The 57,054-nt window shown below is 69.7% G+C and carries 50 protein-coding genes and 1 pseudogene (1 of these 51 only partly in view); 23 read left to right on the forward strand and 28 right to left on the reverse strand.

Translation table 11 applies throughout. From position 1 onward, the window contains the following. From ABZ348_RS31565 to ABZ348_RS31580, 4 genes and pseudogenes are all read right to left on the reverse strand, one after another. Positions 1–1,433, reverse strand: a 1,433-nt coding sequence (locus ABZ348_RS31565) for a DUF6056 family protein (RefSeq protein ID WP_358938902.1), incomplete at its 3' end; no start/stop codon positions are given. Positions 1,434–1,440: 7 nt separating this feature from the next. Continuing rightward, positions 1,441–2,445 (reverse strand): glycosyltransferase family 2 protein, encoded by a 1,005-nt coding sequence (locus ABZ348_RS31570; RefSeq protein WP_358938904.1) that lies wholly within the window; start codon positions 2,443–2,445, stop codon positions 1,441–1,443. 138 nt (positions 2,446–2,583) lie between these two features. Continuing rightward, a complete protein-coding gene (locus tag ABZ348_RS31575) occupies positions 2,584–3,624 on the reverse strand; it encodes a CU044_5270 family protein (RefSeq protein ID WP_358938906.1) in 1,041 nt (346 codons plus the stop codon). A 152-nt stretch (positions 3,625–3,776) separates the two neighbouring features. After that, a pseudogene (locus ABZ348_RS31580) lies at positions 3,777–4,337 on the reverse strand (RNA polymerase sigma factor); the annotation flags it as partial. A gap of 192 nt (positions 4,338–4,529) precedes the next feature. On the opposite strand from ABZ348_RS31580, the gene ABZ348_RS31585 reads away from it, so the two are divergent. Beyond that, the gene (locus ABZ348_RS31585; protein ID WP_358938908.1) at positions 4,530–5,516 is read left to right on the forward strand and encodes an aldo/keto reductase; all 987 of its coding nucleotides are present in this window, start codon (positions 4,530–4,532) and stop codon (positions 5,514–5,516) included. Positions 5,517–5,635: 119 nt separating this feature from the next. Here the strand turns inward: ABZ348_RS31585 and thpR are convergent, their stop codons facing one another. Then, positions 5,636–6,232: an RNA 2',3'-cyclic phosphodiesterase gene (gene thpR / locus ABZ348_RS31590; protein ID WP_358938910.1), complete on the reverse strand. Its 597-nt coding sequence runs from the start codon at positions 6,230–6,232 to the stop codon at positions 5,636–5,638. Between the two features lie 210 nt (positions 6,233–6,442). Here thpR and ABZ348_RS31595 point away from each other — a divergent pair, with 210 nt between their 5' ends. Next, positions 6,443–6,856 (forward strand): hypothetical protein, encoded by a 414-nt coding sequence (locus ABZ348_RS31595; RefSeq protein ID WP_358938912.1) that lies wholly within the window; start codon positions 6,443–6,445, stop codon positions 6,854–6,856. A 198-nt stretch (positions 6,857–7,054) separates the two neighbouring features. Here the strand turns inward: ABZ348_RS31595 and ABZ348_RS31600 are convergent, their stop codons facing one another. Continuing rightward, the gene (locus tag ABZ348_RS31600) at positions 7,055–8,431 is read right to left on the reverse strand and encodes an MFS transporter (protein ID WP_358938914.1); all 1,377 of its coding nucleotides are present in this window, start codon (positions 8,429–8,431) and stop codon (positions 7,055–7,057) included. Positions 8,432–8,458: 27 nt separating this feature from the next. After that, positions 8,459–8,902, reverse strand: a complete 444-nt coding sequence (locus tag ABZ348_RS31605; protein WP_358938916.1) for a MarR family transcriptional regulator — start codon at positions 8,900–8,902, stop codon at positions 8,459–8,461. A 125-nt stretch (positions 8,903–9,027) separates the two neighbouring features. Between ABZ348_RS31605 and ABZ348_RS31610 the strand changes: the two genes are divergently transcribed. The 4 genes from ABZ348_RS31610 to ABZ348_RS31625 all read left to right on the forward strand — a co-directional run bounded on the left by ABZ348_RS31610 (position 9,028) and on the right by ABZ348_RS31625 (position 12,105). Continuing rightward, on the forward strand, positions 9,028–9,258 hold the full coding sequence (locus tag ABZ348_RS31610; protein ID WP_358938918.1) for a toxin-antitoxin system HicB family antitoxin: 231 nt from the start codon (positions 9,028–9,030) through the stop codon (positions 9,256–9,258). 297 nt (positions 9,259–9,555) lie between these two features. Further along, the gene (locus ABZ348_RS31615) at positions 9,556–10,257 is read left to right on the forward strand and encodes a TauD/TfdA family dioxygenase (RefSeq protein ID WP_358938920.1); all 702 of its coding nucleotides are present in this window, start codon (positions 9,556–9,558) and stop codon (positions 10,255–10,257) included. Next, positions 10,254–11,192 carry an NAD(P)-dependent oxidoreductase gene (locus ABZ348_RS31620; RefSeq protein WP_358938922.1) on the forward strand — a complete coding sequence of 313 codons (939 nt, stop codon included), beginning with the start codon at positions 10,254–10,256 and terminating at the stop codon, positions 11,190–11,192. Before ABZ348_RS31615 ends, ABZ348_RS31620 begins: the two co-directional genes overlap by 4 nt. Positions 11,193–11,238: 46 nt before the next feature. Then, complete coding sequence (locus tag ABZ348_RS31625; RefSeq protein WP_358938924.1) at positions 11,239–12,105, forward strand: hypothetical protein; 867 nt, start codon at positions 11,239–11,241, stop codon at positions 12,103–12,105. Between the two features lie 143 nt (positions 12,106–12,248). On the opposite strand, the gene ABZ348_RS31630 is transcribed toward ABZ348_RS31625, so the two are convergent. Continuing rightward, positions 12,249–13,691, reverse strand: a complete 1,443-nt coding sequence (locus ABZ348_RS31630; RefSeq protein ID WP_358938926.1) for an NCS2 family permease — start codon at positions 13,689–13,691, stop codon at positions 12,249–12,251. A 174-nt stretch (positions 13,692–13,865) separates the two neighbouring features. Between ABZ348_RS31630 and ABZ348_RS31635 the strand changes: the two genes are divergently transcribed. Together ABZ348_RS31635 and ABZ348_RS31640 are read left to right on the forward strand one after the other, a co-directional pair. Further along, positions 13,866–14,141 (forward strand): DUF2530 domain-containing protein, encoded by a 276-nt coding sequence (locus ABZ348_RS31635; protein ID WP_358938928.1) that lies wholly within the window; start codon positions 13,866–13,868, stop codon positions 14,139–14,141. 148 nt (positions 14,142–14,289) lie between these two features. Then, positions 14,290–16,752: an HAD-IC family P-type ATPase gene (locus tag ABZ348_RS31640; RefSeq protein WP_358938929.1), complete on the forward strand. Its 2,463-nt coding sequence runs from the start codon at positions 14,290–14,292 to the stop codon at positions 16,750–16,752. 64 nt (positions 16,753–16,816) lie between these two features. Here the strand turns inward: ABZ348_RS31640 and ABZ348_RS31645 are convergent, their stop codons facing one another. Together ABZ348_RS31645 and ABZ348_RS31650 are read right to left on the reverse strand one after the other, a co-directional pair. After that, entirely contained in the window at positions 16,817–19,981 is a 3,165-nt protein-coding gene (locus ABZ348_RS31645; RefSeq protein WP_358938931.1) for a molecular chaperone Hsp90, read from the reverse strand. 727 nt (positions 19,982–20,708) lie between these two features. Next, entirely contained in the window at positions 20,709–21,644 is a 936-nt protein-coding gene (locus ABZ348_RS31650) for a DUF3027 domain-containing protein (protein ID WP_358938933.1), read from the reverse strand. A 463-nt stretch (positions 21,645–22,107) separates the two neighbouring features. Here ABZ348_RS31650 and ABZ348_RS31655 point away from each other — a divergent pair, with 463 nt between their 5' ends. The 4 genes from ABZ348_RS31655 (at position 22,108) to ABZ348_RS31670 (ending at position 25,686) form a co-directional block, all read left to right on the forward strand. Beyond that, positions 22,108–23,472 (forward strand): MFS transporter, encoded by a 1,365-nt coding sequence (locus ABZ348_RS31655; protein ID WP_358938935.1) that lies wholly within the window; start codon positions 22,108–22,110, stop codon positions 23,470–23,472. Between the two features lie 222 nt (positions 23,473–23,694). Continuing rightward, entirely contained in the window at positions 23,695–24,174 is a 480-nt protein-coding gene (locus ABZ348_RS31660; protein ID WP_358938937.1) for a DUF2771 domain-containing protein, read from the forward strand. A gap of 16 nt (positions 24,175–24,190) precedes the next feature. Next, positions 24,191–24,850, forward strand: coding sequence for a futalosine hydrolase (locus tag ABZ348_RS31665; protein ID WP_358938938.1), 660 nt, complete (start codon positions 24,191–24,193; stop codon positions 24,848–24,850). Next, positions 24,847–25,686, forward strand: coding sequence for a 1,4-dihydroxy-6-naphthoate synthase (locus tag ABZ348_RS31670; protein ID WP_358938940.1), 840 nt, complete (start codon positions 24,847–24,849; stop codon positions 25,684–25,686). Before ABZ348_RS31665 ends, ABZ348_RS31670 begins: the two co-directional genes overlap by 4 nt. Positions 25,687–25,725: 39 nt before the next feature. Here the strand turns inward: ABZ348_RS31670 and ABZ348_RS31675 are convergent, their stop codons facing one another. Beyond that, complete coding sequence (locus ABZ348_RS31675) at positions 25,726–26,109, reverse strand: cold-shock protein (protein WP_329027583.1); 384 nt, start codon at positions 26,107–26,109, stop codon at positions 25,726–25,728. Positions 26,110–26,838: 729 nt separating this feature from the next. Here ABZ348_RS31675 and ABZ348_RS31680 point away from each other — a divergent pair. Continuing rightward, the gene (locus tag ABZ348_RS31680) at positions 26,839–27,075 is read left to right on the forward strand and encodes a hypothetical protein (protein ID WP_358938942.1); all 237 of its coding nucleotides are present in this window, start codon (positions 26,839–26,841) and stop codon (positions 27,073–27,075) included. 38 nt (positions 27,076–27,113) lie between these two features. On the opposite strand, the gene ABZ348_RS31685 is transcribed toward ABZ348_RS31680, so the two are convergent. Beyond that, positions 27,114–27,779 (reverse strand): HAD hydrolase-like protein, encoded by a 666-nt coding sequence (locus ABZ348_RS31685; protein ID WP_358938944.1) that lies wholly within the window; start codon positions 27,777–27,779, stop codon positions 27,114–27,116. 125 nt (positions 27,780–27,904) lie between these two features. After that, entirely contained in the window at positions 27,905–29,074 is a 1,170-nt protein-coding gene (locus ABZ348_RS31690; RefSeq protein WP_358938946.1) for a hypothetical protein, read from the reverse strand. Between the two features lie 100 nt (positions 29,075–29,174). Here ABZ348_RS31690 and ABZ348_RS31695 point away from each other — a divergent pair, with 100 nt between their 5' ends. Next, a complete protein-coding gene (locus tag ABZ348_RS31695) occupies positions 29,175–31,694 on the forward strand; it encodes a helicase C-terminal domain-containing protein (protein ID WP_358938948.1) in 2,520 nt (839 codons plus the stop codon). On the opposite strand, the gene ABZ348_RS31700 is transcribed toward ABZ348_RS31695, so the two are convergent. Continuing rightward, positions 31,657–32,277, reverse strand: coding sequence for a VanZ family protein (locus ABZ348_RS31700; protein ID WP_358938996.1), 621 nt, complete (start codon positions 32,275–32,277; stop codon positions 31,657–31,659). The two genes, ABZ348_RS31695 and ABZ348_RS31700, sit on opposite strands and share 38 nt — an antisense overlap. A gap of 268 nt (positions 32,278–32,545) precedes the next feature. Between ABZ348_RS31700 and ABZ348_RS31705 the strand changes: the two genes are divergently transcribed. Next, the gene (locus ABZ348_RS31705) at positions 32,546–34,183 is read left to right on the forward strand and encodes a DNA repair helicase XPB (RefSeq protein ID WP_358938949.1); all 1,638 of its coding nucleotides are present in this window, start codon (positions 32,546–32,548) and stop codon (positions 34,181–34,183) included. 93 nt (positions 34,184–34,276) lie between these two features. Here ABZ348_RS31705 and ABZ348_RS31710 read toward each other — a convergent pair whose 3' ends face one another. Continuing rightward, positions 34,277–34,474: a hypothetical protein gene (locus tag ABZ348_RS31710; protein WP_358938951.1), complete on the reverse strand. Its 198-nt coding sequence runs from the start codon at positions 34,472–34,474 to the stop codon at positions 34,277–34,279. Between the two features lie 488 nt (positions 34,475–34,962). Here ABZ348_RS31710 and ABZ348_RS31715 point away from each other — a divergent pair, with 488 nt between their 5' ends. After that, positions 34,963–36,978, forward strand: coding sequence for a UvrD-helicase domain-containing protein (locus tag ABZ348_RS31715; protein WP_358938997.1), 2,016 nt, complete (start codon positions 34,963–34,965; stop codon positions 36,976–36,978). 79 nt (positions 36,979–37,057) lie between these two features. Here ABZ348_RS31715 and ABZ348_RS31720 read toward each other — a convergent pair whose 3' ends face one another. Further along, on the reverse strand, positions 37,058–37,756 hold the full coding sequence (locus tag ABZ348_RS31720; protein WP_358938953.1) for a copper homeostasis protein CutC: 699 nt from the start codon (positions 37,754–37,756) through the stop codon (positions 37,058–37,060). A gap of 192 nt (positions 37,757–37,948) precedes the next feature. Here ABZ348_RS31720 and ABZ348_RS31725 point away from each other — a divergent pair, with 192 nt between their 5' ends. Beyond that, positions 37,949–40,207 carry a heavy metal translocating P-type ATPase gene (locus tag ABZ348_RS31725; protein ID WP_358938955.1) on the forward strand — a complete coding sequence of 753 codons (2,259 nt, stop codon included), beginning with the start codon at positions 37,949–37,951 and terminating at the stop codon, positions 40,205–40,207. 92 nt (positions 40,208–40,299) lie between these two features. Here ABZ348_RS31725 and ABZ348_RS31730 read toward each other — a convergent pair whose 3' ends face one another. Then, on the reverse strand, positions 40,300–40,617 hold the full coding sequence (locus ABZ348_RS31730; protein ID WP_358938957.1) for a DUF6479 family protein: 318 nt from the start codon (positions 40,615–40,617) through the stop codon (positions 40,300–40,302). Between the two features lie 175 nt (positions 40,618–40,792). On the opposite strand from ABZ348_RS31730, the gene ABZ348_RS31735 reads away from it, so the two are divergent. From ABZ348_RS31735 to ABZ348_RS31745, 3 genes are all read left to right on the forward strand, one after another. Continuing rightward, a complete protein-coding gene (locus ABZ348_RS31735) occupies positions 40,793–41,488 on the forward strand; it encodes a hypothetical protein (protein ID WP_358938959.1) in 696 nt (231 codons plus the stop codon). A 127-nt stretch (positions 41,489–41,615) separates the two neighbouring features. Continuing rightward, positions 41,616–42,836: a Cmx/CmrA family chloramphenicol efflux MFS transporter gene (locus ABZ348_RS31740; RefSeq protein ID WP_358938999.1), complete on the forward strand. Its 1,221-nt coding sequence runs from the start codon at positions 41,616–41,618 to the stop codon at positions 42,834–42,836. Positions 42,837–42,961: 125 nt separating this feature from the next. Beyond that, the gene (locus ABZ348_RS31745) at positions 42,962–43,564 is read left to right on the forward strand and encodes a Uma2 family endonuclease (protein WP_358938960.1); all 603 of its coding nucleotides are present in this window, start codon (positions 42,962–42,964) and stop codon (positions 43,562–43,564) included. Between the two features lie 14 nt (positions 43,565–43,578). Here ABZ348_RS31745 and ABZ348_RS31750 read toward each other — a convergent pair whose 3' ends face one another. Both ABZ348_RS31750 and ABZ348_RS31755 read right to left on the reverse strand, forming a co-directional pair. Further along, positions 43,579–43,845, reverse strand: coding sequence for a DUF4031 domain-containing protein (locus ABZ348_RS31750; RefSeq protein ID WP_358938962.1), 267 nt, complete (start codon positions 43,843–43,845; stop codon positions 43,579–43,581). Beyond that, positions 43,842–44,198, reverse strand: a complete 357-nt coding sequence (locus ABZ348_RS31755; RefSeq protein WP_358938964.1) for a hypothetical protein — start codon at positions 44,196–44,198, stop codon at positions 43,842–43,844. Before ABZ348_RS31755 ends, ABZ348_RS31750 begins: the two co-directional genes overlap by 4 nt. 99 nt (positions 44,199–44,297) lie before the next feature. Here ABZ348_RS31755 and ABZ348_RS31760 point away from each other — a divergent pair, with 99 nt between their 5' ends. Both ABZ348_RS31760 and murQ read left to right on the forward strand, forming a co-directional pair. Continuing rightward, a complete protein-coding gene (locus tag ABZ348_RS31760; protein ID WP_358939001.1) occupies positions 44,298–45,230 on the forward strand; it encodes a MurR/RpiR family transcriptional regulator in 933 nt (310 codons plus the stop codon). A gap of 38 nt (positions 45,231–45,268) precedes the next feature. Further along, complete coding sequence (murQ, locus tag ABZ348_RS31765; protein WP_358938966.1) at positions 45,269–46,246, forward strand: N-acetylmuramic acid 6-phosphate etherase; 978 nt, start codon at positions 45,269–45,271, stop codon at positions 46,244–46,246. Positions 46,247–46,435: 189 nt separating this feature from the next. Here the strand turns inward: murQ and ABZ348_RS31770 are convergent, their stop codons facing one another. The 3 genes from ABZ348_RS31770 to ABZ348_RS31780 all read right to left on the reverse strand — a co-directional run bounded on the left by ABZ348_RS31770 (position 46,436) and on the right by ABZ348_RS31780 (position 48,353). After that, the gene (locus tag ABZ348_RS31770; protein ID WP_358938968.1) at positions 46,436–47,476 is read right to left on the reverse strand and encodes a Clp protease N-terminal domain-containing protein; all 1,041 of its coding nucleotides are present in this window, start codon (positions 47,474–47,476) and stop codon (positions 46,436–46,438) included. Positions 47,477–47,639: 163 nt separating this feature from the next. After that, a complete protein-coding gene (locus ABZ348_RS31775) occupies positions 47,640–48,047 on the reverse strand; it encodes a RidA family protein (protein WP_358938970.1) in 408 nt (135 codons plus the stop codon). A 90-nt stretch (positions 48,048–48,137) separates the two neighbouring features. Continuing rightward, positions 48,138–48,353 carry a hypothetical protein gene (locus tag ABZ348_RS31780; RefSeq protein ID WP_358938972.1) on the reverse strand — a complete coding sequence of 72 codons (216 nt, stop codon included), beginning with the start codon at positions 48,351–48,353 and terminating at the stop codon, positions 48,138–48,140. A 538-nt stretch (positions 48,354–48,891) separates the two neighbouring features. Between ABZ348_RS31780 and ABZ348_RS31785 the strand changes: the two genes are divergently transcribed. Beyond that, complete coding sequence (locus ABZ348_RS31785; protein ID WP_358938974.1) at positions 48,892–49,752, forward strand: hypothetical protein; 861 nt, start codon at positions 48,892–48,894, stop codon at positions 49,750–49,752. Positions 49,753–49,772: 20 nt separating this feature from the next. Here the strand turns inward: ABZ348_RS31785 and ABZ348_RS31790 are convergent, their stop codons facing one another. The 6 genes from ABZ348_RS31790 to thrC all read right to left on the reverse strand — a co-directional run. Continuing rightward, complete coding sequence (locus ABZ348_RS31790) at positions 49,773–51,299, reverse strand: alpha/beta hydrolase (RefSeq protein WP_358938975.1); 1,527 nt, start codon at positions 51,297–51,299, stop codon at positions 49,773–49,775. 462 nt (positions 51,300–51,761) lie between these two features. Then, on the reverse strand, positions 51,762–53,309 hold the full coding sequence (locus ABZ348_RS31795; protein WP_358938977.1) for an alpha/beta fold hydrolase: 1,548 nt from the start codon (positions 53,307–53,309) through the stop codon (positions 51,762–51,764). 387 nt (positions 53,310–53,696) lie between these two features. Beyond that, on the reverse strand, positions 53,697–55,319 hold the full coding sequence (groL, locus tag ABZ348_RS31800) for a chaperonin GroEL (protein ID WP_358938979.1): 1,623 nt from the start codon (positions 55,317–55,319) through the stop codon (positions 53,697–53,699). A 775-nt stretch (positions 55,320–56,094) separates the two neighbouring features. Then, the gene (locus tag ABZ348_RS31805; protein WP_005315736.1) at positions 56,095–56,298 is read right to left on the reverse strand and encodes a cold-shock protein; all 204 of its coding nucleotides are present in this window, start codon (positions 56,296–56,298) and stop codon (positions 56,095–56,097) included. A 436-nt stretch (positions 56,299–56,734) separates the two neighbouring features. Continuing rightward, positions 56,735–57,010, reverse strand: coding sequence for a MoaD/ThiS family protein (locus ABZ348_RS31810; RefSeq protein ID WP_358938981.1), 276 nt, complete (start codon positions 57,008–57,010; stop codon positions 56,735–56,737). 35 nt (positions 57,011–57,045) lie between these two features. Then, a protein-coding gene (gene thrC, locus ABZ348_RS31815; RefSeq protein WP_358938983.1) for a threonine synthase crosses the window boundary here: on the reverse strand, positions 57,046–57,054 show its end. It continues 1,275 nt past the right edge of the window; 9 of the gene's 1,284 nt are visible here — the last part of the coding sequence; its start codon lies off the right edge, out of view — the gene reads right to left on this strand; it ends in the stop codon at positions 57,046–57,048.

The raw sequence follows: 57,054 nt of genomic DNA on the forward strand, positions 1-57,054 counted from the left end.
CCGAAGGGCTCCAACATCCTGCCGACGCGTGTGGGCGCGTACGGCAACACCGTCTCCCCACGGGCCGCGCCCTCCCGTAGGAAGGCGTCCTGACGGTCCCACTGCTCGGCGCGGGTCTCCATCGCGCGTCCGAGGTCCATGAGCGGCAGGGCGAGACCGGCGACGGTCACCGCACAGACCAGCGCGGCCCCCGCCAGCGCGACCCTGTGGACACGGTCACCACGCACCTCGGCAGCCTCGGTGGTACGGGCCCGGAGCCATCGGCCCAGCAGGGCGCCCGCGCCCACCAACACCAGGACGTACACCAGGAGGTAGTCGTTCCAGGTGCGTTCGGTCGTCACCACGCGCGCACCGAAGACGGGGTAGGTGATGACCGTGCACAGATAGCCGGAGACCAGGAAGGCCGCGGCGCCCAGGGCGATCAGCACCGGTGGGCGGGCGGGCAGCAGAACGGCCGCCTCGGGCCGCGCGCCGCGGCGGGCGACCAGTCCCAGCAGCACCCCTGCGGCGACCGCACCCACGTACTGCCAGGTGGTGAAGACCGTCCCGAGGATCTCCAGATAGCCCCGCAGCGCACCCCAGAGCGATTCGGGCGCGAGCATCGACACGCTCTCGGCGTCGTACCGGGTACGGCGATTGCGCGAACCGGGGGACGTCACCAGGATCAAGGTGCCGAGCGCGACCCCCGCCATCCCGGCCAGGGACCAGATCCGGGCGAAGCGCCGCACCGCAGGCACGAAGATCACCTGCGCGAAGAGGACCACCCCGCCGAGCACCACCAGGGCGACGACGGACGCCTCCTCGGAGAGGGTGCCCATGAAGGCACCGGCCCCGACGACCACCACGAGCGCCAGATTGCGTCCCCGCCGCCCGTGCGCCACCAACAGCGGGATCGCCGCCGCGAGCGCCAGCACCGGAGCGACGGTGTGGGAGACGGAAGCCGCGGGCCAGTAGAACGTCTTGTACGTGTTGGGGGTGGCGAAGAGGAACACGGCGGCCACCATCGCGGCGACCAACAGCGGTGTTCCACGGGGCACTTCCAGTCGGGCCCTGCGCAGCAGCCTGACCGTCAGCGCCCAGAGCAGCACCAGCATCAGCACCCCGCTGACCAGGCCGAACCACTGGTGGCCCGCCACCGGGAACTTGGCGTACAGACCCACGAGCAGACCGTTGCCGACCCGGCCGTTGTCGGTGAAGTAGAACTTGTCCACCAGACCGGTGATGCCGTGGTCGCGCACGTGCGGCAAGAAGCACCACTCGTCGGCGCTGGGGCGCACATGGCGGCCGTACCAGGAGGCGAGGGCCAGCAGTCCCAGCGGCAGCATCGCGAGCACGATGGCCGCATTGCCCCGCCAGTCGAGGCGCTTGGGCTGGGGGGCATCGTCGTTGGTCCGCTGGTGGGGTTCGTTCGAGCGGGAGACGTCGAGGGACATGGGTGTGCTATCGCCTCTCGCCCAACCGCGGCGCCATGGGGCGCATGGTTCCACCACCCCGCAACACCATCGGCACGGAGAGCGGCAGTTCCGTCTCGTTCGTCTCCCGCACCACGTAGTGGGGTCGGTGCTTGGACTCGTGGTAGATCCGGCCCACGTACTCGCCGATGACGCCGAGCGTCGCGATCTGTACGCCGCTCATGCCGACGATGACCGTGATCAGCGTTGCGTAACCGGGAGTGTCCACGCCGTCCACGACGACATTGGCAACGATCCACAGGGCGTAGGCGAGTGCGGAGAGGAAGAGCCACAGCCCGCCGTGAATCGCCATGCGCAAAGGACGGCTGTTGAAGGACAGCAGTCCATCGATTCCGTAGTTCAGCAGTCTGCGCCCGCCCCATTTGGATTGGCCGGCCGCACGCTGAACGTTCTGATACGTAAAGCTGACGGTGTCAAACCCGATCCAGGAGAACAACCCTTTGGAGAACCTATTGCTCTCCGGGAGGGAGAGCAGCGCATTGACGGCACGCCGGGACAGCAAGCGGAAGTCGCCCGCGCCGTCGATGATTTCCACATCCATGAATCGTCGGACCAGCCGGTAGTAGGCCTGGCTGAGCGCGGTGCGCAACGCCCCTTCGCCGGTGCGGTCGCGCTGCGCCACGACCTGGTCGTAGCCGTGCCGATGGAGTTCCAGCATCTGCGGGATGAGCTGCGGCGGATGCTGGAGATCGGCGTCCAGGATGACGACCGCGTCCCCTTGCGACATCCTCAACCCCGCCAACATGGCGGATTCCTTACCGAAGTTGCGGCTGAAGGAAGTGAAACGGGTACGGGGGTCGGCGGCGGCAAGGCCCTTCAGGATGACGAGGGTTTCATCCGCGCTGCCGTCGTCCACGTAGCAGATCTCGAAATCCGCTTCGGTCGGCTCAAGGGCGCTCACCAACTCGGCGTGGAACGCCCCGATCACCTCGCTCTCGTTGAAGCACGGAACAACAAGTGAAATCTGTGGCATCGCTGCTTTCCTCGATCGTCTTGCCGCTGCCTGACCTGCCGTACATTCACCGCCCCGGCGTTATATGGGTCCATAGTGCGCAGGTCCAAGGGCGTGAACCGAGAAGGCAGCGCTGCCTTGGCGTGGCCAGTCCGATGGTCAGCCGGTCTGGCCCTTCTTGTTCACCACTGCCGCGGCAGTGCGCGTCTCTGAGTGCAAGACGGTTCCTGCCGGAATCCGTTGCCTCGGAGTGTTCGAATCGGGTGCCGTTTCGATCACATGGTCTTCGCCGGCGACGATCCGTGTCCCCGCATAACCGAAATCACGCTGGTCGAGCAGGACCTGCGGCAGCTCGGTGGCCGTGGTGTCCTTCAGCCCGACCGCGATGACCATCCGGTCTTCCGTGCCGCTGCGGACCTCCGCGGCATCGATCCCGGGGATGGTCGCCAGCGCACGGTAGAGGCGGGCCTGACCGCTGGGGGGCAGCGGATGGGTCTTGAGCAGTTCGCCGACGGCGCGCAGACCGTGTTGGGCCTTGGTCTCGTCCTCGGGCGGGGTGCTCGTCCTGCGGCCCATCACCGTGGGGTCGCCGTCCGTGGGGAACAGCGCCCGCACGGCGGCCAACGCCTCGGCGGGGTCTTCGGGCAGGGCGTCGACGGCACGGTAGAGGTCGCGCGGGCTGTACACGGGTGCGCCCTTGGCCTTGGTGCCCTCGGGTGCCGTGTACCGGGTCCAGGCGGCCGGCCCGGTCCCCGGGCGCCAGACGCGTTCGATCCGCACCCCCTTCGCGCTCGTCCCCTGCGTCACGTCCGACTGGAGGAGTTCGGTGTAGGTGTAGACCCACTGGTCGTCGCGCGGTTCGGGTGGGGTCGGTCGCGCCTCAAGGGCCGCGGCGGCGCGCAGCAGCAGGGCCGAGGACTCGGCGGCCGTCCCCGCGGACGCGGCCGTTCGGGACCCGTCGCTGCGGTTGGGTCCGAGGTCGGCGCTGACCACGGCGGTCGCCGTGAGGGCGACGGTGATGGAGAGGGCGGCCCCGACGGTGGCGAACCGCCAGTCGGTGCGCAGCGCGCGGAAGCGGGCTCCCCTGCCGCCACCGGACGCGGTGGCACGGTTGAGGCGCTGTCGACCGCGGGCGAGGGTCATGGGGTCGACCGGGGGCCGGTCGGCGCGCAGTTCACGGACCTGGGTCAACTCGTCCACGGCGAATCAGCTCCTGACGACGGGGTGAGGGCGGGCTCCACCGGCTGCCTGGCGGCCGTGCCGGTGGCGGGGTAAGCGGGCTGGTGAAGCGCGTCGGTGGGCTCGGAGTCCCGGGACACCGGGCCGGGCCGCCCGTCCCGATCGGGCTCGTCTGCGGTGAAGGCGGGATCGGCGATCAGTGCCGCCCGCACCTTGCGTCGGGCACGGTTGAGCCGCGAACGCACGGTGCCCAGTGGAATGCGCAGCGCCTCCGCGACCTCCTGGTAGTTGAGATCGGCCCAGGCGACCAGCAGCAGCACATGCCGATCACCCGGTGATAGGGCCGCGAGTGCTCCCGCGAGCGGGGCCTGTGCGGCGATCCGGTCGTCGGAACGCTCGCTCCAGGACTCGGCCAGGGGGTCGTCACCGGTCTTGGCCAGCGCGCGCAGGGCGCGTTCCTCGCTGCGGCGGTGCCCACCGATGAGCTTGGCGGCGATCCCGTACAGCCAGGGTCTGGCACTGGGTCGGGTGGTGTCGTAGCGACCGCGGCGGCGGAAGGCGATGAGGAAGGTCTCCGCCATGATGTCCTCGGCCGCGTCCTCCCCGAGGCGCCGGGCGGCGTAGCGGTGGATGTCGGGTGCGTGGCGGTCGTAGAGCAGCGCGAACAGCTCGGGGTGCTCCAGCGATTGGGCGACGACCTCGGCGTCATCACGGACGACCGGTGGTCCGGTCACGGCGACTCCAGAAGGTAGGCGGCAGGGGCTGTCATCCCCTTGTTGGCCGCACCGGAGGAAAAGGTTCACGCGGCTCGGGGCCCGGTTCCCGCGTCCCACCGTCGCCCCGTGCGTCAGATGCGGAACGCAACCGGCCGTTCGGGTGCGAACGTTCTTGCTTCGAGTCCACTCCAAGGCGTTGGCTTGCTGCCCATGGAGTACACGCAACTAGGACGCACAGGACTCAAGGTCAGCCGGCTCGTCCTCGGGACGATGAACTTCGGACCCCACACCACCGAAGCGGCCAGCCACGCCATCATGGACGCGGCGCTCGACGCGGGCGTCAACTACTTCGACACCGCCAACACCTACGGCGGCGACCCCCGCGGTCGCACCGAGGAGATCATCGGCAACTGGTTCGCCCAGGGCGGCGACCGCCGGGACAAGGTCGTCCTCGCCACCAAGGTGTACGGGAACATGTACCCCGGCCGCGAGGACTGGCCCAACCACACCAAGCTCTCCGCGCTCAACATCCGACGCTCCGTGGACGCCAGCCTCCAGCGGCTGCGCACGGACCACATCGACATCTACCAGTTCCACCACATCGACCGGGCCACACCCGTCGAGGAGATCTGGCAGGCCGTCGACACCCTCGTCCAACAGGGCAAGATCCTCTACGCGGGCTCATCCAACTTCCCCGGTTGGAAGATCGCCCAGACCAATGAGCGGGCCCGCCAGAAGGGCTCGTACGGGCTGGTCAGCGAGCAGTGCCTGTACAACCTCTTCGAGCGACGGGCCGAGATGGAGATCATTCCCGCCGCCATCGAGTACGGACTCGGCGTCATCCCCTGGTCACCGCTGCACGGCGGACTGCTCGGCGGAGTGATCCGCAAGGAGGTCGACGGCGGGCGGCGCGCGAGCGGACTGACGGGGGACCGCCTCGGCGCCCCGGGCGCACGCGAACAGATCCAGGCGTACGAGGACCTGCTCGCCAAGGTGGGGCTCGACCCGGCCGAGGTGGCGCTCGCCTGGCTGCTGGCCCAGCCCGGGATCACCGGTCCCATCGTCGGACCGCGGACCGCGGAGCAGCTCGAAGGCGCCCTGCGCGCAGTGGAGCTGAAACTGGACGCGGAGCTGCTGGCCTCGCTGGACGGGATCTTCCCGGGGCCGGGAGCCACCCCGGAGGCCTTCGCCTGGTAGGCGGGGCCAGCGGGGTAGAGGAGCGGGCGAGGGTCACATACCGGCCACGGATGCCACGGCGATGATCGCGAACATCAGGACGAGCACACCCGCCATGATCTGGTTTCTGGTCTTCGTCTTCACCCCTTGAGGTTAACCGGACCGCTCCTCGTTGCCGCCCCCAGGGGCCAGGTTCCGACCGTCTCGTACCGCGGCTGCTCTCCGGGCACCCCGCTGACCGGGAGGTTGCTCCGCACCAGCGCGAGCCGGTCCACCTGCCAGGGGGTGCCCTCGAAGTCGCCCAGACCGTCGGTGTACGCCCGCAGCTCCGTCCCGGTGCGGCTGCGGGCGATCGTCAGGTGCGGGGTGTAGCGGCGGTGGTGATCCATGGCGATTCCGGCCCTCCGGGCTGCGGCGTCCGCCCGCTCGGCGAGCAGCCGGAGCTCGTCGAGACCTCCCGCGGCGCCCGCCCACAGCGCCCGATCGCCGAAGTGGCCGGCGCCGTGGATGCGCAGCGGAAAGGGGGAGCTGCGGCGGGCGGCACGCGCGAGGCGGGCCCGGAGGTCGGGCAGGGTCTCGTCGTCGACCTCACCCATGAACGCGAGGGTGAAGTGCCAGCCCGCCCGATCGGTCCAGCGCAGCTGTTCGGCGCCGGGCAGGGCCCCGAGCCGGTCGACGGCCGCGCCGAGTTCGACGACGGACCGGGCGGGCGGGAGCACGGCGGCGAACAGCCTCATGCGGCCAAGTCTGGCGTATGCGACCGGGGACCTGGTCGGGATCTCCGAACTGCGGCGGAAGCGCCACCATTGCTGAGATCTGAGCGTGATACCGCGTGATGTGCCAGGTCGTAGCCGTGTCGATCATTTTCCCGCGCAGCGGCCTATACGGACGATCACGGCAGTGCTGTCCTAGCTGTGTACCTGACAACTAGCTCACAGGGAGAACCCATGTCTCGTCGTCACTCCGCGCGCCTCGGAACCCTCCTCGCCGCTACCGGCCTGCTGCTGTGGGGAATGCCGACCGCCTCCGCACAGGAGTCCACCGCGTCCTCGCAGCTCGAATACGTCTACTACAACGGCGACATCGTCGGCTCCGTAACCTGGAATCAGGACCCCGCCGGTTCCACTCCGGGCGACTCCATGATGGTGTGCGACCTGAAGAGTGACGGCTGGGCCATCGAGGCCGATCTGTTCCGGACCGGAGTCGTGGAACGTACCGTCAACACCCGTGGTCACAACGCCATTTACTGTTCCCCCTGGGCGAGCGGAAACCTCCAGGAAAACCTTGGCTGGGTCATTCACGTCAATATGGTGAATGGCAGCAACACCCGCCATATCCACACCATGTATGTGAACTCATGACCCACTGACGCTTCGGCGCAACTCGCCACCGGCTGATGCCGGGAGTTCCATCCCCCCGCACGGGGACGGGAGCGCACCAGCCGGGCCGAGCAGCGCCCCGCCAGGTTCTGACCGAGCAGTGGTGGCGCGCTTCCCCGGCCCCTTGCCTGGTGGGGCACCCGCTGGACGAACCTGCCGGCGTCCCATGGTCGAGCCAGATCAGGCAGCCGTCGTGACGGGCTTTCTGACATCCTCGGACCGCTCGGGGGCCTTCGGCACGAAGTCCAGGTGCTTGTGCCCCCGGCGCAGGTCCACCTTGAGCCGTAGACCTCCCGCCCGGGCCAGCATCAGTCCGACCAGCAACGCACCCGCCAGGGACAGGACACCTCCCGCGGCGAAACCGATCCGCGGTCCGTACACGTCGGTGATCCAGCCGAAGACGGGCGCCCCGAGGGGCGTGCCGCCGACGAAGACCATCATGTACAGGCTCATCACCCGTCCGCGGACCGCCGGGTCGCTGGCCATCTGGACGGTGGAGTTGGCGGTGACGTTGACCGTGAGGCCGAACATCCCGATCAGCACCAGGAGCGCGGCAAAGATCCAGAAGTGCGGGGCGAAGGCCGCCACGACTTCGAGGATTCCGAAGATGACCGCAGCACCCACCAGGAGGCGCAGCCGGGACGTGCCACGCCGGGCCGCCAGCAGTGCGCCGACCAGGGAACCGACCGCCATGAGGGTGTTGAGCAAGCCGTAGGTGCTGGCACCCGAGTGATAGACGTCGTTGACGAACGCCGACAGCCAGATCGGGAAGTTGAAGCCGAAGGTGCCCACGAATCCGACCAGGACTATGGGCCATATCAACTCGGGGTGGGCGGAGACGTAGCGCAGCCCTTCCCTCAGCTGCCCCTTTCCGCGCGGGGTGCGGGTGCTCCGGTGCAGTTCGGCGGTCCGCATCAGGAGCAGTGCGGCGATCGGCGCGATGAAGGAGAGGCCGTTGAGGAGGAAGGCGTACCCGCTGCCGACCGCGGTGATCAGCACACCGGCGACCGCAGGGCCGACGAGCCGGGCGGACTGGAAGTTCGCGGAGTTCAAGCTGACGGCGTTGGCCAACTGGTCCGGTCCGACCATTTCGGCGACGAAGGTCTGTCGGGCCGGGTTGTCGATGACGGTGACCATCCCGAGGGCGAACGCGGTCACGTAGACGTGCCAGACCTGCACCTCACCGCTCAGGGTCAACGCGGCCAGCGCGAGGCCGGTCATGGCCATCGCGGCTTGGGTGGCGAGCAACAGGGGCCGCTTGGGCAGCCGGTCGGCGAGGACTCCGCCGTACAGGCCGAACAGCAGCATCGGAAGGAACTGGAGGGCGACGGTGATGCCGACCGCGGAGGCCGAGCCGGTCAGTGTCAGGACCAACCAGTCCTGGGCGATCCGCTGCATCCAGGTGCCCGTGTTGGACACCGCTTGGCCGGCGGCGAAGAGGCGGTAGTTCCGGTTCTTGAGCGAGCTGAACATCGTGGTAGGTGGGATTCCTTCCGACGCCGCGAGGGCGGGGGAGGAAGGCGCGGGTGCGGAGTCTGCTCCGGGTCCCGTACGCAAAAGTGGTCGCCTCCTCGGGTGGTGCGGTTACAGGTGCGCGAGCTTCTCCAGTACGGGCGCTGCCGCACGGAGCTTGGCCCATTCGTCTTCGTCGAGCCCCTGGGCGAGCTCGGCCAGCCAGGCGTTCCGCTTGCGACGGCTCTCTTCGAGCATCGCTTCGGCCTCCTCGGTCTGGCTGACGACCTTCTGTCGACGGTCGTCGGGATGTGGCTCCAGCTGGACCAGCCCCTTGGCCTCCAGCAGCGCCACGATGCGGGTCATCGACGGCGGCTGGACGTGCTCCTTGCGCGCCAGCTCCCCGGGGGTGGCCGAGCCGCACCGGGCGAGGGTGCCGAGCACCGACATCTCGGTGGGGCTCAGCGATTCGTCGACGCGCTGGTGCTTCAGCCGTCGCCCGAGCCGCATCACGGCCGAGCGGAGGGCGTTCACAGCGGCGACGTCGGCATCACTGCCATGGGACAGATCAGACATGTTCGTTAGCATAACTCATTACTCTGCCTAAATACCAGTCGCCGAACCACCCCGTCCGCCCCCACCCGCGCACCACCCCTCCCACCAGCGCTGACCAGCAGGACTCACCCAAACGAGTGACACGAATGCGAAAAGCGACACATCCGGCACGCTCGGGGAGCAACCCTGACCGCATGGGATCGACGGTGCTCAGCCTGCGGATAGACGGTGAGCTGCACGACCGACTGAGGCGTCGGGCGGCCAAACGCGGAATGAGCGTCCAGGACTATGTACTCCGGACGCTCATCCGCGACGACTTCGACGAACGCTTCGAGGCGTCCGTCGACGAGACGGAGAAGTTCTACGGGGTGAACTGACGATCGAGCGGACGCGGGGGCGCCCAGAGGGTCACCCTCCCCGGCAGCCCTGCGACGCCGATCCCGCTCGACCTGCGAAGCCCACGCGGGTCGAGCCATGGGGAACACGGTCGTACCCCGGAGGCCCGACAAGCACCCGACGGACACCCGACGCGGGGCAACATGAGACCAGCGGTACGAAGCCGTGGGGCGTGATCGGGCCGGTGTCCCCGGAGCCGCCAAGTCCCCTTGTTGGCCTACATATACGCCCCGTAACATACCCCTCGGCGCTGCTACCGACAGGTTGAGGGGCTCACCGTGGCGGATATTGCAGGAATTGCTTTAAAGCAGATCCTCGGCAGCTTGGAACAGCACGGTTACCGCCATATCGAGCACGTTCCCGACTCCTTCGACTACATCTCCGCGCTTTCTGCGATCGGTCCGCTCATGACGCAGTACCAGGGCGATCTCATCCGCGAAGTACAGCCCAATCCCGCCGTACCGGACGACGCCAACTCCGCCGCGAGCACATCGGCCGCCACCCCGCACACGGAATTCTACGAGTTCCCGGATATCCCCCCTCGGTACGTTGCCCTGTGGTGCATCCGCCCCGCATTACCCGACGGTGGTGCAACCACACTGGCCGACGGCTACCGCTTCCTCGCCGAATTCACGACTGACGAACGCTCCAGACTCTTCGACGAAATCCGCGACTGGCGCTCCAGGCCGACCCTGGCAGCGGAAGGCATCGCTCCCACGTCCTGCCGCACTCCTGCGCTGGTGAGGCACCACGGCAGGCTCGTGATGCGCTTCAGCACCCGCGACCTCCACCGGGACGGCGAACTGACCTCCGCCTACATCGACCGGGGGCAGGAGTTCTTCAACGCCCACCACATCGCCGTCCGACTGGAGCAACGCTCCCTTCTGATCTGGGACAACTGGCGGATGATCCACGCCAGGACCGCCTTCGACGACCGGCGTCGACATCTGCGCAGAATCCTCATCGGGGAAGCCGCATGACCTCTTCAGACCCCATTCCGGGCACGGCATTCGTCGCCCTGCCTGACCTTCCCGACAACCACCGGGCGTTCGAACTGCTCCGGGCCAACTTCTCCGACGTCCAGGTCGCCGGAGCCAGGGAGCGAGCCCTCGCCGAACTTTCGGCCCTCGGCCCCGAGGTGTCGGCGGCCATCGTCGGGGTGAAGGAGCGGATCACCGCCGACGTCCTCGACTCCCTGCCCGGTCTACGTGCCCTCGGTTCCGTGGGAACGGGCAGGGACCACCTGGACCTCGCCGCGCTACGGGACCGGGGCGTCCAGGTCGTCACCACGCCCGGGGTCAACGCGGTCTCGGTCGCGGAACACGCCATGATGATGGTCCTGGCGCTGGCCAAACAGGCGGTCGCAGGGCACGGCGCCGCACTCAGCGGGAAGGACCGGGCGGGAATGTCGGCACCCGCCGTCGAAATCCGCGGTCGCCGCGCGGGGGTGCTCGGGGCCGGGGCGACCGCTCGCGCACTGCTCCCCCTGCTGACCGCGTTCGGCACGGACCCGCAGGTGTGGACCCGCACTCCGGACAGGCATCCCGATCTGGTGACCCGGCCCCTGGAGCACGTGTTCCGACGCAGCGAGATCCTCAGCATCCACCTCCCGCTGACCCAGGAGACGCGGGGGCTCGTGGGCCGCGACCTCCTGGCCCTCCTCCCCGAGGGTGCGCTGGTCGTCAACACCGCGCGGAAGGAGATCTTCGACCTCGCGAACCTTGCGTCGGCGGTCCGGGACCGGCCCGACCTACGGTTCGCGGTGGACGACTTCGAGCTGGCGAGCGACGGCACGGCTACCGCCCTGGGAGAGCGTGCCCTGTTGAGCCCGCACATCGCCGGTGTCACCGTCGAATCGCTCGGAGCCATGCAGGAGAGCGCGGTCCGCGGGACGATCGCCGCGCTCCGGGGCTGAGCCTTCCCGTTCCACCGACGGCAATCGACGACGAAGGAACCCAGCCATGTCCTGGCTCGAACGCACCAATACGGTCCTGGGTGTGATCGGCTTCATCATCACCATCATCACCTTGATCAAGGTGCAGTCCGTACAGCGGGCGCAGTCGGAGGAACGGGCCCTGCTCCGCAGGTTGTACGGCACCGAGTCACTGGCAGGGCATTTGAGATCAGCCGCCGGTTTCCTCAGACAGGGAGAGCAGGACGCTCGGAACTTAGCCGAGGAATTAGTGAGAATGTGCGGCCAGATAGAAGGGATCAGCCGAGCCTTGGATTCGATGAACCGCATGCGCGGAAACGGCACCGGAGAGCAGCGGATGATTCGGCTCGTGGAACGCGGCTACTACACGCCGGCTTTCTACAGCCAGGTGGTTAACAACGCACAGAGCAACGCCGATTTCCTGATGTACCGCAACCTCCAGATCTCCAACGTCGACATGTTGCAGGCGATGGAGCGCGCGGCCAAGCGCGGCGTGAAGATCCGTATCCTCGCGATCTCGTCGGCGTCCAGTGACGGCGTCCTCGAACAGGCGTCGATGGTGCTGCCCTGGCCCCAGGTGCCGGCCGAGACCCTGCGGCGGCAACTGGTGGAGTCGGAGGAGAGGGTCAGGAACGTGGTGGCCGCGTGGCCGGCCCGGGCCCGTCGGAACTTCGAGTACCGCGGGTATGTGATCGCGCCCAATATGCACTTCGCCCGGCTGGACGGCCTGGTCTTGCAGGGCTTCGTCGGGACCCTCTCGCCCGCCCAGCCCGACCAGTTGGAAGACCGCGGCTATGTGGAGCTACCACGGGATCGAGAGCCGGGAGCGACCCTGTCGCGGCACTTCGACGAACTGTGGTCCCAGAGCGCCGCGTCCGTGGTGGTCGCCGGCTGAACGCCGAAGCGCCCTGCGGTCGACCGGATGGACGGATCAGCCCGGACCCGGCTGCCCGCGCGCACCGCGGGGCACGGGCTGCTCTGCGCTGACCCCGTGCCGCCCGCGCCCGGCGGCACGGATGACACGGGGTCCCAGCACCGTCAGGTGAGGCCCAACGCCGGCATCGCGTAGTAGAAGACGAAGACCGCCGAGACCGCGTACATCGCGATCGGCACCTCACGCCCGCGGCCCGCGGCCAGGCGCAGGACGCAGAAGGAGATGAAGCCGATGCCGATGCCGTTGGTGATCGAGTAGGTGAAGGGCATCATCACCATCGCCAGGAACGCGGGGACCGCGAGCGTGTAGTCGCTCCAGTCGATGTCCCTGATGGATCCGGCCAGGATGAGGAAGCCGACCGCCAGCAGGGCCGGGGTCGCCGCCTGGGAGGGGACCATCGTGGCGAGTGGGGTGAGGAAGAGGGCCACCGTGAACAGCGAGCCGGTGACGACCGATGCCAGGCCGGTCCTGGCGCCCTCGCCGACGCCCGCCGTGGACTCCACGAAGCATGTCGTCGCCGATGACGAGGTCGCGCCGCCGGAGGCGACGGCGATGCCGTCCACGAAGAGGACCTTGTTGATGCCCGGCAGGTTGCCGTCCTTGTCGATCAGCTTGGCCTCGTCGCCCACGCCCAGGATGGTGCCCATGGCGTCGAAGAAGCAGGACAGCAGCACGGTGAAGACGAACAGCACGCCCGTGAGGTAGCCGACCTTCTCGAAGCCGCCGAACAGGCTGACCTCGCCGACCAGGCCGAAGTCGGGGGTGTCCACCGGGCTGCCGGGCCACTTGGGGGTGGTCAGACCCCAGCTGGGGACGGTCGCCACGGCTTCGATGACCATGGCCACGACCGTCATCGCCACGATGGAGATCAGGATGGCGCCCGGAACCTTGCGGATGATCAGGGCGAGGGTGAGCAGGGTGCCGATGGCGAAGACCAGGATGGGCCAGCCGACGAGATGGCCGCCCTGGCCGAGTTGGAGCGGCACGGTGGTCTGGGCGACGTCGGGGATGCGGGAGACGAAGCCGGAGTCGACCAGGCCGATCAGCATGATGAAGAGGCCGATGCCGATCGCGATGCCCTTGCGCAGACTGCGTGGCACGGCGCTCATCACGCGTTCCCGCAGCCCTGTGGCGACCAGCAGCATCACCACGAATCCGGCGAGGACGACCATGCCCATCGCGTCCGGCCAGGACATCCGGGGTGCCAGCTGAAGGGCGACGACGGTGTTCACGCCGAGGCCCGCCGCGAGGGCGATGGGGACGTTGCCGATGACGCCCATCAGCAGGGTGGAGAAGGCCGCGGTGAGCACGGTCGCGGTGACGAGCTGGCCGCTGTCGAGCTGGTTCCCGTACATGTCCTTGGCGCTGCCGAGGATGATCGGGTTGAGGACGATGATGTACGCCATCGCAAAGAAGGTCGCGAATCCGCCACGGACTTCACGGCCGACGGTAGAGCCGCGCTCGGAGATCTTGAAGTAGCGATCCAGACCGCTGTGCGTGCCCTTCGGCTGATTCTCGGGGGCGGCGACGGGTGCCGAGGGGCTCATACGGTCCTCATCAGAGCTGTTCTTGTGGGTTCATACGAATGAATCCGGTCAATAGCAAACCGTTTCAGTATGAACATATAAAGAAGAGAAAGCCATCTCCGCGCGTAGACACCCCCGACTTCCGGACATCCGCGCCCGCGGTTGGTCTAGATCACCGCCGCCTACACTGTCCCCATGGCGAAGTGGACCCCCCGACACGAGGCACCCGAGCCCCTGGAGGGGCCCGTCGTCGCCACCATCACCGGCGGCACCGTCGTCTGGTTCGTCCTCTTCCTGGTGCAGATCCCCTTCTACAACTGGTTCGCCGACCGCGATCTGATGTGGTGGGTGTGGACCTGTCTGGCCGGCGCCGGACTGGGGCTGATCGGCATCTGGTACGTGCGCAAGCGGGACGCGGCCATCAAGCGCTCGGCAGCCGCGGAACGATCGGCGACACCCCCTGCACTCTGAGGGTGTTGCAGAGGCACCCCGAGTTGGCGCGATCTGGACTGGTCGCCCGCCCTCCCCGCACAGCGGCCCCACGGCCTTGCTGATCCGTTCCGGCCGACCGCCCCGCCACGGCGGGTGAAGCCGTCGCACCGGCCGTACCGTACGAACCATGAGTCAGCGGGCGAGGATCGACGCGGAAGGCCCGGAGCCGGGCGGCCCCTCCATCAGTGCGGGTGCCGAACTCGACCCCGTACACCCCGTGGAGCCGCCCGCGGGTCGCAGGGAGGTGTCGACCGCGCCCGGTGGGCTGACCACCGCCGAGGTCGAGGAGCGCATCGCGCGGGGCGAGGTCAATGACGTACCCGTACGGTCGTCCCGGTCGACCGTGGACATCGTGCGGGGCAATGTCTTCACCCGCTTCAACGCCATCATCGGCATCCTCTGGGTGATCATGCTCTTCGTCGCACCGATCCAGGACAGCCTGTTCGGCTTCGTCATCATCGCCAACACCGGCATCGGCATCGTCCAGGAACTGCGCGCCAAGAAGACCCTCGACGGACTCGCGGTCATCGGCGAGGCCAAACCGACCGTCCGGCGCGACGGGAGCGCCGCCGAGATCTCGACCTCCGCCATCGTCCTCGGCGACCTCATCGAACTCGGGCCCGGGGACAAGGTCGTCGTCGACGGCGTGGTCGCGGAGGCCGACGGTCTGGAGATCGACGAATCCCTGCTGACGGGCGAGGCCGACCCGGTGGTCAAGCAACCCGGGGACCCGGTGATGTCCGGGAGCTTCGTGGTCGCGGGCGGCGGGGCGTTCGAGGCGACGAAGGTGGGACGCGAGGCGTACGCGGCACAGCTCGCCGAGGAGGCGTCCCGCTTCACCCTCGTCCACTCCGAGTTGCGCAGCGGCATCAGCACGATCCTCAAGTACGTGACCTGGATGATGGTCCCCACCGCGACGGGGCTCATCATCAGCCAGCTCATTGTCAAGGACAACAACTTCAAGGACTCCATCGCCCGGACCGTCGGCGGCATCGTGCCGATGATCCCCGAGGGTCTGGTGCTGTTGACGTCCGTCGCCTTCGCCATCGGGGTCGTACGGCTGGGACGCAAGCAGTGCCTGGTGCAGGAGCTGCCCGCGATCGAGGGACTGGCCCGGGTCGACGTGGTCTGTCTCGACAAGACCGGCACCCTCACCGAGGGTGGGATGGACGTCACCGAGGTCCGACCCCTCGGCGAAGCGGACGCAGCGTCCGTACGCCGGGTACTGGGCGCGCTCGGTGCCTCCGACCCGCGCCCCAACGCCTCGCTCGCGGCCGTCATCGACGCACATCCCGACGACGGCACCCTCAAGCCCGTGCAGTCGCTGCCGTTCTCATCGGCCCGCAAGTACAGCGGTGCGCGTCTCTTCGACGGCGAGGGGACGACGACCTGGCTGCTGGGTGCCCCCGATGTGCTGCTGGCCGACGGCGATCCGGCGCTCGCCGCCACCGAACGGCTGAACCGGCAGGGACTGCGGGTCCTACTGCTCGCCCGGTCCGCGGCCGAGCTCGACTCCCCACAGGCCGCGACCGGCGCGGAGGCGATCGCGCTCGTCGTGCTGGAGCAGCGGTTGCGGCCCGACGCGTCCGACACCCTGCGGTACTTCGCCGAACAGGACGTCGCCGCCAAGGTGATCTCCGGGGACAACGCGGTCTCGGTGGGTGCCGTGGCCGCGAAGCTGGGTCTGCCCGGTGCCGAGCACACCGTGGACGCCCGTCGGCTGCCCACCGAGCGGGACGCGATGGCGAGCGACCTAGAAGCGGGCTCGGTGTTCGGTCGCGTCACGCCCCAGCAGAAGCGGGACATGGTGGGTGCGCTCCAGTCCCGCGGTCATACGGTGGCCATGACCGGCGACGGGGTCAATGACGTCCTCGCGCTCAAGGACGCCGACATCGGCGTGGCGATGGGTTCCGGCTCGGAGGCCACCCGGGCGGTCGCCCAGATCGTGCTGCTCAACAACAGTTTCGCGACCCTGCCGTCCGTGGTGGCCGAAGGACGACGGGTCATCGGCAACATCACGCGCGTCGCCACGCTGTTCCTGACGAAGACGGTGTACTCGGTCCTCCTCGCCGTCCTGGTCGTGTGCAGCCAGGTCGAGTACCCGTTCCTGCCCCGGCACCTCACCCTGCTGTCCACCCTGACGATCGGGGTGCCGGCGTTCTTCCTCGCGCTCGCCCCCAACAAGGAGCGCGCCCGGCCGCACTTCGTCAGCAGGGTGATGCGGTACGCCGTGCCCGCGGGGGTGATCGCCGCGGCGGCCACCTTCAGCACCTATCTGCTCGCCCGCTCCCACTACAGCGGCCCGGGCTCCCTGGAAGCGGAGACCAGCGCCGCGACGCTGACCCTGTTCCTGGTCTCCATCTGGGTGCTCGCCATCATCGCCAGGCCGTACACCTGGTGGCGGCTGTGCCTGGTGGCGGCGATGGCCCTCGGCTTTGTGATCGTGCTGGTCGTGCCGTGGCTCCAGGAGTTCTTCGCGCTGAAGCTCGTGGGCGTCCAGTTGCCGTGGACGGCGGTGGCGGTCGCCGCCGCGGGGGCGGTCCTGCTGGAGGTCAGCTGGCGCTGGGTGGACCGCAAGCACCCCGCCTGACGCGGGCGGGGCGGGGGAACGGCGAGATGGCCGCTCCCCCTCCGTCAGCGTCGACCGCCGCCGGTCAGCGCAGCGGGTCGAACCAGCGGTCCCGACCCAGTTCGGCCGTCCGCGACGGGTCCTCCAGCAGTGCGGCGACCTCGAAGCGGCGCGGCCACTGCCCCGCCGACCAGGCCAGCCCCGCCGCCACGCCCTCCAACGTCGCCGCGTGCACCACTCCGTCCGGGGTGCGGCGCCACTGGAGCTCCGCCCCGCCGGCGATGAGTTCCTCGTGCTCGACGTAGCTCCGCGGCACGAGCGGCCCCAGGAGCACCCGTACCGACTCGGGCACCTCGTGCTCCTCGCCCTCCGTGGTGACCTCGGCCGTGACGCTCTCGCTGAGCCGGCGCACCTGGAACAGTTCGGCCAGGTCCGCTGCGCGCTCGGGAGCCACCGGCAGCAGGGGCAGCCCTCCGGTGAGGGGCAGCAGATCGGGGGTGTCGGCGACCAGGGCGTCCCGGGCGTCGACGACCCGTACGACGCCGTCGACCACGGCCCGCAGATCGTCGGGCAGGGTGACCTGCTCGGGGTCGAGGTCGGCGAGGGCGGTGTAGATGCCGTGCAGTTGGGCGGGGTGCACCGGCAGATCGGGGTCGGCGAGGCGGCCGAGCAGCTCCGCGGCGCCACCGGGCTCGTCGAGGAGCACACCGAGCGAGGTCCGCACACCGAGGGCCCGCAGTACCTGGACGTCGTCGAAACCGGTCGCGTCCACGGCTTCGTACAGCCCGTCCAGCAGGGGGTCACCGCCGGCCGCGCGCAGACCCGCCGGCCGCCGACCGTCGAGTACGGGGTGGTCGCGCAGCCACCAGGCGGTGTGGGAGCGCACGGTCTGCGTCGTACCGTCCGGCAGGAGCACGCGCACGGGCTGGGTCAGCGCGTCCCGCAGCGGCGGCTGCGCCAGCAGGGCCAACGCTTGGGGCCAGCAGTCGTCGTCGACCAGTTCGAGGTCCCGTACGGCGACGATCTCCGTGGCGACGGGTGGCACCGCGGTCTCGGGGAGCCGGTCGAGCGCGTCCTCGCACCAGACGTCGACCGCGTCGAGCAGCCCGGCGTCATCGGGTTCCGCGTAATCGCCTTCGCGGGGTTCGAGCTCGTCGGGGTCGAGGACCACGTCGGTGGCCCGTACGAGGGCGAAGTTGGCGAGCACTCCACAGGCGGCCAGCGGCTGTTCGCCCCAGCGCGCCGCCAGGTCGCCGTCGCACAGGGCCAGCTCGTCCCGACGCATGACCAGCGCGAACGGGCTCCCGGGGAGGACCAGCTCACCGGCAGGTGCGAGTTCGCCGTCCTCGTCGGGGAGGGCGAGCGCCCCGAGCCAGGGCTCGTCGCCCGGTTCGAGATCCGCGTCCCGGACCAGTGAGAGCACGGTGTCGGCGAGTTCCTCGGCGTCGGGTGCGTCCTCGTCGCCGAAGTCGAAGAGTTCCCCCTCGTCGAGCGAGCCGGCGACGGCCGCCCGCACCTGGGGCGTCGTCAGTACGGCGCGTGGTGTAGCGGGCAGGGCGCCCAGCTTCTCCAGGAGCGGATGGGCGGCGTCCGGGTGGACGACCTTGAGGCCGAGACGGGCGAGCCGCGGCGGGGTGTCGGCCAGCGGGAGCAGGGTCTGGCGGGGGCCGATGACGGTCCGTCCGTCGGCCAGCGGTACGGGAAGTCCCGAGAGCCGATCGGGGTCGACTCCGGCCAGGCTGTCGTACAGCCGCCGCCACCAGTCGGTGTCACGTTCGATGCCGGCGAGCCGGTCGATGGCCTCGGTCAGCGGTACGCGGGCGACGCCGAGGGTACGCAGTTCGACGCGGCGCTCCAGCCCCGCGGGCAACAGGCTCGGCAGCACCTCCGAGAGGACCTGGACGGTTTCTGCGCCGGCGCCTTCGAGGACTTCGGCTTCGATCGGGCGCAGCGCACCCGGCACCTGACGGTCCGGCAGTCCCGTGTCGATCGGCTCGGGGTGGTCGGCGTCGCCGCGGGGAGCGGCGGATTCGAGGAACGCGGTGCGCGGCAGGAGGCGCAGGATCGCCTCGCGCAGGGCGCCATCGAGACCGCCCTTGCCGAGCGGCCCGGGAACCAGGTCGATGGTGGTGCGGGCGACTGGCTGCCAGGTGCCGAGGAGTTCGGCGTAGGCGTCGGCGGCCCGTTCGACGAGGAAGTCGGTGAGCGGACCGGGGGCGGGGTGCCGGCGGGTGGTGTCCAGCGGCAGTGATGCGATGAGCAGCGCGGGCACGCCCAGCAGTTCGTCGGTGGGCGTGGGCGCATGGACGACGGGTGCGGTGCGCGGCCGGTCGGGGGCGCCTTCGGCGTCCACGGGGACGGCCCAGGTGAGTGTCCAGTGCGGCCGGAGTCGTTCCTCCACGGGCCGGTCGACGAGCAGTTCGGGAGCGATGTCACCGCTGTGGCTGATGACCCGCCAGCGCCGGTCGCCGCGTTCGCTGTCTTGGACGTCGACGTACGGGGCCTGTTCCGAGCGGCGCAGGGTGCGCACCCCGTCCGGGGTCTCGATGACGACTTCGGCGAGTCCGGCGAGGGTGAGCAGCAGGGCGTCGTCGACGTCGGTCAGCAGTCGTTCGACGAGGTCGACCGCCGAGCCGTCGCGCAGCGGAAGGACGACGACCGTGTCGTAGCCGTCGGGTGCGGTGCCTTCGGCGGGCAGGGGCAGCCTCAACAGGGGCACATGGCCGTCGCGCCGGCGTCGCTCTTCGGCGAGCCCGGGGCTGGTGGCGGCTGCTTCGTCGACGAGGTTGCGGGCTTCGGCCAGCGACCAGCGCACTCCGCCGTGTCGACCGACGACGGCGGGTTCGTCGCTGACGGCGAGTACGGCGGCGAATCCGACGCCGAACCGGCCGACGCTGCTGTCCGCCGCGTCGCGCTTGGCGGAGGCGCGCAGGGTGCTGAGGGATTCCACGCCGGCCGTGTCGAGGGGGGCGCCGGTGTTGGCGGCGGCCAGGACGGCGGGGGTGTCGCCGACGGCGGGCTTGAGGGTGAGGCGCAGTCGGCCGGGTGCTCCGGTGCGGGCGGCGGCGTCGGCCGCGTTCTGGGCGAGTTCGACGACGAGCCGGTCACGGTAGCCGCCGAGGACGAGGTCCTCTTCGGCGTTGGCGTCCTCGCGGAACCTGGCGGGGCTGGCACGCCAGGCGTCGAGTACGCCGCGCCGCAGCCGTGCGGTCTCGAACGGGTCGGCGCCCTCGGTGGTCGTGACGCTCACGGTGTGACTCCGCTCTTTCCGGTGACGCGGTCTCCTCCGGCCCTACTGGGGCCGAAGGTACATGCCTGGGTTGCGGGGAGCGCTCCCCGCAAGGGAGGTGACGCTATCGTGCGCCGCTGTCGGTCGGTCCAGGCCGCGGAGGTACGGGCTGGTCGGACCTGGTCGGCGGGTACGGCAGGGGGCGGCGGCGGGGCCTTCTCGGCGCTCTTGTTCCCCGCCCTGGCTCATCGCAGTCGGTGCGGTTCCACCGGGCGACGGAAGGTTCGGCACGGGGGCGCGCCATCCGAGCCGCTGTCACCAAGCCCGTGCCACGGGCGGGTTCGACGGCTTGGCGACCGTCCCTCGAACCGCCGGGACGGAGTCGCAGGGGTCGTACGGGACCGCTGGGCACCCGTTCGGGCGGGCGGGGGCAGCGCGGTCCGACCTGAATACGGTTCGAACATGGCCGGAACCAGATGGATTCCGTGCCGCGAACGGGCGGGACGGCCGGTGGCCTCCGCCGTGCACGCGAGGACCCCGCCGTGAATGTCCGCCGAGGAGCTCCGCAGCCGTCAGCGCGTGCCGACGCTCCCACCGGGGCCGTCATACGCGAACGCGGGCGCCGGGGAACCACGGGACCAGACGGCCACCCCGTACCGCACGCCCAGGCGGGAACCGTGTCGTCCGGGACGTGTCCGAGTGGTCGCGAACCACCCGGGTGATCAGGGCCTTCCTGGCCGGCGCCGGATCAGGAGTGGCCGAGGTCCTCATCCTCGACACCCTCCGGGCCCGGGGGCACGGTGGCGCCCTCCCGGTCCGGGTGGAGCCGGAACTCGTCCGTTCCCATGGAGTCGAAGACCGGTGGTGCGGGCTGCGGCGGCTTGGGCATCACCGCGGCCTCCGAATGTCCGCCGCAGCCGTAGCCGAGGGACACCACGCGTCCGTCCGCGGGTGAGAACTCATTGGCGCAGACCCCGAACGCCTGTCGGAGCGATCCCGCAAGGGGCACCAGGAACCCGCAGGTCACACAGGCAGCGGGGGCGGCCTGTGCCATGGGGGTCTTCGGCCCGAAGGACTCGTCCCAGCGGTCCGCCGCGATGTGGAGCCCATAGCGCGAGAGCACCCGCGCCCGGCGCATCCCGAGCTCCTCGGCGATGGCCGCCAGCTCGCCCCGGGCGTTGAGGACCGTGTCCGCAGGGGCTCGGTCGACGAGCTCCGCGTCCTCCGCGTCGACGCGTTCGACCAGGTCGTGGGAGGTCTCGGCGATGATCGAGTTCGGCGGGGGCGCGTCCTCGCCGGTGAAGCCAGGCTCCAGCCGGAGATCCTCCGCCTCGGTCGGCAGCAGATCGCCGGGGCCCATGTCACCCGGTCGCAGCCGTTCGCTCCACGGCACCCATTCGGGGGCCAGCAGCGCGTCGGGGCCCGGCAGCAGGACGGTTTCATCAATGGTGACGATCTTGGCCCGCGATGCCCGGGCGACCGTCACCGCCCAGCGCCACCCGCGGTAGCCGAGTTCCTTCGATTCGAAGAAGTGTGTGACGACACGGTCCCCCTCGGAGACCAGGGACACATGCTCACCCACCACCCCCGGGGCCGCGGCCTCCTCGGCCGCCTCCCTGGCGAGGTCTACCGCCTCGGCGCACAGGCGGTCGGGGGTACGGCTTCGCGTCGTCGCAGCACTCACAGGTCTCGCTTCTCTCCTACGCCGTCTCACGGGTGCGCCGACCGATTCGTGAGGTTCGAGCCGCAGGCGGAGCGGACCAGGGGGCCGCATCGACGTCCGCGCCCGAACCAAAGCGTCCCGGGCACACCTACCGTCATCCATTCTGCGGGATGCCGAAGAGGAGCGCGGCCGAGAACAATCGCCGGTGGCGCCCTACGCACGCTACCCCCTCCGCAGCGCCGAGCCCACCTGCGCGCTCCAAGAAGGGGCCGATCAACAGCTGATCAGCGACCACTGAGACGTCCCCGAGACATCAACGAGACATCAACGAGTCGCCGACGACTCCCGGGGACGGCAGGCCCGCGCTTACTGCGCACCGGTGGCCCGCACCCCCGCACGGGTGGGTCCCTGCGGCCGTACGTGACCACGAAGGACACCGGAACAACGCCGCATCAGACCTCTTGGGGCCCGCCCTTGGGGCACTATGGGCCAGGTGGCAGCCGCGAGCTCATCGGAGAGGCCCGGTCCGTTCGCACGAGCGGGCCGGGCGATCGGCCGTGCGCTGCACCTGCCGTTCACGGGCACGGCACGCGGCATCCGCAAGGCGACCCACGCGCACGGCGCGGGCGAATCGGGCCTCGGCAAACTGATCGAACTGCACGCCGTGAACGGCGCCGGCGACGTCATGATCACCGTCGCCCTGGCGTCCACCGTCTTCTTCTCCGTACCGACGGACGAGGCGCGCGGGCGGGTCACGCTCTACCTCGCGATCACCCTCGCGCCCTTCGCTCTGCTGGCGCCGGTGATCGGGCCGCTGCTGGACCGCATCCCGCACGGTCGGCGCGCTGCGATGGCGGGAGCCATGCTGACGCGGGCCGTGCTGGCGGTCATGATGTCGGTGCTGGTGGCGACGGGCGGGCTGGAGCTGTATCCGGCGGCGCTGGGCGTGCTGGTCGCGTCCAAGGCGTATGGGGTGGTCCGCAGCGCGGTCGTTCCGCGGCTGTTGCCCCCCGGGTTCTCGCTGGTGAAGGCGAACTCACGGGTCACCCTTGCGGGCCTGCTGGCCACGGGCGCCGCCGCGCCCATCGCGGCCGGACTGCAACAGGTGGGGCACCAGTGGCCGCTGTACGGGGCGTGCGTGCTCTTTCTGCTGGGGACCTTCTGGGCCCTGCGGATGCCGCCCAAGGTCGACTCGGCGAAAGGCGAGCGCAAGGTCCGCATCCTCGCCCACGGCGAGAAGAAGCCGAGCCTGCGGTCGGTGGGCCCCTCCGTGGTGCACGGACTCCAGGCGAACGCGGCGTTCCGGATGCTCTCCGGTTTCTTGATCTTCTTCCTGGCCTTCCTGCTGCGCGAACATCCGCTGGACGGGCAGAGCGCCGCCCTGTCCCTGGGGATAGTGGGTGTCGCAGCGGGGCTGGGCAACGCGCTGGGTACGACGGTGGGCGCCTGGCTCAAGGCCCGCGCCCCCGAAATGATCATCGCGACCGTACAGGGCATGGTCCTGACGGCGGCGATCCTGGCCGCGATTTTCTTCGGCGCCGGCATGGTGGCGGTGCTGGGAGCGACGGCCGGCCTCTGCCAGGCACTGGCGAAGCTGTCGCTGGACGCGACGATCCAGCGGGACGTCCCCGAGGAGATCCGCACGTCCGCCTTCGCCCGTTCCGAGACCCTGTTGCAGATGTCATGGGTGGTGGGCGGGGCGATCGGCATCGTCCTACCGCTGAACGGGGTGCTGGGCATGTCCGTGGCCGCCGCCATCATCCTCACCGGAGCGACCGCTTCCGTACGGGGGCTGCTGGAGGCGGCCCGGGGGAGCGGCAGCGGCAACGCCCGACCGCGCGTGGCCTAGCGCCCCCAGCACGAAGTGCACCGGCCACGAGCAGAAGCGCACCGGCCACGAGCACCGGTCGCGGGCACCGAACCGGTGGGCCGCAGGGTCCGTGGATCGCTGCGGGGAGCGCCACCGACACCCGGTCGGCTGCCCGGTGAAAGCGGGGGTCGGACACGGTGTCCGCACGGCGCGCCGGACCCCCACACAACCAGGCGCGGCGGGACCGATAGCCTTTCGGCCATGACCGTTGCGTTCTTCTCGGGCAAGCGCCGCCGGGCCGCTGCCACCATCGGTGCCGTCTCCGCCGGGCTCCTCGTACTCTCCGCCTGCGACAAGCCGACGCCGCTGGCGACCATCACGGTGGGGACGGAATCCGTCAACTCCGAGGCGGCCTGCTACAACGACGGCAAGGCCCTCGCAGAGTCCAAGGTCCAGGGCTGCCTGTCCAAGTCCAGCGGAAAGACCGTCAAGGTCGCACTGGACGACAAGATCCGCTTCGGTGTCGACACCGAGATCGCGGAGAACGGCTGGTCCCTCTTCCTCGGTGGCCAGCGCGCCGAGGAGGAGCCGTACAAGAAGACGTACCGGACCATCCCCGCCAGCGCCTTCTTCGCGTCGCAGACCGGGGAACCGGTCAACAAGGTGAACGTGAGCATCATGGAGAGCAAGGGCAGCAAGGTCCTGGGCATCTGGCACTTCACGCTGGAGAAGAAGTCCTGACCCCAGGAGGCCGAGCGTGCGCGTACTCGTGGTGACCGCGGTGGTGGCGGAGGCCGAATCCGTCACCGCCGGACTTCCCGCTGCCCTGTTGGACGGCGTCGATCCGGACCACCGGGTTGATGTCGTGGCGGGTGGCGTGGGTCCTGGCGCCGCAGCGGCGGCGACCGCGACCGCCCTGGCCAAGGGCGCGTACGACCTGGTCGTCTCGGCGGGCATCGGCGGCGGCTTCCAGCCCGGGGCGCCCGTCGGTTCGCTCGTCGTCGCCGACGCCATCGTCGCCGCGGACCTCGGGGCGGAGACCGCCGACGGCTTCATCCCCGTCGTCGAGCTCGGTTTCGGACATTCGACCCACCGCCCGCCCGCCGCCTTCGCCGCCCGCGCCGCGCGGGCGCTCGATGCGCTCCACGCCCCCGTGCTCACGGTCTCGACCGTCACCGGCACGGCCGCCCGCGCCGCCGAGCTGAGCTCCCGTCATCCGGGCGCCGGCGCCGAGGCGATGGAGGGCTTCGGCGTTGCCGAAGCAGCAGCCGCCCAGGGCGTTCCGGTACTGGAGATCCGGGCAGTCTCCAATGCGGTGGGCCCGCGCGACCGGTCCGCCTGGCGCATCAAAGAGGCCCTCACCTCGCTGGAGGGCGCCTTCCGCGCCCTTCGCCCGCTCCTAGAGGAGTCGCCGTGACCCTGCGCATCGCGTACTCGCCCTGCCCGAACGACACCTTCGTCTTCGATGCCTGGGCGCACGGCCGGGTGCCCGGGGCACCCGCCATCGACGTGACGTTCGCGGACATCGACATCACCAACGGCATGGCCGAGCGCGGCCAGCTCGACGTCCTCAAGGTCTCCTACGCGGTGCTCCCCTGGGTTCTGGAGGAGTACGCCCTGCTGCCCTGCGGCGGCGCACTGGGGCGCGGCTGCGGCCCCCTGGTGCTCACCCGTGCGCCCGGCACGGATCTGACGGGCAAGACGGTCGCGGTGCCGAGCGAGCGCTCGACGGCGTATCTGCTGTTCCGGCTCTGGGCGGCGGACCTGGTGCCCGGCGGGGTGGGGCAGGTCGTGGTGATGCCCTTCCACGAGATCATGCCCGCGGTGCAGGAGGGCAAGGTGGACGCCGGTCTGGTGATCCACGAGGCGCGCTTCACCTACCAGGAGTACGGGCTGCACCGGCTGGCCGACCTCGGGGAGCACTGGGAGTCGACCACCAGTCTGCCGATCCCCCTGGGCGCCATCATCGCCAAGCGCTCGCTGGGCGAGGAGACCCTCCGGCAACTCGCCGCCACGATCCGCACGTCGGTGCGGATGGCCTGGGACGATCCCGAGGCGTCGCGGCCCTATGTGCGGGCGCACGCCCAGGAGATGTCCCCGAGCGTCGCCGATCAGCACATCGGTCTCTACGTCAACGAGTTCACGGCGGACCTCGGCGAGGACGGTTACGCGGCCGTGCGCGGACTGCTGACACGCGCAGCGGCCGAGGGGTTGGTACCGCCCCTCGGCCCGCATGCACTCGCGTTCGTGTGAGATCCCCGGCCGTTCGGCGGCCCGGGACGCTTGTCGGAATCAGACGTCGAGCTGATCCGCCACCGCCCTGAGCAGACCCGCGATCTTCTTGCCGTGGACCTTGTCGGGGTAGCGACCGCGCTCCAGCATCGGGGTGATGTTCTCCAGCAGGGTCGTCAGGTCCTGCACGATCGACGCCAGTTCATCGGGCTTGCGCCGCTGGGCGGCAGCGACGGAAGGAGTGGGGTCGAGGACGGTCACCGACAGCGCCTGGTCGCCCCGTTGTCCGGCGACCACACCGAATTCCACCCGCTGACCGGGCTTGAGCGAATCGATGCCGTCGGGCAGCACTGACGAGTGCACGAAGACGTCGCCGCCGTCGTCGCGGGAGAGAAAGCCGAAGCCTTTCTCGCTGTTGAACCATTTGACCTTGCCGGTAGGCAAAGCACGCACCCCATTCCACCAGTCAGCCGAACCACTGTTTCCGCGGGTCAGGCTATCCAGCGCTCGCTCGTGCCTGCCGTTTGAAGCCTCCCCAGCTTGATACCCCCCGTCAAGCCGCTCCACCCATCGGGCCACTGGCGGTGGCCGACAATGATCGCAGCTCGCTCGGAGGCGAGAAGGCACGCACATCACAGCACATGTCGGTGACGACCCGACAGTGGATACCCCTCGCGCATACGGCGAATCCCCCTCCCGTGGTGAATGCAGGAGGGCGATTGGACAGGTGGGGGTACGGAGATCGGAAAACCATCCGACGACACCGCAGGAGCGCGACGGGACCGGCGAATCGCGTAAGGCCGTTCACGCCCCGAAGAACGAGTGCGGAAAGGGCCCTTCCGCAAGGAACGAGCCACCGGGGGAAGAGGAGCGGGCCGATGCTCGCGCATGTCTCGATACGGGCTTCCGCATTGCGTCGGTGTTCGGTGCGGTGCGTCGTTCGGTGTGGTGCGTCGGTACGGGCCCGTGCGCACGCGATCCGCGTACGGAACTCATGGAACGCGACCGTCCCTCAGGGAACGCAATCGTCGAAGCACCGGCCCGGCACCTGTTCGGCCCGGTCGATGCGGTCGACTCCGGCTGTCCATCGGTGCGCCTCCGGTCCGATGGTTCGGCGGCGACGATCCGACGCCCCCGGATCGTTCCTGCGCCGGCGGGAACTACCCTGGCCGGATGACAGCTACTCCTTCCGACCCGGGTGACGGGCTCGTCCGCATCGGGGCCGTCGTCTTCATCGTCGGCGCGGTGGCCACTTTGGTGACCTTCGCCCCCCTCTTCCTGGGGACCGAGCCGTTTCCGCCGGTCGCGTACGCGGTGTGCATGTTGATGGGCGTCGGTTTCATGATCTCCGCGGCCGGGGTGCTGCGGTCGATCGCGGCCCAGCGACGGGCGGCACGTTCGATCTCGTAGGGCCCGTCCTATGCGGGGGCAGGCGCGGGCCGAACGCGTCAGGAGCCGGATGCGTCGTCGGAGCCGGCCGAGGCCAATGCGTCGGCGTGCGCGCGCAGCCAGCCGGGGAAGGCCCGGAGGTCTTCGAGGACCACATCGGCACCGCCGTCGTGGAGCTCTGTGCTGCTGCACGGGCCGGTGGGCACTGCCACGGCGAGTGCCCCTGCGGTGCGTGCTCCTCTGATGTCGCCGAGGTGGTCCCCCACGTATGCGCGGGCACCGTACTCGCGCAGGGCCAGCGCCTTGCCCTCCGCCCACAGCCATCCGATCACCGCGTCCGCAGCGATGCCGAGGTGGGCGAGGTGCAGACGGGCGTTGGGCTCGTGCTTGGCGGTGACGACGATCGCCCGCCCTCCGATCTCCTGGACGGCGGCCACCGCCTCACGGGCTCCCGGTAGGGCTGTGGTGGGGGCGATCGCGTAGTCGGGGTAGATCTCGCGATAGCGGTCCCCCATGGCTTGAATGTGCTGCTCCGGGAACCAGTGCGCCAGTTCCTGGTCCAACGGCGGGCCGAGTCGACTCACCGCGAGATCGGCGTCGATCCACACACCGGTCTCGGCGGAGAGCGCGGTGAACGCGGCATGGATTCCGGGCCGGGAGTCGATGAGCGTCATATCGAGGTCGAAACCGATGGTGAGGGGCGTACCCGACGGATCTGAAGCCATGGCGTCCATTGTGCCGGTGCGTCTGTGCAAGGCGCGTCCGTGCCGGTACGTCTGTGCCGGTACGTCTGTGCCCGCGTCCCACGGCGAGCTCAGTACATGGCTCGGTGCATGGCTCGGTGCATGGCTCAGACCGCGACCTTGCGGGCCCGCCACACCAGATAGAGCGCCGATGCGATCGCAGCCCCCTTCAGCATCCAGGGCCAGGTCTCCACCATCGCGTCCTGCATCCCGTCCGGCGGTACGACGTCTCCCCAACGCCCGGCCGAACGCCCCCAGAGCCAGACCAGCCCCGCCGTCAAAGCGGCACCGGGCAGACCGAAGACCGCGATCTTCTTCTGGACGACCGTCAGTCTTCGTGAGGCCCACGCCAGCAACCAGCCGAGGCCGAGCGCGATCAACGAGCCCAGCAGCGCTCCCGCCAGCAGTGACAGCGCGGCCACCAGCAGCAGCGGACTGCCGAACCGCGGGCCGGAAACGGCGGCGGGCTCAACCGCGGCGGGCTCGACCGCCGCGGCGACCGGACGGCGCCGGAGCTTGGTGACGAACGTCAGCCGGGGCACGAAGCGCAGCCAGCCGGTGCGAGCGGCCTCCGTCGCCTCGCCTTCTTCGGCGGACTCCTCTTCCTCGTCGGAGTCCTCTTCCGGCGGGGGTTTCAGTATTTCCGGGATCTCGACCCCGCCCGTGAAGCCGGGCACCCGCTCTCCCACGCCGAACGGTGTGGACTCGACACGCCACCAGTCCACGTCGAGACCCGAGTCGGTGTCGCCGAGTTCCTCGATGCCCGCGCGGTGCGGCGGCAACCCGCCGTCCGGGAACTGCGGCTCCGCAGTCACCTCGCCGGCCCCGTTGGACTTGGCCGAGCGCCAGCTCCGCGGGCGCGGAATCCGACGGCGCACCGGCTTTCCAGACCCGTTCGGCGAAGACGCAGGCGCAGGAGCAGACGCAGCAGCAGAAGGAGCCGGCGCAGCAGCACCCGGCTCAGCGCCATCCGCGGGCTTCGCCGGTGGAATCGGTGGAACAGGCTGTTGCGGGGTGAAGGGCTCGGGCGCGGCCGAGGGGGACGGATCTTCCGTACCGGCGCGCTCCACCACCTCGTCCGGGGTGCCGAGCCGCCCCAGGATGCGCCGCACCGCAGCAGGGCTGTCGCCGAGCGGGCGCGCCCGCTGCCGGTCGATCTCCCCCCGCAGCGACGTCACCAACCGCATACGGGTGCCGGACGGCAGCTGCCGCTGCTGTGCCAGATCCCCGACCCGGCTCAGATAGTCGTAGACGAGCTGATCGCTCTCGATCCCCACGGGCTTTCCCCTGCCGTTCCCTGCCCCGGACCGTCCCGTCTTCCCCGGACCGGCCCGCCCTGCACCAGACCGTAGCGTTCCAGGGGCTAACGTGGGGCGGATGGGGACCACACCCGAAGGAAGCAGCCCGCGCACACTGGCCGAGGCCCTGCGCTCCCGAGACGACGGGGAGCTCGCGGCACTGCTGCGCGCACGCCCCGACCTGTTGTCCCCGGTCCCCAGCGATCTCACCCAGCTGGCGACCCGAGCGGGCACCCGGGCCTCGGTCGTACGCGCCCTGGAGCGGCTCGACCGCTTCACGCTCCAGACCGCGGAGGCCCTGGCCGTGGCGCCTGATCAGGCGTCGTACGACACGCTGTTGGCCCTGATGGCGGGCGACGACGGCGACGCCGCGGTGGAAGCCGCGCTGCCGGAGGCGGTGACGCTGCTGCGCACCCAGGCACTGCTGTGGGGCGGCGACGACCGGCTGCGGCTGGTCCGCACGGCACGTGAACTGCTCGCCCCCTCCCCCAGCCGTCCATCGCCCACCGGGCTCGGTCCGACGGTCGCGGAGTCGACGGCCGGGATGTCGCCCGGGCGGCTCCAGGAGATCGTCACGGCGGCGGGACTGCCGACCACCCACGATCCGGTGTCGGCGGTCGCCGGGTTGACGGCGTTGTTCACCGACCGGCAGCGGATGGCCGCCCTGCTGGACACCGCCCCGTCCGAGGCGCTGACCGTGTTGGACCGGCTCGTCTGGGGACCCCCGTACGGCGAGGTGACGTCCAGTCCCACACCGCCCGTGCGCTGGCTGCGCGATCGCGGGCTGCTGCTGCCCACCTCGCCGCGGACGATGGTCCTGCCGCGCGAGGTGGCGCTCCACCTGCGGGCCGGTCGCGCGCACCGCTCGCCGGAGCCGGTGCCGCCCGCGGTCGAACCGGCCGTCTCCGCACTGGGCGAGGGCCGTCCGCAGCTCGTGGACGCGACGGCGGCCGGCCAGGCGCTCACCGCCCTGACCACGGTCGAGGATCTGCTCCAGGACTGGCACGAGGGCGGACCGGCCGTGTTGCGCGCCGGCGGCCTCTCGGTGCGCGACCTCAAGCGGACCGCGACCGCGCTCGACACCACCGAGGCGATGGCGGCCTTCTGGTTGGAGTTGGCGTACGCGGCCGGGCTCCTCGCGTCGGACGGTGAAGCGGACGAGCGGTACGCGCCCACGCCCGCCTACGACGAGTGGCTCACCCTCACGCCCGCGGCACGCTGGGCCGAGTTGGCGCGCGCCTGGCTCACGGCGACGCGCACGTCCGGTCTGGTGGGCAGTCTGGACGGCAAGGGCCGCACCTATGCGGTGCTGGGCTCCGATCTGGACCGTTCGGCGACGGTGGAGACCCGACGACGGGTGCTGGAGTTGCTGGCCGCCCTGCCGGAGGGCACGGCACCGGTTCCCCAAACCCTGCTGGCCCGGCTGCACTGGGAGCGTCCCCTGCGGTCGCAGACCCCGAGCAACACCCTCACCAGCGGCCACCCCGCCGACCGGGCGGGCGGCCCGGTCGATCTGCGTTCCAAGATCGCGTCCTGGACCCTGGCCGAGGCGGAATCGCTGGGGGTGACCGGTCGGGGCGCTTTGGCGAGCCACGGCCGGGCGCTGCTGACGGCCACCCCCGGCGCGGGAGCGACCGCGGGCCCCGAGACGGCTCGGACCGTCGCCGGCGTCCTCACCCCGTTGCTGCCCGACCCGCTGGACCACGTACTGCTCCAGGCCGATCTGACGGCGGTCGCCCCGGGCCCGTTGGAGCGTCCTCTCGCGGAGACCCTCGCGGTCCTCGCGGACGTCGAGTCCAAGGGTGGCGCCACGGTCTACCGCTTCACCCCCGGTTCGGTGCGCCGCGCCTTGGACGCCGGCCGCTCGGCGTCCGACCTGCATGCCTTCCTCGCCGCCCATTCGCGGACGCCGGTGCCGCAGCCGCTGAGCTATCTCATCGACGACATGGCCCGTCGCCATGGACACCTACGGGTCGGCTCGGCCTCCTCGTACGTGCGCTGTGACGACGAGGCGCTGTTGGACGAGATCCTCGCGGACCGGCGTTCGCAGTCGCTGGGCCTGCGGCGCATCGCACCCACGGTCCTCGCGGCCCAGGCCGACCCGGCCGGACTGCTCACCGGACTGCGCGGCCTCGGGTACGCGCCCGCCGCCGAGTCGTCGGACGGCGATGTGATGATCGCCCGCGCCCATGCCCGCCGCACCCCGCCGCGCACTCCGCCGACCCCGGTGCCCGACGGTCCTCCGGTGCCGGACGCGACGCTGCTCGGGGCTGCGGTGAAGGCGATTCGCGCCGGCGATCTGGCGGCGACGGTCGCCCTGAAGCCCGTGGCCGCCGACGCACCCCAACCGACGGGCGGTGAGCTGCCCCGGTCGACCCCGGCCGAGACCCTCGCCACGGTGCAGGCGGCTGCCATGACGGGGTCGGCGGTCTGGATCGGCTATGTGAACGCGGAGGGTGCGGCGAGCCAGCGGGTGATCGCCCCGGTGCGGGTGGAGGGCGGCTTCGTCACCGCGTACGACCACACGGCCGACGAGGTCCGCACCTATCCCCTGCACCGCATCACGGGCGTCGCGGAGCTCGCGGACGATCCGAGCTGAATCCGTCGCGGAACCTGAGCCTGAGCCGGGTCAGCGCCTTGGTGCGGCCACCGCCCGGGCCCGCCGGCTTGCTCAGTGAGGGTGCGGTGGGCGCGGGCTCCGGTGCGTTCGCTTCCCGGTCGGCTTCGACGGCCTCGCGGTCATCGACGGTACGGGAAGGTGTCGGTTCGGCGAGGGTGTGGAAGCGATGGCTCAGCCGCCGTCCGAGGACGAGATAGGCGATCAGGGCACCGCTGGTGTTGAGGATGACGTCGTCCACGTCGAACGCACGGCCCTCCACCAGCGCCCCCTGGGTGAGTTCCACGAACACCATCACCATCGCGGTCAACACCAGGACCCGCAGCATCCGCAGCCGACGGGGCACGAGCACCGGCAGGATCAGCCCGAACGGGGCGCCGAGCAGCAGATTGCCGCCGACCTGCTTGCAGGCGGCGAGAAAGGTGTACTCCTCGGCGTACTGCCGCATCGACTTCCCGGGCTGGAGATTGGCGCCGGCGATGTCGGCCGAAGCCGTCGAGGGGGTGAGGGTCAGTCTGGCCAGCACGACGGAGAACACGACCAGCGCCGCCAGCGCCACCGCCATGATCAACAGCCGCAGTGCGGTCGTACGCCATGGGGCACCCGAATCGTCCGCCGAGACAGCGACTGCCGGGGTACCCCCTTCACTGTGTGCTCCCCTGGGTCCGGTCATGTCTCGCAGATGCCCCCGAAGGCGGCGATCAGGCATGTCGAACACAGGTGCCGACGCCGTGTCCGGCGGCGACGGCCACCGGGCGGGGCGGCCCACGTCACACCCCGCGCCGCCGTCCATGCGGCACACTGGAGGTTTGGCTCACCGAAAGGGCACAGGTGTGAACGGCCCCCTCATCGTCCAGAGCGACAAGACCCTCCTCCTCGAAGTCGACCACGAGCTGGCCGACGCCTGCCGCCGCGTCATCGCTCCCTTCGCGGAACTGGAGCGCGCCCCCGAGCACATCCACACCTACCGGATCACCCCGCTCGGCCTGTGGAACGCCCGGGCCGCCGGGCATGACGCCGAACAGGTCGTGGACGCCCTCGTCGAGTACAGCCGCTACCCCGTGCCCCACGCCCTGCTCGTCGACGTCGCCGAGACCATGGCGCGCTACGGCCGGCTCACCCTGTCAAAGCACCCGACGCACGGTCTGGTCCTCACCAGCACCGACCGCCCGGTGCTGGAGGAGATCCTGCGGTCCAAGCGGGTGCAGCCGCTCGTCGGGGAACGCATCGACGCCGACTCAGTCGTCGTGCACCCCTCCGAGCGCGGTCAGATCAAGCAGACCCTGCTGAAGCTGGGCTGGCCCGCCGAGGACCACGCCGGATACGTGGACGGTGAGGCCCACCGCATCGATCTCGACGAGACCGGCTGGGCGCTGCGCCCGTATCAGAAGCAGGCCGTCGAAGGCTTCTGGCACGGCGGCTCGGGCGTCGTGGTGCTGCCCTGCGGTGCAGGAAAGACGCTGGTCGGCGCGGGGGCCATGGCCCAGGCGAAGGCCACCACGCTGATCCTGGTCACCAACACGGTCTCCGCCCGTCAGTGGAAGCACGAGCTGATCAAGCGCACGTCGTTGACCGAGGACGAGATCGGCGAGTACAGCGGCACCAAGAAGGAGATCCGCCCGGTCACCATCGCCACCTACCAGGTGCTGACGACCAAGCGGAAGGGCATTTATCCGCATCTGGAGCTGTTCGACTCGCGCGACTGGGGGCTGATCCTCTACGACGAGGTGCACCTGCTGCCCGCGCCCGTCTTCAAGTTCACCGCCGACCTCCAGGCCAGACGCCGCCTGGGGCTGACCGCCACGCTCGTACGGGAGGACGGACGCGAGTCGGACGTGTTCTCCCTGATCGGTCCCAAGCGGTTCGACGCGCCGTGGAAGGAGATCGAGGCGCAGGGCTACATCGCACCGGCGGACTGCGTGGAGGTGCGGGTGAACCTCACCGACTCGGAGCGGCTCGCGTACGCGACGGCTGAGACCGAGGAGAAGTACCGCTTCTGTGCCACCACCGCCACCAAGCGCAAGGTGACCGAGGCGCTCGTCGCCAAGCACAAGGGCGAGCAGACCCTGGTCATCGGGCAGTACATCGACCAGCTCGACGAGCTCGGCGAGCACCTCGACGCGCCCGTGATCAAGGGCGAGACGTCGAACGCCCAGCGCGAGAAGCTCTTCGAGGCGTTCCGGCAGGGCGAGATCTCGGTGCTCGTGGTCTCGAAGGTCGCCAACTTCTCGATCGACCTTCCGGAGGCGACCGTCGCCATCCAGGTGTCCGGCACCTTCGGTTCCCGGCAGGAGGAGGCCCAGCGGCTGGGCCGGGTGCTGCGGCCCAAGGCGGACGGCCATGAGGCGCGGTTCTATTCGGTGGTCGCGCGGGACACGATCGACCAGGACTTCGCGGCGCACCGCCAGCGGTTCCTGGCGGAGCAGGGATATGCGTACCGCATCATGGACGCGGACGAACTGCTCGACTGATCGGCCCGTGCGAGCCGCCCGTGGGCGGCGGGTCAGGAGCGGTTCGGTGCCCTCGCTCGGAGGGGACGCGGTACGGAGGGTGCCGGCGGCTGCTCAGCGGCGCCGGACACCCGCTTCCTCCGCGTACTCGCCGAGGACGGCAACGCTGAAGACGGTGCCGAGGAAGACCTTGACGGCTCGCAGTGCGTTGCCCGTGCGGTGGGGTGAGTGGGGGACGCCGCTCGCCGACGCACCGTGGTGGGCGCGGGGGCGAGGGACCTGGGCGCTGGGGGTGAAGGTCGCTGTACTCATACCTCCATGGTGGCCGTCGGACCGTTCGAGAACATCGAACCAAGGGCTGAACCGCTTCCCCACCCGCCTACGACTCCAGACATAGGGGTTCCCCTACGGGCACGGCACTTGGGGAGGACCGAAGGGTCATCCCTGCGGCAGGCAACCGATCCGCGGGTGGACCCCTCCACCCGCGGGGCCCGGACGCCGGCTGCGACACAGCGCAACGGCCAGCTTGCGGCACGTCACCGGCCGGGGGAAAACCGTTCGCCCGCGAGGCGCCCGCCGGTTAGACTCCGCGCCTTCCCCGCCTCCCCTCGTGGAGCGCCGCCGTCCGGACGGAAACCGGACGGCTCAGCCATGCCCGACTGCTGTAGCTCCGGAGGCGACCCGTGCCCGCGCACGCCCCCCTGTCCCCCGACCCCGCCGTCCCCGACCTCGGCCCCGACGCCGATCCGCTGGAACGGGAGCGCGCCCACTTGCGTGCCTCGCGCACCGCCCTGCGCACCATGCGTGAGGAGGTGCAGGCGCTGGACATCAAGGACGTCACCGCGAACTGGGTCAACGCGGCCGTCCTCCAGGCCCAGATCGAGGGACGCATCGCGGAGTTGGCCGACCTCTCCCACACGCCCCTGTTCTTCGGCAGGCTCGACTTCCGCCACACCACCCAGGAGGGCCAGCGCTTCTACATCGGCCGCCGCCACGTGCACGACGGCGAGGGCGATCCCATGGTGGTGGACTGGCGCGCCCCGGTGTCACAGGCGTTCTACCGGGCCTCGCGCAAGGACCCGCTCGACATCCGAATGCGCCGCAGGTTCGGTTACACCGGTGGCGAACTCACCGCGTACGAGGACGAGGACCTGACCGATCCCGCCGTGGAGGACCCGTACGCGAGCAAGCTGCTCCAGGCGGAGATCGAACGCCCCCGCGTGGGTCCCATGCGGGACATCGTCGCCACGATCCAACCCGAGCAGGACGAGATCGTCCGGTCGTCGCTCGGCGGGACCGTCTGCGTCCAGGGCGGGCCGGGCACCGGGAAGACGGCCGTGGGCCTGCACCGGGTCGCCTACCTCCTCTACGCCCACCGGGAGCGCCTGGCCCGTACCGGCACCCTGGTCATCGGGCCGAACCGCTCCTTCCTCCACTACATCGAACAGGTGCTGCCCGCGCTCGGCGAACTGGACGTCAAGCAGGCGACCGTGAACGATCTGGTGGCCCATGTCGAGGTGCGCGGGGTCGACGGGGCGGCGGCGGCCGTCGTCAAGGGGGACGCCCGGCTGGCCCGGGTGCTGCGGGCGGCCCTGCGCTCCCACGTCAACCTTCCCACCGAGCCGGTGATGGTGGTGCGGGGTTCACGGCGCTGGCGCATCCCCGCGTACGAACTGGAGGAGATCGTCCGCGAACTGCTGGACCGGGACATCCGGTACGGCGCGGCCCGCGATGCCCTGCCGCAGCGCATCGCACACGCCGTGCTGGTCCGGATGGAGGCGGCCGGGGAGGCGCCCGATGACCGGGTGCAGGACGCGGTCGCCCGCAATCCCGCGGTCAAAGCCGCGGTCAAGGCCATCTGGCCGCCGGTGGACCCGGCCAAGCTGGTGCTGCGGCTGCTGTCGGACGCCGACTTCCTCGCGGAGCACGCCGACGGGGTCCTCACCGCGGAGGAACAGCGCACGATCCTCCTGGCGAAGCCGGCCCGGAGCGTGCGGAGCGCGAAGTGGTCGGCGGCGGACGCCGTGCTGATCGACGAGGCAACCGATCTGGTGCACCGGACGCCGTCGCTGGGCCATGTGGTGCTGGACGAGGCGCAGGACCTGTCCCCCATGCAGTACCGGGCGGTGGGTCGGCGCTGTACGACCGGATCGGCCACGGTCCTCGGTGATCTGGCGCAGGGCACCACGCCCTGGGCAACCGGGAGCTGGCGCGAGGCCCTGGCGCACCTCGGCAAGTCGGATGCCGTGGTGGAGGAGCTCACCGCGGGCTTCCGTGTGCCCCGGGAGGTCATCGCGTACGCCTCCCGGCTGTTGCCGCACATGTCGCCCGGTCTGGCGGAGGTGCGCTCGGTGCGGGAGTCCCCCGGGTCGCTCGTTGTACGCCGCGTCGCTGAGTCGGCGGAGTCGGCCGGGCCAGCTGGGCCTTCAGTGGCACCGAGGTCAAGTAGTGCTAGTGGTGCGCTCGACGCGGCCGTGGTCGCGGCCTGTGTCGAGGCGCTGGCCCATGAGGGGTCGATCGGTCTGATCGCCGCGGACGGTCGGGTGGAGGCCCTGGGCGCCGCCCTGTCCGCAGCCGGGCTCGTCTTCCTCGCACCGGGCACGGAGACCACGGCGGACTCCCGGTTGACCCTGGTGCCTGCGTCCTTGGCGAAGGGCCTGGAGTACGACTACGTGGTGTTGGACGATCCGGCGACGATCGTGGCCGCAGAGCCCGACGAGCGCACGGGCCTGCGACGGCTGTACGTGACGCTGACGCGTGCGGTCTCGGGGCTGACGGTGCTGTACGAGGGCGAGCTGCCGGCCCAGTTGCGGTAGCCGGTACGCCACAGGGCCACCACCGCGACGGGTGGTGGCCCTGACAGGCCCGTTCAGGGCGGCCCGGCTCGCGGCCCACTCAGGCGTCGAGCACGGACCGCCATTCGCGTACCGCTGCGGCCGACACCGGCCCGTCCCAGCCGTCGGGGCGGGCCGCGCCCCCGATGTGGAAGCCTTCGATCCCGGCCGAGAGCAGCACCGGCACATGGTCCAGGCGCAGTCCGCCGCCGACCAGGATCTGAGCCTCGTACCCGGGTTCGCCCGCGCGGGCCAACTCCGCGAGGAGCGTCGGCAGCCCGGCGTCGACGCCGGTGGGCGAACCCGCGGTCAAGAAGGTGTCGAGACCGGGGACGTCCGCCAGTTGTTTGCGCAGGGCGTCCCGGTCGGTGGCGCGGTCGATGGCCCGGTGGAAGGTCCAGGCGCAGCCGGAGATCTCCACCAGCAGCCGTTCGACGGTGACCAGGTCGGGATTGCCTGCGGCGTCCAGGTAGCCGAGGACGAACTCGTCGGCGCCTTCGGCCCGCAGTCCTGCGGCGGCCTGCACCAGGTTCTCGACGTCCTGGGGGGAGCCTGCGGTGAATCCGTCGGTCAGTCGCAGCATGACGCGCAGCGGGATGTCCACGGCGGCCCGGATGCGGGCGAAGGTCTCGCGGGACGGGGTCAGCCCGTCCGCCGCCATGTCGGTGACCAGCTCAAGCCGGTCCGCGCCTCCGGTCTGGGCCGCGACCGCGTCCTCTGCGTCCAGAGCGATCACCTCTAGGACTGCACGGTTGCTCATGTGACCCCATTCCTCCTGGGAGACGGCTATCGCTCCAATAGGTCTAGTCCAATAAACAAGACTAGTGCTCAGCCTGCACAGCCGCAGCAGCACCCCCAGGGATCTTTACTTGCATGAGATACGGGCAGGGGGTATACATGAACCCAGAAGAGATACCCCCTAGGGGTATGAAGCGCGGGACAGGGAGGACTCATGGCACACACAGCCACCCACCAAGAGGTAGAACTCGCCATCGGCGGGATGACGTGTGCCTCCTGCGCGGCCCGCATCGAGAAGAAGCTCAACCGCATGGAAGGCGTCGAGGCCACCGTCAACTACGCCACCGAAAAGGCCAAGGTCAGCTTTGCGGGCGAGATCTCCGTCAAGGACCTGATCGGCACGGTCGAAGCGACCGGCTACAGCGCCACCGAGCCCAAGCCGGCCCCCGTACACGGTACGCCGGCCGACGGCGACCAGGAGGACGAGGGCGAAGACCGCGAACTGATCACGCTGCGCCAGCGCATGATCACCGCAGTCACCCTCTCGGTCCCGGTCATCGCCATGGCGATGATCCCCGCCCTCCAGTTCCAGTACTGGCAGTGGCTCTCACTCACCCTGGCCGCCCCGGTCGTCACCTACGCGGGCTGGCCCTTCCACCGCGCCGCCTGGAAGAACCTGCGGCACGGCTCGGCCACCATGGACACCCTCGTCTCGGTCGGCACCTCGGCCGCGTTCATCTGGTCGCTGTACGCCCTGTTCTGGGGCCACGCCGGAATGCCCGGCATGACCCACCCCTTCGAGCTCACCATCTCCCGCAGCGACGGCGCGTCGAACATCTATCTGGAGGCCGCGGCGGGCGTCACAGCGTTCATCCTGGCCGGCCGGTTCTTCGAGGCGCGCTCCAAGCGGAAGGCGGGCGCTGCCCTGCGTGCGCTGATGCACCTGGGCGCCAAGGAGGTCACGGTCCTGCGGGACGGCAAGGAGGTCCGCGTACCGACCGCGGAGCTCGCGGTCGGCGACCACTTCCTGGTGCGCCCCGGAGAGAAGATCGCCACGGACGGCGTGGTCGTCGAGGGCTCGTCCGCCGTGGACGCGTCCATGCTGACCGGTGAGTCCGTGCCCGTCGAGGTCTCCCCCGGCGACGGTGTCACCGGTGCCACCTTGAACGCCGGCGGCCGGCTGGTCGTCCAGGCGACCCGCGTCGGCGCCGACACCCAGCTCGCCCGGATGGCACAGCTCGTCGAGGACGCCCAGAACGGCAAGGCGTCCGCCCAGCGACTGGCCGACCGGATCTCCGCGGTCTTCGTCCCGATCGTGATCCTGCTCGCCCTCGGCACCCTCGGGGTGTGGCTGGCGACCGGAGAGGGTTGGGCCGCTGCCTTCACCGCCGCTGTGGCCGTACTGATCATCGCCTGCCCCTGCGCACTGGGCCTGGCCACTCCGACCGCCCTCATGGTCGGCACCGGCCGGGGAGCCCAGCTCGGCATCCTGATCAAGGGGCCCGAGGTCCTGGAGACCACCCGCAAGGTCGACACCGTCGTCCTGGACAAGACCGGAACCGTCACCACCGGCAAGATGACCCTGCTCGCCGTCCACTCCGCCGGGTCCACCGACGAGACCGAGGTCCTGCGGATCGCCGGCGCCCTGGAGAACGCGTCCGAGCACCCCATCGCCCAGGCGGTCGCCGCCGGGGCCGTCGAGAAGACCGGCGCACTGCCGACCCCCGAGGACTTCGCCAACATCCCCGGACTCGGTGTCCAGGGGATCGTGGAGGGTCACGCCGTTCTGGTCGGCCGGCAGAAGCTGCTCGCCGAGTGGGAGATCCACCTGCCGACCGAGTTGGAGCGGGCCAAGGCGGCGGCCGAGGCCGCGGGCCGTACCGCGATCGCGGTGGCGTGGGACGGTGAGGCACGTGCGGTCCTGGAGGTCGCCGACGCGGTGAAGGACACCAGCGCCGAGGCGATCACCCGACTGCGCGCCCTGGGACTGAGCCCGATCCTGCTGACCGGTGACAACCGGGCGGTGGCCGAAGCGGTGGCCGCGGAGGTGGGCATCGACGAGGTGATCGCCGAGGTCATGCCGGAGGACAAGGTCGACGTCGTCAAGCGCCTCCAGGCCGAGGGCCGGAGCGTGGCCATGGTCGGCGACGGCGTGAACGACGCCGCAGCGCTCGCCCAGGCCGATCTGGGACTGGCGATGGGCACCGGAACGGACGCGGCGATCGAGGCCAGCGACCTCACCCTGGTCCGGGGCGACCTGCGGGCCGCGGCCGACGCCATCCGGCTCGCCCGCCGCACCCTGGGCACGATCCGCTCCAACCTGTTCTGGGCCTTCGCCTACAACGTGGCCGCCCTGCCGCTCGCCGCGCTGGGACTGCTCAGCCCGATGATCGCGGGCGCGGCAATGGCCTTCTCCTCGGTGTTCGTGGTCGGCAACAGCCTGCGGCTGCGCCGCTTCAAGTCCGCCGCGTGAGCAAGGAGGGGCTGAACCCCGGCGGGCAGCGGAACGGCATCGACCGGGCCGCGTGACCGACGAGGAACACCGGACCAGCGGGAGTCAGGGCGTCAACCGCCCAGGCTCCCGCTTCCGAATGCCCCGCCACCGACGTTCTTGCCGTGCTGGGGCCTCGATTCCCGCCCCTTGCCGGTGCTGTGGGAGCTGTGCGCCTTCATGTTGTACGGCAGCAGACGTTCCCCACCGTGCGGGAAGTCGTCGACGTCTTCCTCGCGGACCTCTTCGATGTGCTCCCGGTGGTCCGGCTTGTGCGGCTGCTCATCGGGGCGCGGCGGCTCGTACTCCTCCCGGCGGCGCGAGTCCCACCACATGGCCGCGGTCAGCAGGGCCACCAGGAAAACTCCGATGATGAGCATGAGTGCGATCATGGTGTCTGCCTTCCGTACGGGGTGGCACGCACCTCTCTTGAATTCCAGTATCGCCCTATTTGCACCTTTTAGTCTGATCGAGTTATCGGTAGCCGTCCTGACCTGCACGAACAAGACGCAGACGGCCCCCGCCCAACGGGGACGCCCCACATCGGCCCGCTCTAGAGTCAGACCCATGAGCCCTGCCGACCGCGACCCCGGGGAAGCACGCGACCGCCATGACCGCGAGTTGGGCGAGCGCTTCTCCCGCGCCCTGCTGGCGGCACGCGCCGACGCCCGCGGCCCCGATCCCCTGCCGTACGCCGACGCCCTCCTCACCCGCTGGGCCGAGCCACAGCGCCGCTACCACTCCACGGCTCACCTCACCGCGGTCCTCGATCACATCGACCTGCTCGCCGCCCACGCAGCGGACGCCGACCTCGTACGGCTCGCGGCCTGGTTCCACGACGCGATCTACCTCCCCGACCGCTCGGAGAACGAGGAGCGCTCGGCCCGGCTCGCGGAACGCGCCCTGCGCGAGGCGGGCCTCTCCGACTCCGCCACCGCCGAGGTCGCCCGCCTCGTCCGGCTCACCGTCACCCATGCACCCGAGCCGTCCGACGACAACGGCGCCGTCCTATGCGATGCCGACCTGGCGATCCTCGCCGCGCCCCCGACGGAGTACGCGGCCTACGCGGCAGCCGTGCGCGAGGAGTACGGGTTCGTCCCGGACGACGCCTTCCGCACCGGCCGCGCGGCGGTACTGCGCCAACTCCTCGCACTGCCCGCCCTGTTCCACACCCCGCACGGAGCACGGGAGTGGGAAGCCCGAGCACATGCCAACCTGACGGCCGAGATCGACCGACTGGACCCCGCTGCCCCACCCCCGTAGGCCCCTGGATCCACCGCTCCACCACAGTCATCACGGATCATCACGGCCGAAATTCGCCCTGGCGGGAATGCAGACCCACAGGTGTCCCGTTGCCACTGCTATGCCCGACTCCACCCAGCGCTCCCGCATGCCCCTCGCCGTCTACATCCTCGGCCTCTCCGTCTTCGCCCTCGGCACCAGCGAGTTCATGCTCTCCGGGCTGCTCCCTCCCATCGCCGACGACATGGACGTCTCCATCCCCCAGGCCGGCCTGCTGACCTCAGCCTTCGCCATCGGCATGGTGATCGGGGCGCCCCTGCTGGCGGTCGCCACCCTCCGGCTCCCCCGCAAGACCACCCTCATCACCCTGATCTCCGTCTTCGGCCTCGGGCAAGTGGCCGGTGCGCTGGCACCGACGTACGAGATCCTCTTCGCCTCCCGGGTGATCAGCGCCCTGGCCTGCGCCGGCTTCTGGGCGGTCGGCGCTGCGGTCGCCATCGCCATGGTTCCGGTCACCTCCCGGGCCCGAGCCATGGCCGTGATGATCGGCGGGCTCTCCATAGCCAACGTCCTCGGCGTCCCGGCCGGGGCCTTCCTCGGCGACCACCTGGGCTGGCGGTCCGCGTTCTGGGCGGTGGGACTGGCCTCGGCCATCGCGCTCGTCGGTGTGATCACCCTGATCCCGCACATCCCGCTCCCGGCCGAGAAGCCCCGGTTGAAGCGGGAACTGCTGATCTACCGCGATCGCCAGGTCTGGCTGTCCATCGCGGTCACCGCACTCGCCGCGGGCGGGGTGTTCGCGGTGTTCACCTACTTCGCGCCCCTGCTCACCGATGTCACGGGCATGGACGAGAGCTCCGTACCGATCGTGCTGGGCCTGTTCGGTCTCGGCGCCCTGGTGGGTACGACGGTGGGCGGCCGGGTCGCCGACGCGCACCTCTTCGGGGTGCTGCTCACCGGCATAGCGGCCTCGACGGTCTTCCTGGCGGTGCTCGCCGTCTTCGCGTCGACGCCCGCGGTCACGATCGCGTTGGCGTTCCTGCTCGGCCTCTCCGCGTTCTACACCGCGCCGGCGCTCAACGCCCGGATGTTCAACGTGGCGGGCGCCGCCCCCACCCTGGCGGGCGCGACGACGACCGCTGCCTTCAACCTGGGCAACTCGGGCGGCCCCTGGCTCGGCGGCAAGGTGATCGACGGCGGGTTCAGCGCCGCGGCCACGGCCTGGGCGGGCGCGGGAATGACGATCGTGGCACTGGCCCTGGTGGCCGTCTCCCTGCGCCTCCAGGGGACTTCCCGTCTGGTGGCCGCCTCCGCACCGACGTCCGGCTCCCCGGCGCCGGCGGCGACACCCAGCCCCGAACACGTCTGACCCGGTGCACGGTTCACCCGGCCGTGGGACGCTGAACGAAACGGCCACGGCCGGGAAACCCATCGATCTACGCCCGCTCAGTCGGGTGACGGAACCCATAGAGGGCCACGGAGAAGGGAGTCGGAATGACCTCCGCAACAGCCGGGAACGCCCGGCCGCCCCAGGGACAGCCCTGGGACGACCTCCTCCAGGCCTGGCGTGAGCTGGACGTGCGCGACGGGTGGCGTGCGGAGATCGACGGAGGAAAGATCCACGTGGTACCCCCGCATCATGCACACCACAACCACATCGCGGCCAAGGTGCAGCGTGCTCTGTACCCGACGCTCCCCGAAGACCTGGAGATCTACCAGACGCTCGGCGTCCACATCGCCCCGCTCGGCAAGCTGTACATCCCGGACCTCGTGGTGGCCCCCGGTGAGCTGATCGCCTCGGCACCGCCGGATCGAACCGATCCCGTCGATGCGGCCGAAGCCCTCCTCATCGTGGAGATCACCTCGCAGGGCAACGCCAAGGACGACCGCACCAAGAAGCTCTGGGCCTACGCACACGCACCCGTGCCCGTCTATCTGCTGATCGACCGGTTCGATGAACACGGCCCGACCTCGACCCTCTTCACCAAGCCGCACCACGGCGCCTACCAACACGCCGAGCGGGTGCCCTTCGGGCAGCAGGTCCGGCTGCCGGTGCCGTTCGACCTCAAGCTCGACACCGCGGCCTTTCCCCACTGACCCGCCGCAGACGGCTACCAGGCCCTGCCCTTGGGGCGGCGTAGGCCAGCCCCCACCAGCAGCCGTACGATCTCACGGCTCGACACCTCCACCGCACCGGCCCCCACCGCGTCCGCGTACCGGTGGGACGGCACGTCGTAGTGATCGCGCTCGAACGCCCTCGGCGGGCAACCGATCGAGGCGGCGAAGGCGTGGAGTTCCTCGTAGGACAGATCGCTGATGAGATGGGACCAGAGCCGGCCGTGGCCCGGCCAGGTCGGAGGGTCGATGTACACGGTCACGCCAGCCCGCCGACCTGCGCCACCACCACGCCCGCCTTATGACACACCCACTGGGGATCGGATCCCAGTTCCGGTTCCACTTCGAGCGCGTGGGGATCGCCCTGATCGCACACGGGGCACAGCGGCCAGCGGCCGTGTCGTTCCAAAAGGGCGTCCTGTACGTCTTGGGCGACCAGGCCCGTGATGTACTCAATGCCCTGTGGCCACTGCTCGACCCACCAGCGTCGATGGGTCACGGAGTCTTCCACGAGTGATACGACCGCCGCGTCGGCCACGTCACGTGCGGCGAGATCCGCGAGCACGAGGGCCCGGGCCAGATGAAGGGCCTGCTCAAGAGGGTCGGCGTCGTCCATGCAGCCATTGTCACCCCTTTGGAGTACCGACCACGGCCCCGTACAGGGTCTTGACGTGAGGGTATTTTTGAAAATATCTTTCATAATGTGAGTGATTCCGTGAAGGATATTTTCAGCACGCTTCCCCCTACCGGGTCAAGGGGGCACACGCCCCCCGCCCCGGCCGCCCTGGCCGCGAAGGTCCGCACCCTCGCGCCCTCGATGACCCGCTCCATGCAACGGGTCGCAGAAGCCGTCGCCGAAGACCCCGCCGGCTGCGCGGCCCTGACCGTCACCGGACTCGCCGAACTGACCGGGACCAGCGAGGCCACCGTCGTACGCACCGCGCGCATCCTGGGGTACCCCGGGTACCGCGATCTACGCCTCGCACTGGCCGGCCTCGCCGCCCACCAGCAGTCGGGTCGATCCCCCAGCGTCACGGCTGACATCGCTGTCGACGACCCGATCAGCGAGGTAGTCGCCAAACTGGCCTACGACGAACAACAGACCCTCGCCGACACGGCTGCCGGACTCGACGTCTCCCAGCTCTCGGCATCCGTCGCCGCCCTGGCCACGGCCCGCCGCATCGACATCTACGGCGTCGGCGCGTCCTGCCTCGTCGGCATGGACCTCGCCCAGAAGCTCCTGCGCATCGGCCTGGTCGCCCACGCCCACGCCGATCCACACCTGGCCATCACCAACGCCGTACAACTGCGCTCCGGCGATGTCGCGCTCGCCATCACCCACTCGGGAAGCACCAGCGATGTGATCGAGCCACTGCGGGTGGCCTTCGACCGCGGCGCCACCACGATCGCGGTCACCGGCCGCCCGGACGGACCGGTCACCCAGTACGCCGACCAGGTGCTGACCACGTCCACCGCGCGGGAGAGCGAGTTGCGGCCCGCCGCCATGTCCTCCCGCACCGGACAACTGCTCGTCGTGGACTGCCTGTTCATAGGGGTGGCCCAGCGGACCTACGACACCGCTGCGCCCGCACTCGCCGCCTCTTACGAAGCCCTCGCCCACCGCCACAACCACCGCAACCCGAGATGAACAGCAGCGGCGGACCACCCGAGAGAGAGCAGGGTTCCATGACCTCCACGTCGGCACGAACGTCGACACGAACCACGACCCCCGCACCGGCCTCCACGACCCACCGCGAGCTGCGCGCCCAACTCGACTCCCTCACCACCGAGGCGTTCCGCCCCGAGTTGGCCGATATCGACCGACTGCCCACCCTGGACATCGCGCGGATCATGAACGGGGAGGACCAGACCGTGCCCGCCGCGGTCGCGGCCCAACTGCCCCGCATCGCCGCCGCCATCGACGCCATCGCCGAACGGATGGCCCACGGCGGACGGCTGGTCTACGCGGGTGCCGGTACGGCCGGGCGGATGGGCGTCCTCGACGCCAGCGAGTGCCCCCCGACCTTCAACACCGGACCCACCCAGGTCGTGGGGCTCATCGCCGGCGGCACGGTGGCGATCGCCGAAGCCGTCGAAGGCGCGGAAGACGATGCCCAATTGGCCGAGACCGATCTCGACGGATTGGCGCTGACACCGGACGACACGGTGGTCGGCGTCTCCGCCTCCGGCCGCACCCCCTACGCCGTGGGTGCCGTGGAGTACGCCCGCTCCCGGGGCGCGCTCACGGTCGGACTGTCCTGCAACGCGGGCAGCGCCCTGTCCGCCGCCGCCGACCATGGCATCGAAGTCGTCGTCGGGCCCGAACTGCTCACCGGCTCAACCCGGTTGAAGTCCGGTACGGCCCAGAAGCTCGTCCTCAACATGATCTCGACGATCACCATGATCCGGCTGGGCAAGACCTACGGAAACCTCATGGTCGATCTGCGCGCCTCCAACGAGAAGCTGCACGCCCGCTCCCGGCGGATCGTCGCCCTCGCCACCGACGCCTCGGACGAAGAGGTCGAAGCCGCGCTCCTCGCCACCGACGGCGAGGTCAAGAGCGCGATCCTGACGATCCTGGCAAAGGTGGACGCCTCTACGGCAGCACAGTTGCTCAGCCAGTCCGACGGCCATCTCCGCGCCGCCCTTGCCGCCACCGGCTGAGGCAGCGAACACGCGGGAACACACCCGGCCGAAGCCGTGCCGTCGTCGAGCGGGTGATGGCCCGCACCAGAACCGCAGTGTTGCGGTTGATCTCCTTGTGCACCTCGTTGAGGTCCGGGCGCTGAGCGGGCGCCTCGGACGGATCGACGGTCCGCTCAGCCGACACGGGCTGGCGTGCCGTGCCCCGTCTCAACCACCGGCGGCTCCCAGTGCTTCGACGAGCCGGCGGGCACGCGTGCCGTCCCGCAAGAGGGCGTCCACCAAGGGGCCGGTTCCACTGTCGGACGACGCCGCGTCGAGGTACTTCGCGACAGACTGCGGGTCGTCGCCCCCGAGGTCCAGCTCATCGCGATCGATCGCCGCACGCACCGAGACGTAGTCGACACCCGCCTCGTGGAGCCGTCGCCCGCCCGCGTACCGGGTGTCCAGGAGGTCAGCGCCGCCCAGCCCTTCGGCCGCCAGATGTGGATAGTGCAGAGCCACTTCATGGGTGGCGAGGACGGCGAGCAGCAGGTGTTCGGTGCGTCCTTCGTCGCGACCGAGCCACTTCACGTGCTCCTCGGTCTCCATCTTGACCCAGGTGATCGGAGTGGAGGCCCAGTTGACGCCCGCGGATGCGACCAGCCACCGCTTGAAGAATCCAAGGCTCCGGTAGGCGCGGTATCCCAGCAGCCCGTCGCGGGTCTGCCACAGCAACAGGTCGAGGCCGTCGTCGGGGTCGGGCTCCGCGCCGTCGAGGAGGGCGATCACGGCCGCGGGGGTGGTTCCGCAGATCCTGAGCGCCTCCGCTGCCCGGCTCTGTTCGTCCTGGAGCAGGGCCCTCAGCAGCATGACGGTGGTCAACTTCTTCGCGCGCTGGCCTGCGGCGAGGGCCATCGCGGTGTCGACGGCCCGTCGGGCGGCCCCGGTGAGCTGGACCCCGCTGCCTCCGTGCTCGCCCAGTGCGACCTCGATGTCCACGCTCCGGTCGATGTCGTCGGTGCTCGTCCAGGCGTCGGCCCGACCAGCGCGGTCGCGCAGCAGGCTGAGCACGACGGTCTTGGTGACCCGTACGTCGGCCAGGGCGGTCTTGGCTCCCGAGCCCTCGTCGGCGAGGGCGGCCAGGAGTTGTTCCGTACCGATGGGCCCGTCGTCGTCGCGGGCACCCCGGGCGGCGCCGAGCACACCGACGGTGATCCAGTCGGGTGGGACGACGGTCGGTGTCGGGCTCGGGTCCTGGTGGCTGCTCATGGGCCCACCCTGCCCGAGCCGGATGCATAGGACATCGACTGTGAGGTGGAGCCTCGACGTTCTCCTTGGTCGCGGTGGACTCGCCGAAGGAGCGGCCGAAGGGGGTTGCGCGAACGGGCCCTGCCGTGTAGCGGCAGGGCCTTCCGACAGGGCCCGCCCCGGCTCAGCCGAGTGCAGCGGTGAGGTCCACCTCGATCAGCTGTCCCGGGTAGCCGAGTTGGGCCACGCCGAGAAGGGTGCTCGCCGTGGTGAAGGCCGGGGCGATCACGGACTCGTTGAGCCGGAACCAGGCCGCCGCCAGCACCTCCGCATCGTCGCTCGCCACATAGATGACCGAGCGCACCACGTCCTGCGGGGTGGCGTCCACGGCGGCGAGGGCGGCCAGGGCATTGGCCGCGACCTGGTCGATCTGAGCGTTGAGGTCGGCCTCCCCCACCAGTTCGCCGGACGGATCCAGGGGGCATTGACCGGCCAGATATGCGGTGCGGGCCGCTTCGACGACGGTGATGTGGTGATAGCCGGGGGTCGGGTGGAGGTTGTCGGGGTTGATCCGGGTGATGCGTTCAGTCATGGGTCCGAGTCTCATCGAAAAGCGGAGGGGGCGCACCGGGATTTCCCGCCCGGCTCGCCCCCGCGTCCACCTGTGAGTATCGGCCTTCGATCAGCCCCTGACCTGGTGAAGTACGACGGCGAGTCTCATCGCCGTATCCAGATTGCACCGACCCAGATCGACCAGGGGATAGGGATCGTCACTGGCGAGCGAAATGGGGTCGACACGAAGCGACGGCAAGGTGACTCCCATTTCCTTCAGTTCGGTCCTCAATTGTTCGACGACCTCTTCGGCAGCCCGTAGGCGTTCCGCCGATTGCGTTGTCATACGTCCTTCACCTCCACGCCGTGCATGCGACTTACGTACACAGCGTGTCCAAGAACTGCCCCGCCTGAACAAGGACAATCTCGCCCCAATAGTCCTACTTTTCGGGCGGGGAGTTCAACGCCGGGCCGAGCTGCTTCCGGCAGTCTTCGACGCACCCAGCCTTTGGCGCGCCCAGCCTTCGACGCACCCAGCCTTCGACGCGCCTCCGAAAGGTGAACCGACGTTCGGAGCTTGAGCTTCGAGTCGCGGAGATCGCGTTTGGTGCCCTTCCGCCAAGGGCAGCCAGTCTTCGGATTCCGGAGCCGCCGGGATTTGAGCCCCGAGCCGCAAGCCCTCTTTTCAAGGAACGGGAGGCGGGTCCCAACCCACCCACCCACCCGTGCAGTTGACCACGGGCTACCGGTTTGCCACGGAGCGTCATCAGGCTCTAGCGTGCCCACAAGGCACAACCCCCGTGCCCTCAGAACAAAACAACCCCCGCCAGGCGCTAGCAACACCTGCGGGGGTCTGACCAACCAAGATCAGAAGAGTGATCCAGATGGCTGATACCCAGCTTAGTGCTGTCCCGTCCCAAGTGCACGCCCACACGCACCCGATGGCCAATCCGGGCTACGGAAAACGCTCGGCTCCGAACCAACTGGCCCCGACCAAGCAGACGTTCGCGCACCTCCCGCGGCGCGAGGCCGCCGTCGCCGCCTACATCGACCGTCTCGCGGACGGCTCGGACATCTCCGTGAAGACCCTGGCCAAAGTGCTTCCGTACGGACAGTGCGCACTGCGGACCGCACTCAACCACCTGGCCCGCACGGGCCACTTACGGCGTGGTCGCGAACACCTCAAGGGCTCGAACAGCGCCCGCTGGGTGACCCGCACCTGGTTCTCGCGCACCGCACGGGACGACACCTGGTGGACGGCCTTCGCCGGTGGTGAGCTACGGGAGGACGACCCGCCCCGGCCCACCCGCTCCCGGGCGCTGATCCTGTTGGCCGCGCTCGGGCGCACGGCTCCCTCGCTCTCCCTGTCAGCGGCGGAATGCGTCGCCCTGGAGCCACTGGTGGCCCGGTGGTTCATCCGTGGCGCGACGGACGCCGAGGTGCTGCGGGCACTGACCACCGGTCTCCCGGACCCGATCCACAGCCCGGCGGCCTTCACCCGCAACCGGCTGACGAACAAGCTCCCCCTCGAAGCGCCTGCGCCTGTGCCCGCGACTCCGCCCGCCCTGCGGGTGCTGGAGTGCGACACCTGCGGGACGCCCGGGCGCCCGGAGGCACTGCCGGGCGGCGCCTGCGCCTCCTGTCGGGGCGAGCACGCCCCGCCCAGAGGCCCCGCCGCCCTACCGCCGTCACGGGTGCACGCCCACGCCCAACTGGCCCGACAGTCCGCCAGGAGCGCGCGCTGACACGGCCTCGGGGCCGACCGTCAGGAGAACCCTGGTGTGAGGGGGTTGCTGGGCCCAGGCAGCGACCCGGTGCGCTCCAGGGCCGGCGGGGCGGGGCAGCTCAGATTGCTCGCCGGCAGCCGGCCGGTGATCAGATAGGCATTGGCCGCGGTCTCCGCGCAGACATTGCCGCTGAGGTCGTACACGCCATGCCCTTCGCCCTCGTCCACGGTCACCAGGCGCGAGCCCTTCAGCGCCTTGTGCATGGCGATCCCCGTCGACAAGGGGGTCTGTGAGTCCCACTCGTTGTGGAGGATCAGCGCACTGCGACCGTGGTCGACCTCGGTTGCGGGCTCGATCGCCTTCGTCCAAAACGCACAGGGAGAGACGTTGGAGGGGTGATCCCCGTACAACGGATAGCGGCCCGCGTCGTGGTACGCGTCCCGTCGATAGGTGTCGGGGTCGCGCGGCCAGCTACGGCTGTCGCCACACATCAGGGCGTACAGGGCCGCCACCGCATTGTCCGAGACGGGCTTCAACTCGGGCAGTTCCGGGACTGGTTCGCCGGCAGCGACCCGCTTGAGGTCCGCGATGTATCCCGCACCAATCCGGGGCGAGAAGAAGGTGCCGCGGAACAGATCGCGGATCTCCACCCCGGTCAAGGAGTGCTTGCCCCACACGATGGGGCTGCGGTCGGCCCGGACCACCAGCCCCCAGAAGGTCTGGATCACCTCGTCACGGGTTTCGCCGAGCTGATAGGTGGTGTGGCGCTCGGCAGTCCACTCCGCCCACCGCTGGAAGGCGGGCTCGGCCTCCGAAGCCCACTTCTGGAAGGTTCCCCGCCAGACCAGTTCCGGATCGATGGCACTGTCCAGCACGAACCGATCGGTCCGGCGGGGGAACAACTGCCCGTAGACGGCGCCCAGATAGGTGCCGTACGAGTAGCCGAAGTAGGAGATCTTCCGCTCGCCCAGCACGGCCCGGATGACGTCCATGTCCCGGGCGGTGTTACGGGTGGTGGTGTAGCGCACCCGATCGCTGGACTCCATGCGGCACTTGCTGGCGATGGTGCGCGCCCATGCCACCTGCTCGGTGAAGGTCTTGCCCCGGAAGGGCCTGAGCCACTGACGTTCGGCCCCGGTGGTGCGACAACTCAAGGGAGAGCTCTGTCCCACGCCCCGCGGGTCGAATCCGATCAGGTCGTACCGGTCCGTCACCGACTTGGGCATGGCGGCCGTCATCTGGAGCGGCATGCCCAACCCCCCGGCACCGGGCCCACCGGGATTGAGCAGCAGCACGCCACGGCGCCTGACCGGGTCGCCCGCGGCGAGCCGCGATATCGCGAGCTTGATCGCCCGGCCGCCGGGCTCTTGGTAGTCGAGCGGCACGTCGATCTTTGTGCACTGGAAGTCGGGAGTCGTGTCGGCACAGGGGCGCCACACCGGTGCCTGTCGGATGAAACGGTCCAACGCGCTTGCCGCACTGGCCGGTTCAACGGAGTAGAGCGCAGGGGCGATCGTCGCGAGCACAGTGACCGCGATCAGTGGCACCAACCGCTGTGCACGCATGAAAAGTCCTCCCGGTCCCGGCCCGGCGAATGGGCTGACATGACTTTGCCGTGCCGGACCGTCCGACGGAAAGCCCCACTTGTGTGTGCCAGCGGCATGCACCAGGGCCCTGAAGGCTGCCCGACTCGTCCCACAGTGGTACCGGATTCCCCCTGCACGCATCCGACTCCACCGACAGACCACGCCTTTTACCGGAAAGCGGCTGCTGTTCGGACGGACCGTCAGGGGTGCGGACAGCCGATCAGCCCGGACGGCGAGACCGCGCTGTGACCTTTGCCACCCTCGTGGGTGGTGTGATCTCCTGCACTCCGCCCTCTCCGATCCTCGGTGACCGCCGATCCTCCGTGACCGCCGGTACGGGACTCCAGCGCGGGAAACCGATACGGGGAAGGGCGCCCGGCCGCGCGGGGTACGGTCACGTACCGACGCTCGGCGAACCCCCTTCCCCGCCTACACCCGGACTCAGAAGCGGTTGGGCAACTGGGGTGACGGGATCGGGCTGGTGCGCGGACCGGAGGAGCGCGGTGTTGCGGACGCGTTACAACTGACGTTCTTCGCGGGCAGCTTGCCGGTGTTGAGATAGGTGTTGGTGATGCTGTCGGCGCAGTAGTTCATGCCGCCGTAGACACCGTGGCCCTGGCCGCCCTTGACCGTGAGCAGCTTGGAGCCCTTCAGCGCCCGGTGCAGTCCCACACCGGACGAGAGCGGGGTCTGCGGGTCCCACTCGTTCTGCAGGATCAGCGAGGGCACCTTGTTGTCGACCACCGTGACCGGCTCGACGGACTTGTCCCAGAAGGCGCACGGCTTGATGTTGGAGGCAAAGTCGCCGTACAGCGGATAGCGGGCCTTGTCGCGTACCGCGTCCTTGCGGTACTGCTCGGTGTCCCGGGGCCAGGCGGCGGAGTTGTCGTTGCAGACGACCGTCCAGAACGCCGAGTCGAGGTTGTCCAACGTCGCGAACGAGCGCGGCACTTCGGTGGTCGGGGCGGTGCGCTTGCCCGACGTGGTCTTGCCGGCCGCCGCCTTCTTCAGGTCGGAGACCTCCATGCTCGCCATCTCCACGAAGAAGAACACATGGCGGTTGGCACGGATGTCGTCGCCGCTGAGGAGTTCGCCGTCGAGCTTGATGGGCTTCTTGTCGGCCCGTGCCACCAGGTCCCAGTAGGTCTTGCTGACCTTGGCCGGGGTGTCGCCGAGGCGGTAGGTCGTGTGGCGCTTGGCCACCCACTCGGTCCACCGCTTGAACGCGGGCTCCGCGCCCTGTGCCCACACCTGGATCATCCCGCGCCAGGCCAGCTTCGGGTCCACCGCGCTGTCGAGGACGAACCGGTCCGCCCGGCTGGGGAACATCTGGCTGTAGACGGCGCCCAGATAGGTGCCGTACGAGTAGCCCAGGTAGGAGATCTTCTTCTCACCGAGGACGGATCGGATGACGTCCATGTCCCGGGCGGTGTTGCGGGTGGTGAAGTGCGGGAGCTTGTCACCCGCCTTCTTGCGGCACTTGTCCGCGATCCCGCGTGCCCAGGAGACGTCCTTGCTGAACGTGGCCGCCTTGTAGGGGCGCGGCCATTCGAAGTCCTTGTTGGTGAGGCCGCAGCTGACGGGCGAACTGTGGTTCACGCCCCGCGGGTCGAAGCCGATCAGGTCGTACCGGTCGCGGACCGACTTGGGCAGCATCCCCATCATGTCGTACGGCATGTAGAGGCCGGAGCCGCCGGGGCCACCCGGGTTGAAGAACAGCACGCCGCGGCGCTTGGCCGCGGTGCTGGTCTTCATCCGGGATATCGCCACCTCGGTCTTCTTGCCGGTCGGCTTCTTGTAGTCGAGGGGCACCTTGATCTTGGCGCACTGGAGTGTGGCCGGAAGATCGGGGACGCAGCGCTTCCAGGTGGGCTTCTGCTGGGTGTACTGGGCCAGCGGCTGGGCGGCTGCGGGTGATGCGGCGAGACCGGGGGCGAGTGTCGCCATGACGCTCACGGCGAGCAGGGGCACCAGTCGTCGTCTTTGCACGTGGGGATTCCTTCCGGCATATGCAGGTGACATGACGACACTGCCGTGTGGGATCGACCGGGGAATCCATCGCTCAGATGGGCTTGAATCCATCTCTGGTCGGACAACCGATTCCTGTTCTCCTCCTATGGCTGTAGAACGGGAACGGGTCGTTCCGGAGCAGGAGTTGGGCGGGGAGGGGCGAAGCGGGTCCCGGCCGGAACACACTCGGCCCCGTCTTGGAACGGCGTACCGGACCATCTACGGAGGAATCACCCTTGGAATCGATGGCCGGGGGCTGGGGAACTCCATCTGCCGGCGACCGCCGCGGGCACGCCGAAGGGCGGCACCCCCTGGGAGTTGGGGTACCGCCCTTCGTATGTGCAGGGCTACCGATCCTTGGGAGGATCAGAAGTCCATGTCACCGCCGGGCATGCCACCGGGAGCACCGGCGGACGCCTTCTCGGGCTTGTCAGCGATGACAGCCTCGGTGGTGAGGAACAGCGCGGCGATCGACGCGGCGTTCTGAAGCGCCGAGCGGGTCACCTTCGCCGGGTCGAGGATGCCCTCGGCGATCATGTCCACGTACTCACCGGTCGCGGCGTTGAGGCCGTGACCCGGGGTGAGGTTGCGCACCTTCTCGACGACGACGCCACCCTCAAGGCCGGCGTTGACGGCGATCTGCTTCAGCGGGGCCTCCAGGGCCAGGCGCACGGCGTTGGCGCCGGTCGCCTCGTCGCCCACGAGGTCCAGCTTCTCGAAGACCGAGGTGGCCTGGAGCAGGGCCACGCCGCCACCGGCGACGATGCCCTCCTCGACGGCCGCCTTCGCGTTGCGAACGGCGTCCTCGATGCGGTGCTTGCGCTCCTTGAGCTCGACCTCGGTCGCGGCACCGGCCTTGATGACGGCCACGCCGCCGGCCAGCTTCGCCAGGCGCTCCTGGAGCTTCTCGCGGTCGTAGTCGGAGTCGGAGCTCTCGATCTCGGCGCGGATCTGGTTGACCCGACCGGCGACCTGGTCGCTCTCACCGGCACCGTCGACGATGGTGGTCTCGTCCTTGGTGATGACGACCTTGCGGGCGTTGCCCAGCAGGTCGAGACCGGTGTTCTCCAGCTTGAGGCCGACCTCTTCCGAGATGACCGTGCCGCCGGTGAGGATGGCGATGTCGTTCAGCATGGCCTTGCGGCGGTCGCCGAAGCCCGGAGCCTTGACGGCCACGGACTTGAAGACACCCTTGATCTTGTTGACCAGGAGGGTGGAGAGGGCCTCGCCCTCGACGTCCTCAGCGATGATCAGCAGCGGCTTGCCGGACTGCATGACCTTCTCCAGGAGCGGCAGCAGGTCCTTCACGCTGGCGATCTTGGAGTTGACGATCAGGATGTACGGGTCGTCCAGGGACGCCTCCATACGCTCCATGTCGGTGGCGAAGTACGCCGAGATGTAGCCCTTGTCGAAGCGCATGCCTTCGGTGAGCTCCAGCTCCAGACCGAAGGTCTGGGACTCCTCGACGGTGATGACGCCTTCCTTGCCGACCTTGTCCATGGCCTCGGCGATGAGCTCGCCGATCTGGGTGTCAGCGGCGGAGATGGAGGCGGTCGAAGCGATCTGCTCCTTGGTCTCCACGTCCTTGGCCTGCTCAAGGAGGGCACCGGAGACGGCCTCGACGGCCTTCTCGATACCGCGCTTGAGGGCCATGGGGTTGGCACCGGCCGCGACGTTGCGCAGCCCCTCGCGCACGAGCGCCTGAGCGAGAACGGTGGCGGTGGTCGTTCCGTCGCCAGCGACGTCATCCGTCTTCTTGGCGACTTCCTTGACCAGCTCGGCGCCGATCTTCTCGTACGGGTCCTCCAGCTCGATCTCCTTGGCGATGGAAACACCATCGTTGGTGATCGTGGGCGCGCCCCACTTCTTCTCAAGGACGACGTTGCGGCCCTTGGGACCGAGGGTGACCTTGACGGCGTCGGCGAGCTGGTTCATCCCGCGCTCAAGGCCGCGCCGTGCCTCCTCGTCGAACGCGATGATCTTTGCCATGTGAAGTGTCCTCCACGGACTGGGTGGGAAGCTCTGGGGGACCGCGCTGGCGCCCGCGACGGACGGCCTGCCAGCCGGATGGTTTTCTGTACCGTCCGGCTTGCGGGCCTCACCGACCCGGTCCTTCTTTTTGTCACTCTCACCCGGAGAGTGCTAACGCCAATGATTAGCACTCGCCCCCTTCGAGTGCAAGCGCCTTCGAGAGAACCACCCCCCGCGCGACCCCCACGAAATCAGCCGCACGCGGGGTGCCCGTCGCCGTATGCGCCCTGGTGGTACGGGGTGTCGCAGCGGAGCACAGGGGGCGCGGAAACCTTGTGCGACGGGAGTTCGGCGATGGCCGGGTGATGGCGCACGGCCGTTCCCCTCGCCGCCGGGACACCTCGTCCGACGGCCATCACCGGCCCCATCGATGCGCCGCGGATGCCGGTGTGCCCGACCCGAGGAACGGGTGGGAGGGAACGCGGCAGGGGTCCTCGACAGGGGCGCGGGCAGTACGTCAGCGAGCGTCTCGGGCGCGGGCGCCGGCAGCTGCCGCCGGGGGCTCGATGCTGCCGCCGGGAGATGCCGTGCGGGGATGCCGTGCAGATGCAAAGACCACCGGGGTGTCGTGCGGATGCCGCGAAACCCTCGGGCGCGGCCTCGGGCGCGGGCCTCGGGCGCGGGCCTCGGGCGCGGGCACGCACATGGGGTCCACACCCCCCGGCGGGATGTGGACCCCATGTACATATAGATGAGCGCGTCGGTGGCCGATCGCGTCGCAGATGCCGCGGAGTCAGACCGCGAGCTTGACCATGTCCGCCTGCGGACCCTTCTGCCCCTGCGAGATCTCGAACTCGACTCGCTGACCCTCCTCCAGGGTGCGGTAGCCGTCCATCTGAATCGCGCTGTAGTGGACGAAAACATCCGCACCACCGTCGACCGCGATGAAGCCGTAGCCCTTCTCCGCGTTGAACCACTTGACGGTGCCCTGAGCCATGCCTAACTCCCCTATTACTGGCCCTTGCGCAGGACCGCACTTCGCGGACCCGGGTCAGACCTCACCTGTTTCTGTTTTCCCCGCCGGAGTGGCGAGGAGACTTCATAGGCGTGCGCCGGAACGCGTCGACCGCGGCTGAATGTATCTGCCCAACTGCCCTCTGCAACAGGTCAATCGGACGACAATTCGCAGGCTCAGCTAACGGGAAATTGATATGAATTCAAGAAATTCCGGGGCAAGTCGGGCCCGACAAAAAAGACTTATGCGACAAAGCTTCGACGCACATTGGCTGTTTCTTATCGGACCCGGGGCGCATTCTGTTACTCGGCTGACGGAAGCAGCGGAGGGGCCTTCCCCAACTGTATCGCGCTCAACCATGCAGAATTGCCCCCTCCGTTTCTCTCACGGAGGGGGCAATTGAAATGACGTTGCGTAATTAGCCACCGGCCACGGCGGGGATGATGGAGATGCCCGCACCGTCCGGGGTCGCCGTCTCCAGGCCCTGCTCGAAGCGGACGTCGTCGTCGTTCACGTAGACGTTGACGAACCGGCGCAGCTTGCCCTGGTCGTCCAGGACGCGGGCTGCGATGCCCGTGTGGTTCTTCTCCAGGTCGGCGATCACCTCGGAGAGGGTCGCACCCTCGGCCGGGACCTCGGACTTGCCGCCCGTGTAGGTGCGCAGAATGGTCGGGATGCGGACGTTGACGCTCATCTTCGGGTCTCCCAGTGATCCGTTGGTCAGTTGGCTCAGTTGGC

The sequence above is a fragment of the Streptomyces sp. NPDC005963 genome (genome assembly GCF_040638655.1).
GTDB lineage: Bacteria > Actinomycetota > Actinomycetes > Streptomycetales > Streptomycetaceae > Streptomyces.

Excerpts from the sequence above, each read along its gene's own strand:
- ABZ348_RS31570 (WP_358938904.1), bottom strand. The coding sequence starts at position 2,445 with ATGCCACAGATTTCACTTGTTGTTCCGTGCTTCAACGAGAGCGAGGTG.
- ABZ348_RS31585 (WP_358938908.1), top strand. The coding sequence starts at position 4,530 with ATGGAGTACACGCAACTAGGACGCACAGGACTCAAGGTCAGCCGGCTC.
- thpR (WP_358938910.1), bottom strand. The coding sequence starts at position 6,232 with ATGAGGCTGTTCGCCGCCGTGCTCCCGCCCGCCCGGTCCGTCGTCGAA.
- ABZ348_RS31595 (WP_358938912.1), top strand. The coding sequence starts at position 6,443 with ATGTCTCGTCGTCACTCCGCGCGCCTCGGAACCCTCCTCGCCGCTACC.
- ABZ348_RS31605 (WP_358938916.1), bottom strand. The coding sequence starts at position 8,902 with ATGTCTGATCTGTCCCATGGCAGTGATGCCGACGTCGCCGCTGTGAAC.
- ABZ348_RS31610 (WP_358938918.1), top strand. The coding sequence starts at position 9,028 with ATGCGAAAAGCGACACATCCGGCACGCTCGGGGAGCAACCCTGACCGC.
- ABZ348_RS31620 (WP_358938922.1), top strand. The coding sequence starts at position 10,254 with ATGACCTCTTCAGACCCCATTCCGGGCACGGCATTCGTCGCCCTGCCT.
- ABZ348_RS31625 (WP_358938924.1), top strand. The coding sequence starts at position 11,239 with ATGTCCTGGCTCGAACGCACCAATACGGTCCTGGGTGTGATCGGCTTC.
- ABZ348_RS31630 (WP_358938926.1), bottom strand. The coding sequence starts at position 13,691 with ATGAGCCCCTCGGCACCCGTCGCCGCCCCCGAGAATCAGCCGAAGGGC.
- ABZ348_RS31635 (WP_358938928.1), top strand. The coding sequence starts at position 13,866 with ATGGCGAAGTGGACCCCCCGACACGAGGCACCCGAGCCCCTGGAGGGG.
- ABZ348_RS31640 (WP_358938929.1), top strand. The coding sequence starts at position 14,290 with ATGAGTCAGCGGGCGAGGATCGACGCGGAAGGCCCGGAGCCGGGCGGC.
- ABZ348_RS31655 (WP_358938935.1), top strand. The coding sequence starts at position 22,108 with ATGGGCCAGGTGGCAGCCGCGAGCTCATCGGAGAGGCCCGGTCCGTTC.
- ABZ348_RS31660 (WP_358938937.1), top strand. The coding sequence starts at position 23,695 with ATGACCGTTGCGTTCTTCTCGGGCAAGCGCCGCCGGGCCGCTGCCACC.
- ABZ348_RS31680 (WP_358938942.1), top strand. The coding sequence starts at position 26,839 with ATGACAGCTACTCCTTCCGACCCGGGTGACGGGCTCGTCCGCATCGGG.
- ABZ348_RS31685 (WP_358938944.1), bottom strand. The coding sequence starts at position 27,779 with ATGGCTTCAGATCCGTCGGGTACGCCCCTCACCATCGGTTTCGACCTC.
- ABZ348_RS31695 (WP_358938948.1), top strand. The coding sequence starts at position 29,175 with ATGGGGACCACACCCGAAGGAAGCAGCCCGCGCACACTGGCCGAGGCC.
- ABZ348_RS31700 (WP_358938996.1), bottom strand. The coding sequence starts at position 32,277 with ATGGCGGTGGCGCTGGCGGCGCTGGTCGTGTTCTCCGTCGTGCTGGCC.
- ABZ348_RS31710 (WP_358938951.1), bottom strand. The coding sequence starts at position 34,474 with ATGAGTACAGCGACCTTCACCCCCAGCGCCCAGGTCCCTCGCCCCCGC.
- ABZ348_RS31715 (WP_358938997.1), top strand. The coding sequence starts at position 34,963 with ATGCGTGAGGAGGTGCAGGCGCTGGACATCAAGGACGTCACCGCGAAC.
- ABZ348_RS31720 (WP_358938953.1), bottom strand. The coding sequence starts at position 37,756 with ATGAGCAACCGTGCAGTCCTAGAGGTGATCGCTCTGGACGCAGAGGAC.
- ABZ348_RS31725 (WP_358938955.1), top strand. The coding sequence starts at position 37,949 with ATGGCACACACAGCCACCCACCAAGAGGTAGAACTCGCCATCGGCGGG.
- ABZ348_RS31730 (WP_358938957.1), bottom strand. The coding sequence starts at position 40,617 with ATGATCGCACTCATGCTCATCATCGGAGTTTTCCTGGTGGCCCTGCTG.
- ABZ348_RS31735 (WP_358938959.1), top strand. The coding sequence starts at position 40,793 with ATGAGCCCTGCCGACCGCGACCCCGGGGAAGCACGCGACCGCCATGAC.
- ABZ348_RS31740 (WP_358938999.1), top strand. The coding sequence starts at position 41,616 with ATGCCCCTCGCCGTCTACATCCTCGGCCTCTCCGTCTTCGCCCTCGGC.
- ABZ348_RS31745 (WP_358938960.1), top strand. The coding sequence starts at position 42,962 with ATGACCTCCGCAACAGCCGGGAACGCCCGGCCGCCCCAGGGACAGCCC.
- ABZ348_RS31755 (WP_358938964.1), bottom strand. The coding sequence starts at position 44,198 with ATGGACGACGCCGACCCTCTTGAGCAGGCCCTTCATCTGGCCCGGGCC.
- murQ (WP_358938966.1), top strand. The coding sequence starts at position 45,269 with ATGACCTCCACGTCGGCACGAACGTCGACACGAACCACGACCCCCGCA.
- ABZ348_RS31770 (WP_358938968.1), bottom strand. The coding sequence starts at position 47,476 with ATGAGCAGCCACCAGGACCCGAGCCCGACACCGACCGTCGTCCCACCC.
- ABZ348_RS31775 (WP_358938970.1), bottom strand. The coding sequence starts at position 48,047 with ATGACTGAACGCATCACCCGGATCAACCCCGACAACCTCCACCCGACC.
- ABZ348_RS31780 (WP_358938972.1), bottom strand. The coding sequence starts at position 48,353 with ATGACAACGCAATCGGCGGAACGCCTACGGGCTGCCGAAGAGGTCGTC.
- ABZ348_RS31785 (WP_358938974.1), top strand. The coding sequence starts at position 48,892 with ATGGCTGATACCCAGCTTAGTGCTGTCCCGTCCCAAGTGCACGCCCAC.
- ABZ348_RS31790 (WP_358938975.1), bottom strand. The coding sequence starts at position 51,299 with ATGCGTGCACAGCGGTTGGTGCCACTGATCGCGGTCACTGTGCTCGCG.
- groL (WP_358938979.1), bottom strand. The coding sequence starts at position 55,319 with ATGGCAAAGATCATCGCGTTCGACGAGGAGGCACGGCGCGGCCTTGAG.
- ABZ348_RS31805 (WP_005315736.1), bottom strand. The coding sequence starts at position 56,298 with ATGGCTCAGGGCACCGTCAAGTGGTTCAACGCGGAGAAGGGCTACGGC.
- ABZ348_RS31810 (WP_358938981.1), bottom strand. The coding sequence starts at position 57,010 with ATGAGCGTCAACGTCCGCATCCCGACCATTCTGCGCACCTACACGGGC.